This is a genomic window from Polyangiaceae bacterium (genome assembly GCA_015075635.1).
Lineage (GTDB): Bacteria > Myxococcota_A > Polyangia > Polyangiales > Polyangiaceae > JADJKB01.
This window is the reverse complement of sequence record JABTUA010000002.1, coordinates 2,749,033-2,806,703: the sequence shown is the minus strand read 5'-3', so window position 1 is coordinate 2,806,703 and position 57,671 is coordinate 2,749,033. Positions and strand designations below refer to the sequence as shown.

Below are 57,671 nucleotides of genomic sequence, written 5' to 3'. Positions count from 1 at the left end.
GCGCCACGGGACCGAGCGCTCGCTCGCCATCCAGCTGTTGCCGGATGCGGACGCGGGCCGGGTGCTCGAGCGCGTCGGCGAGCTGGTGCATCGCGCCGCGGGCGCGCTCCGCGCCAGCGTGGATGAAGGCATCGCGGAGCCGCTCCGTCGAGCGGTCGAGCAGCTCGGCGCCGCCGCTCGGGCGGCCGAGGCGGAGCGCTATCGCGCGGTCTACCAGCCCATCCCCATTCTGCCGCCGGATCAGAACCGCGCGCTCGTGCTCCAGCTCACGTCGGGCTGCTCCTGGAATCGCTGCACGTTCTGCCACCTGTACCGCGACGTGAGCTTCTCGCTGAAGACGCCGGACGCGCTCCGGGCGCACGTTCGGGGCGTGCTCGGGCTCGTGGGTCGCGCCCTGCCGCTCCGCCGCGGGGTGTTCCTCGGCCAGGCCAACGCGCTGGTGGTGGCCCAGGACAAGCTCCTGCCCCTCCTGGACGTCGTGCAAGCCGAGCTCGCGAGCGCGGGTGCCCCCGCGTCGCTCGCGTCGCTGTCGGCATTCATCGATGCGTTCTCCAAGCCGAAGAGCGTGGCGGAGCTCGCCGAGCTCCGTGCCCGAGGGCTCACCGGCGTGTCCTTGGGGCTCGAGAGCGGCAGCGACGAGGTGCTCGCCACGTTGGGCAAGCCCGCGGAGTCCGCCGCCGCCGTGGAGCTGGCGGCGAGCCTGCACGCGGCGGGGGTCGGCCTGGGCGTGATCGTGCTCGTGGGCGCCGGCGGCCAGCGCTTGGCCGAGCGTCACGTCGAGGCAACCGTGGACGTCATCGCTCGGATGCGGCTGGGCAGGGGCGATCGCGTCTACCTGTCGCCGCTCCACCTCGAGCACGGCTCGGCGTTCGAGAGGAGCCTCACGCTCCAGGGTGCGCTCTCTTCAGGCCAGATCAGGGAGCAGGCCGGTGAGCTGCGCGAGAAGCTCCGGGCCGCGGGCGTGAGCGTGCCGATCGCGCTCTACGACATCCGGCGCTTCGTGTACTGAGCCCCTCTCCCGGACCGAAGGCTCCAGGTAGGAAAGAGAATTGCGCCACGACGCCACGAACGCCACGAACGCCACGAAGAGAATCTCGAATTCAGAGCGGACCGAACGGCGCGCGCTCCACGCTCGCGTGGACAGGATCGCGCGCCGTCCAAAGCGGGGGACAGAAAGAAATCGTGGCGTCCGTGGCGTCGTGGCGCAACTCTTCGGGCCGAACGGCGTGCGCTCCACGCTCGCGTGGACAGGATCGCGCGCCGTCCAAAGCGGGGGACAGAAAGAAATCGTGGCGCCGTGGCGTCCGTGGCGTCGTGGCGCAACTCTTCAGGTCGTCGTGCGTGCCGGGCCTTGCGCGGCGGCTTCCGCGTCGCGCAGGCGCTCCTGCTTGCGCACGCGCCACACCGCATAGCCGACCAGGCCGCCGATCATCGCCAGCGGGAGCAGGCTCAGGAAGATGGTCGAGCCGACGAAGGCGCGGCGGTTGGCCTCGCTGCCCACGCCGCACACCGGGCAGGCGAAGGCGAGCGCCGGCACGAGGAGCACCAGGCAGGCCGCGACGAGCGCCGCGAGCCGCCGCCTCACAGGTAGACCCTCCAGTACAGGATGGGCCAGAGACCCACCACGAAGTACCAGTAGAGGCGCATCGCCACGAAGTAGCCCGCGCTGAGCTCGTCCTTCTTGGCCTTCGCCCAGGCGATCCCGAGCACCACGATGCCCGCGACGGCGTGCAGCGCGTGGGCGCCGACCAGGAGGTAGAAGAAGCTGGCACTCGGGCCCGAGCGCAAGGTCAAGCCCTCGCGGATCAGGCCCACCCACTCGTAACCCTGCAAGCCCACGAACGCCGCGCCGAGCAGCGTCGCTGCGCCGAGCAGCTTCGCCGCGCTGCGCGCTCGGGCGTGCTCGCGCTGCGCGAAGAACAGCGCGACGCCGCTGGCCAAGAGGGCTCCGGTGTTCACCGCCGTCGCTTCGATGGGGAAGCGCGGCTGACCCGGCGGCGGCCACGGACCGGGCGTGCTGATGCGCGTGATGGTGAAGGCGCTGATCAGCGCCGCGAAGAACATGACCTCCGCGGCGATGAAGATGACCATGCCGATGACGGCGTTGGAAGCCACCGGGGTGCGTCGTGGGCTGACGCCGGAGGTCCGTTCGATGGTCATGGCGGCCGAGGTCATGTGCGGCTCGCCTGGACCGATTGCTCGAGCTCGTGGGCCATCAGTGAGCCTTGTGCGGGTCGTGCTTGACGGCATCGAGGGCGCGCTTGACCTCTTGCTCGGCGGCCTCGTTCTTCCAGTTGTGGCCCTTGTGCTTCATCACGTCCGGGGCGACGCCGGCGAAGAGCAGCACCATGAAGGCCACCATGGTCACCAGCATGTAGACCACGTAGCGGCGCTCGATGGCCAGGTGCATGAAATTCTTGGCCACCATGTAGGCCTTCACCAGCGCGATGCCGAACGCGGTGATCAGGGTCAGGATCGGGTGACCGAGCATCGGGCCGACCACGCTCACGACCAAGAGGACCACCAGGATCGCCCAGATCTGCACGTAGAACATGTCCCCGTGGTGCTCGGCGTGGTGGCCGGGCGCGTGCTCGTGCTTGGGCTCGTGCTTGGCAGGCGGCGGCACGCTGCGGGCCTTCGCCTTCGGGGCGGACGGGGGCGGCTCGCTCGCCCGAGCCTTCTTGGCTTCCGGCTTGGCCTCCGCCTCTGACTCCTCGTCCTCGTCCCCGTCGGAGTCGTCGTCCCCGTCGGAGTCGTCGTCCCCGTCGGAGTCGTCGTCGCCCGAGTCGTCGTCGCCCGAGTCGTCGTCGCCCGAGTCGTCGTCGCCCGAGTCGTCGTCGCCCGAGTCGTCGTCGCCCGAGTCGTCGTCGCCGCCGGAGCTGTCGCGCTCCTTTTCCTCGGCGCCGCTCTCGTCGCGTTCTTCGGCCTCGCCGGCCGGCTTGTCGTCCTTCTTGTCTTCGTCTTTGGCGGACATTTCTCGCCTCACTTCGCGATGTAGAGCAGCGGGAACAGGAAGATCCAGACGATGTCGACGAAGTGCCAGTAGTTGCCGATCAGCTCCACTCGCTGGAGCTCCTTGCCCTTCGCCGCGTCGGCCGCAACGATGCCCATGATCACCACACCGGCGATGACGTGCAGGGCGTGGAGCCCGGCGGCCGTGTAGTAGAAGGACCAGAAGGCGTTCGTGGTCAGGGTGAAGCCGCTGGAGATCTCGATGGTCCACTCCACGCTCTTCACGCCCGCGAAGACCAGGCCGCCGAGCATGGTGAAGAGCAGGAGCTTGGCGGCGCGGACGCCGTCCTTGCGCTCTGCCGCCTGGTGGGCGAGCACTGCCGACAGGCTGGACGAGAGCAGCACCAGGGTGTTGAAGGCTCCGATCCAGGTGTTGGTGTGCGCGGCGTAGTCGCCGAACTCCGGGTGCCCGAGCCGGTGCATGATGTACGACGCCAAGAGGCCGCCGAAGATCACGATTTCCGAGGCGATGACCCACCAGACGGCGAGCCGCCCCGTGGGGATGCCTGTCACGCTACGCGTGGTCGCGATGGGCTTGCTCATTCCGCCGCCTCCTTCGCTGGTGCGGCCTCGTCGTCCGGCGGCTCGTCCTGAGGCCAGTAGTCGAGCTTGCGACCGGGCACCGAGTACTCGTAGGGCCCGCGGTAGACGTTGGGGAAGACCGCGAAGTTACCGTGCGGCGGCGGAGACGGCACCGTCCACTCCAGCGTGTTGGCCAGCCAGGGGTTCTTGTCCGCCTTCTTGCCGGAGCGGATGCTCTTGATGAAGTTGTAGAAGAAGATCACCTGCGCCGCGAGCATCGCCACCGTTGCGATCGTGGCGATCATGCGCAGGTTCTGCATCTCCGGGCGGTTCAGGTCGGGGAACGCGCGGTAGTCGAAGATGCGGCGGTGATCGCCGCCGGCGCCCGTGATGAACAGCGGGATGAAGATGAAGTTGAAAGGGATGATGGTCGTCCAGAAGTGAAGCTTGCCGAGCTTCTCGTCCATCATCTTGCCGAACATCTTCGGGAACCAGTAGGTGACCCCCGCGAAGGTGCCGATGATGGCGATGGGCACGAAGGTGTAGTGGAAGTGGGCGAGCACGAAATACGTGTCGTGGAAGTAGATGTCGGAGCCGCTCGAGCCCAGGTAGATGCCGGTCACGCCGCCGATCAGGAACTCCGCCACGAAGGACAGCGCCCAGAGCATGGGCGTCGTCAGCCGAATGGAACCGCCGTAGAGCGTGGCGATGGTCACGAACATCATCTCGGCGATGGGCACCGAGATGAGCACGGTGGTCACCGTGAACACGTTGGCCATGCGCGGGTCGATGCCGGCAATGAACTGGTGGTGCGCCCAGACGAAGAAGCTCAGGATGCCGGTGGCGAAGGCCGTGTAGAGCACCGTCTTGTAGGCGAACACCTTCTTGCGGGCGAAGGTGGCGATCACGTCGATGGTGATGCCCACGGCCGGCAAGAGCACCACGTACACCTCCGGGTGCCCGAAGAACCAGAACAGGTGCTGCCACAGGATGGGGTCGCCGCCCCGGACGGGGTCGTAGAAGCCCGTGCCCAGCTGCTGATCGAAGAACAGCATGACCGCGCCGGCGACCAGCGGTCCCACCGAGGCCATGAAGATGATGCTGGCGAGCACGATCATCCAGATCACGACCGGGATGTCCGACCACTTCATGCCCGGCGCGCGCGAGTTCATCACCGTGGTCACGAAGTTGATGCCGCCCATCAGGAAGGCGACGAACTCGAGGGCTACCGCCAGGAGCCAGAGCGACGAACCGGCGGGTGTGAGGCTGTACTGGTGCTTGGCGGAGAGCGGTGGGTAGGCCGTCCAGGCGCCGCCGAAGCCGCCGCCTGGCACCACCATCGAGGCCAAGAGCACCAGCGCGCTGAGCAGGAAGATCTGGTAGCTGAGCCGGTTCAGCCGCGGGAACACCATGTCGTCGCAGCCGATCATCAGCGGGATCAGGAAGTTCCCGAAGGCGGCGATCAAGACGGGCATCGCCACCCAGAAGATCATGATCGTGCCGTGGTTCGTGACCAGCGCGTTGTACTCGTTCGGCGACACGACGCCGAAGCCCGGCACCGCCTTGCCGGGGAAGCCGAGCTGCATGCGGAAGGCGTAGGCGAAGAAGCCGCCCAGCACGGCCAGCGCCATTCCGGTGAACAGGTACTGGAAGCCGATGATCTTGTGATCCGTCGACCAGCAGTACTTCTTGAACCAACCTTCTTCGTGATGCGCGTCGTGACTCATGGCTCAGGGGGCCTTCGCGCTGGCGAGCCGTTTCTGCGACTGCTCGGCGATCCAAGCGGCGTGCGCCGCGGGTGACTCGATGACGATCCGGGCGGGCATCAGCCCGTGCCCGACGCCGCAGATCTCGGCGCACTGGATGTCGAAGCTGCCGGTCTTGGTCGGCTTGAACCAACCCTGGATGACGCGGCCGGGGATGGCGTCCTGCTTGAGGCGGAAGACGGGCACGCTGAAGCTGTGCAGCACGTCACGCGAGACCAGGTTGTAGTGGTAGGTCTTGCCGACCTCGACGTGCAGCTCGTCGGCGGTGCGGATGTCGTCCTCGTTGCCGAGCTTCCCGTCGGGGCCGGGGTGCTCGAAGCTCCAGGCCCACTGCTGCGAGATGACGTTCACCTTGGCGTCCGGCTCGGGCATGGTCTGCTTGATCTCGACCCAGACCTTGATGGCCATCGCGATCAGGATCACGTCGCAGACCAACACGGCGTTGTGCGGCCGGGTGATCCACTTCTTCTCTTCCTTCTTCTCGCCGGTGATGTACTGGGCCTTCTGGCCTTCCTTCGCCTTGAACTTGAAGATGAAGTAGAAAAAGATGCCCTCGGCCAGCAGGAACCAGAAGCCGACGAGGACCGTGATCAGCGTGATCAGGTTGTCGACGTCGGCGGCGTAGGAAGAGGCTTGGGGAACCAGCAGCTCAATCATTTGTGACCGCTCTCCGTAGTCGTCTGGGGAGTCTGGCTGGGCTCACCGCTCAGGATGAACAGGGCTACGACCAACACGTAGGCGACGCAGCCGGCGAAGGTGATCCAGAAGGTCCACTTGGCGAGATCGTCGACGTTGATGTCTTTTGCCATGGCGATCTCCTCACTTGGCCTGGGCGACGAACGCGGCGATGTCTCGAGTCGCCTGGTCGTCCGGCAACATCGCGGCCTGCGAACGCATCAGCCCGCCCATCGCGTCCTCCGGATGCGAGCCGCGGGCGCCCTTGCGGAAGCTCATCAGCTGCGTCGCGATGTACCAGTCGCTCTGCGCCTGGAGCGGCGGGGCCTTGGTGCCCTCGTTGCCTTCGCCGTTCGCGCCGTGGCAAGCCGCACAGGTCTTGTAGAGCGCCGAGCCCCGCGCGGGGTCGGCATCCTTGATCTGCGGCTCCGGGCGGAAGCGCGGCATCTTCGAGACGAAGTCGGAGATGGTCTTCACGTCCACGTCGTTGGTCAGCGTCCGCGCGATGGGGCGCATCTGCATGCCGGTCAGGTCATCCGGGTGCGCGCCGCGTTGGCCGGCGCGGAACTTCAAGAGTTGCGCCTCGATGTACCAAGCGGGCAGCCCCGCGATGGCCGGCGTGTTCGCCTGGTGGTTGCCCAGGCCGTTCGGCCCGTGGCACTGCGTGCACAGCTGGTAGATCTCCGCGCCGGACGCCGTGCCGCCGGCGGGTGCCTGGTCGCAGCCGGACAGCGCCGGGGCGAGAACCAGTGTGACGGCGATCAGGGCCCAAGCGCGCAACGTCTGCGCAGACCGGCGACGTGGTGTCGTCATCTGTCCAATCCGCATCTTGCTCGGCCCGAACCTACAGCAAGCCGCTCGGTCTTCAATACGAAATTCACCCGAAGCGGCACACTTCGGCGCGGACTCCGGGACGTTCGGGACAGCCGGATGTGCCCTTTCCGTACGAACACGCGTCATGCGTGTAGGTGGACGAAATGTGGGTGCCCGAGGGGGCTCGGGTCACGGTGTCGTCGGAGGAGCGGGTTCCTGCGGAGCAACGGGCGGGGGCTTGGGCGCGACGGGTGCCGGCTTGGGTGCGACCGGTGCCGCGGCGTCTGCAGCGGGTGCACCGGCGTCGGTCGAGGCGGCGCCCGCGTCGGCCGCGGTTTCGCCCGCGTCTCCGGCTTCGCCGTCCGCCGCGCTGGCGTCGTCGCCCGCGTCGGCTGCGGGCTCGGGCGGAGGCGGCGGGGCGGGCGTCGCGGCTGCGGGGTTCGCCTGGAGCGTCTTGACCACGATGCTCATTGCGCGCTCGACCGGGATGGCCGCGGTGCCCTTGCCTTTGTCGGCCCAGGACACCGGCGCCACGAGCTCGCCTTGTTGTTGGAGCCTGAGATCCTTCGCGCCGCGCTCGATGTCGATGGCTTGATTCTCGAGCTTCGCCTGCTCGGCGCTCGCGGTGAAGTTGGTCACGGCGATGAAGCCGCCCACGCCCACGACGCCCAAGAGCACCAGGATGGCGGGAACGGGGCTGGATTTCTCGGTGTGTTTCTCGGTTGCCATGTCTCTCTTGCTCCAGAGCAGCCGATCAGAAGTTCTCGAAGGCCAGCGACTTCTCCAGCCGCGGGTCTTTGATCGCGATCAGGTTCACCTTTTGGGCGTTGAACGCCGCTGCGGCGATGAACAGGCCGAGCATCGCCACCGTGCAGGTGACGTCCAGGATGCTGAACGGGAGGTGCTCGGTGTGCATGTGCGGCTTCACGAGCCAGAACATGTCCAGCCAGTGCACGACCAGGATCCAGATGGCCCAGAAGGCCAGCGTCTTCCGGTTGCGCTTCACGCTGCGCGACATGAGCCCGAAGAAGGGGATCACGAAGTTCACCGCGACCATCACGAACGAAACGGTGCCCCACGGCCCGTGAGCGCGGATGTGGTACCACTCGGTCTCTTCCGGGATGTTCGCGTACCAGATCAGCATGAACTGGCTGAACGCGATGTAGGCCCAGAAAGCCGTGAACGCGAACATCATCTTGCCGATGTCGTGGAAGTGCTCGGTCGTGACGCTCTTCTGCAGGCGGCCGTTCTTCTGCAGCCACATCAGCGTGAGCGCGAAGAAGGAGTTGAAGCTGACCACGGCGCCGGCGAAGAAGTAGACGCCGAAGATGGTCGAGTACCACTTGGGCTCGAGCGTCATCAGGAAGTCGATCGCCGCGAAGGTCAGGGTCAGCGCCAGGAGGATCATGCTCGGCGCGGACACCCCCTGGAGCTTCGAGCGGATCTCGGGGGCTCCGGTCTTGTCCTGCTCCAGGCTCTTCTTGAACATGAAGCGCGAGAGCACGCTCCAGAAGCCGAAGTAGATCACCAGCCGCACTACGAAGAAGCCGATGTTCAGGTAGGCGGCCTTCTTGTGCAGCAAGTGGTCGGCGTGCATCTTGTGCGAGTCGGCCCAGATGTAGAGCGTCGTGTCCCCCATCAGCGTCGGGATCACGATGGGTAGCGACAGGAGCGCGAGCAGCGGCATGGTCGCTGCCAGGATCTCGGCGATGCGGCGGAGCGCCGTGCTCCACTTGGCGTTGACCAGGTGCTGGAGGGTGACCCACCACAAGGCGCCCAGTCCGATGCTCAAGATCCAGGCGTACGCCGTGAGATACGAGTGCATGAACTGGCTCTTGTTGTCGCCGGTGAACCCGAGGCCCAGGCTCACGACGAGCGCCACCGCGCCGACACCGCCGGCGGTCTGCATCAGCTTCTGCCCGAGCGCATCCATGCGGATGTTGTCGCCGAAGCTCTCTTCTTTGGCTTGCTCTTTTGCTTTGGCCATCTGAGGGCTCTCCACTCACTTCAAGGCGGCGCGCTCGGCGTCGGTCAGCTCGCCCACGGGTGCGGCCTTGCTCTTCTGCAGGGCGCGCAGGTAGAGGACGACGGCCCAGCGATCTTCAACGGAGATCTGCGAGGCGTAGGGCGGCATGTTGCGGACGCCGTGGGTGATGGCGTCGTAGAGCTGGCCCACCGGCATCAAACGCAGGTAGTCGAGGCCCAGGTTGGTCGGCGGCACCCAGGTGCCCTCGGCGAGCGCCGACGCACGCTGGTTGACCATACCGTCGCCGTTCCCGCTCACGCCGTGGCAAGGCGCGCAGAAGATGTCGAAGCGCTCCTTGCCGCGGGCCATCGAGGTCTCGTCGAGCTTGAAGCTCTGCGGGAAGGTGCGCGCGAACTGGCCATCGACCTTGCCGGTGGTCAGGTGGTCGTCGTCCACGTGGTCCTCGACCGCCACGGTGCCCGGCTCCGGCGCCCGCATCGCCATGTTGTCCGAGAACAGCGGGTTCGGCTGCTGCGCCTGGAACTTGTTCTGCCAGTCCATGTCGCCCATGGCGTGGATGCGTGGCTGGGTGTTCCGGGTCTCGCGCATCTTGGCGAAGACGCCGAAGGGCACGAGCGCGATGACCGCGACGACCGCGGCGGCGAGCAGGATCTTCTTGGGCATCTGGGCCGGGGTCGAGTGGTCCTCGTGGACGTCCTCGAGCGACACCGGGTGGGTCTTCTCCAGCATCTCCCGGGTCTCCGCCGGGTCGAAGCGCTCGTCGTCCTTCTCGATGTAGAGGAAGAAGCGATCGTCGGTGACCTTGGCGAAGTGCTTCTTGTGGTCGAGCGGGTGCGAGGGGTGCGGCAGGTTGTTCAGCGCCAGCATGCCGCCCAGGGCCGCGAAGGCGCTGAACAGCACCGTGAGCTCGAAGTAGATCGGCACGTTCGCCGGGATGCTCCACATCGGCTTGCCGCTGGAGATGAACTTGTAGTCGAAGGCGTTGGTCCACCACTGCAAGGTGATGGCCGTCAGCAGGCCGGTCAGCGCCGCCACCAGCACGATCCAGGGCAGGCTGGTCATGCGGATGCCCATGGCCTTCTCGATGCCGTGGATGGGGAACGGGGTGAACGTGTCCCACTTCTGGTAACCCGCGTCGCGCACCTTCCTGGATGCGTGCACCAGCGCGCTCGGCGTCTCGTACTCGGCAAGCAAGCCGTGCAGCGGGCCGTCGGCGCTGGTCGGGGCGTCGGAGGAACGCTTCTCTTCCTTGTGTTCGTCGCTCATGGCCGCTCCGTCAGTGGTCGTCCCCGTGCGAGTGCGCGGAGGGGTGGAACGCCTTCACCTCGGCCATGGCGACCATGGGCAGGTAACGGCAGAACAGCAGGAACAGGGTGAAGAACAGGCCGAAGCTGCCTGCCAGGAGGGAGAAGTCCCAGACCGTCGGCGTGTAGTAGCCCCAGGCCGAGGGCAAGAAGTCGCGGGACAGGCTGGTGATCACGATCACGAAGCGCTCGAACCACATGCCGATGTTGACGATGACGCCCACCACCAGGATGACCCAGGGGTTGGTGCGCATCTTCTTCCACCAGAAGACCTGGGGGCTGACGACGTTGCAGAAGATCATGCACCAGTAGGACCAAGCGTAGGGCCCCATGGCGCGGTTCAAGAACGCGAAGATCTCGTAGTCGCTGCCGCTGTACCAAGCGACGAAGAACTCCATCGAGTAGGCGTAGCCAACCATCATGCCCGTCGCGAGGATGATCTTGGCCATCAGCTCCAGGTGCCCGATGGTGATGATGCGTTTGAGCCCGAAGAACTGCCGCGCCGGCACCGCCAGCGTCACCACCATGGCGAAGCCGCCGAAGATGGCGCCGGCCACGAAGTAGGGCGGGAAGATGGTGGCGTGCCAGCCCGGCAGCTGCGCCGTGGCGAAGTCGAAGGACACGACCGAGTGCACGCTGAGCACCAGCGGCGTGGCGAGGGCCGCCAGGATCAAGTACGCGCGCTCGTAGCGGTGCCACTGCCGGCTCGAGCCGCGCCAGCCCATGGCTGCGATGCCGTAGGCCAGGCGGCGGACCTTGGTGGTGGAGCGATCGCGGAAGGTCGCGAAATCCGGGATCATGCCCATGTACCAGAACAGCGTGGACACCGTGAAGTAGGTGCCGACCGCGAACACGTCCCACTCCAGCGGGCTCCGGAACTGCGGCCACATGCTCATCTGGTTCGGCAGCGGGAACATCCAGTACGGCAGCCAGGGACGGCCGACGTGCAAGCCCGGGAAGACGCCGGCGCAGATGACCGCAAAGATGGTCATCGCCTCGGCGAAGCGGTTGATGGCCGTGCGCCAGTTCTGGCGGAGCAGGTAGAGGATGGCGCTGATCAGCGTGCCGGCGTGGCCGATGCCGACCCAGAACACGAAGTTCACGATCGGCATCGCCCAGAAGACCGGGTTCATGTTCCCGAAGATGCCGATACCGGTCCACATCAACCAGCCGACGCTGATGCCGAAGATGGAGAGCAGCGTCAGCGCGATGCCGAAGGCGATGTACCAGCCGCGGGGCGGCTTCGGGAGCTCGGCGACACGCGCGACGTTGTCGGTGATTCGGGCGAATGCGTTCTCGCCCTTCGGGGCTGCGTCGAACGGGTTCACGGCGGTGGCTTGGGCCATGGCTCAGCCGAGCTCCGGGTTGGGGTTCTTGATGCGCGCCAGGTAGGCGACGCGCGGGCGGTTGTTCAGCTCCGCGAGCAGGTGGTACGCGCGGCCGAGCTCCGAGAGCTTGGCCACGTTGCTCTGCTTGTCGTTCAGGTTGCCGAAGGCGATGGCGCCGGTCGGGCAGGTCTGCTGGCAGGCCGTCTGGATCTCGTTGTCCCGGATGGCGCGCTTGGCGTTCTTGGCCTTGATCTTGGTGTTCTGGATGCGCTGCACGCAGAACGTGCACTTCTCCATCACGCCGCGGGCGCGAACGGTGACCTCCGGGTTGAAGACCATGGCCTTCACCCGGTGGCGGTCGTTCTCCATGCCGTGCCACGGCGTCGGGCCGACCTTGTCCAGGTGGTAGTTGAAGTAGTTGAAGCGCCGCACCTTGTACGGGCAGTTGTTGGCGCAGTAGCGCGTGCCGATGCAGCGGTTGTAGACCATGTCGTTCAGGCCTTCGGCGCTGTGCATGGTCGCGCCGACCGGGCAGACCTGCTCGCAGGGCGCGTTCTCGCACTGCTGGCAAGGCAGCGGCTGCCAGACTACGCCGGCCTCCTCCGCCTTGCCGCTGTAGTAGCGATCGACGCGCAGCCAGAGCAGCTCGCGGCCCTTTTTCACGTTCTCCTCGCCCACCACGGCGATGTTGTTCTCGGCCTGGCAAGCGGTGACGCAGGCGCTGCAGCCGATGCACTTGCCGAGGTCGATGGCCATGCCCCACTTGTTGCCGTCGTATTTGACCGGCTCCTCCCAGAGCTGGAGCAGCGGCGGGTGGTGCACGACGTGCTTGGCGAAGTCGGGCTGCTTCTTGTACTCGGCGAGGCTGCCCTCACGCACCAGCATGGGGACGCGCTCGTCGGTGCCCTTGCGGCCCACGTCGTCGATGGCGTGCACGTCCTGAGTGGTGGCGAGCTTGTCCGGCGAGCCGATGCCCTGCACCGAGAGGCCCGAGCCGAAGAACTGGAGCTTCGCGCTCTTGAGCTTGAAGGCGTTGGCGCCCACCGGGGTCGTGGGCGCTACGTCGCCGGAGTGACCGCCGACGATGCCCGCCGAGGTGCGGCCGTAGCCGAGCGCGACCTTGACCGAACCGGTGGCTTGGCCCGGGGCGATCATGGCCGGCAGCTCGATGCTGTGGCCGCCGAGGGTGAGCCGGACCGGCGTGCCGTCGGTGACGCCGAGCGCCGCGGCCGTCGCCGGCGCGATCAGCGCGGCGTTGCCCCAGGTCAGCTTGGTGAACGACTCCGGCAGCTCCTGGAGCCAGGCGTTGTTGGCCCAGCGCCCGTCGTAGACCTTGGCGCAAGGCGCCAACACGAGCTCGAGCTGGCCGTTCTGAGCGTCGAGCCCGCCGGCCTCGCCGCCCTCGAGCTTGACCGGGGCGAGCGGCTGGAGCTTCGGGGTCACCATCTCGAGCCGTCCGGTCGCGGCCACGCCCGCTTGCACCAGGCGGTTCCACTTGCGGTCGTCCGCGTAGGCTTCCTTGTGAGTGCGGCGCACCAGATCCTTGGAGCCCCAGGCGACGTCCTCGGTGAGGAGCGCGACGACCTCGATGGCCGCCTTGCCGCCGAAGAGCGGCGCGATCAGCGGCTGAGCGATGGCGAGCGTGCCGTCCCAGGCCCGGGTGTCGCCCCAAGTCTCGAGGTAGTGCGCGAGCGGCACGTGCCAGCTCGCGACCTTCGCCGTCTCGTCCACGTAGCTGGTGACCGCGATGCTGGTCTTGGCCTTGGCGAACGCGCCCGCGAAGTCCAGGTCCGCCGGCGCGCTGTAGACCGGGTTCTCGCCCAGCACGAGCAGCGTGTCCACCTGGCCGGCGCCGAGATCGGTGACGAGTTGCTTGAGCTGCTCGTCGCCGCTCAGCTCGTCGGCATCCTCCGAGTAGGAGAGCGTGTTGCCTACGTTGCCCAGCACCAGGTTGAGCCGGGCGGCGATGGCGTGGACCTCCGCCGGCTGGTGCGGGCCCGCCACGACCAGCGAGCTGCCCTTGTGCGCGGCCAGGTCCTTGGCGAGGGCCTCGATGAACTTCGTCACCTTGGCGTCGTTCAAGAACGCCGCGCTCGGCTTGGGCTGCGCCGGGCCGAGGTCAGCGGCCGCGCTGGCGGCGGCGCTGACCGCGGCGTCCAGCGCTGCGGCGAACGCCTTGACCAGCTCGGAGCGCAGCGCCAGGCGGTGGTCGGCGATGCTGCCGGCGTGCGAGTAGGCCGGCTCGACGACGTACAGGCGATTCATGCGCTCCGCGTCGGGATCGCGGCCCGCAGCGACGGCGCGCGCGTTCCTGAGGCCCATCGGGAAGCCGGGGCCGACGAAGTCTGCGTCCAGGCTGACGATCACCGCGGCCTTGGCGCAGTCGAGGTGGACGCGGTGCGGCTTGCCGAACGCGAGCTTGGTGCCCGCGAGCTCCTGGTCGGCGCTCGGCACTGCCGAGTACCAGACCCATCTGGCCTGCGGGTACTTCGCCAGCACGTCCTTCTTCAGCGCCGCCAGCGTCGGTGAGCTCGAGCGCCCCGAGAGGATGTACAGGCCCTTGCCGCCGGCGCCCTTGAGCTTGCCGAACTGCTCCTTGGCGGCGGTGACGAAGTCTTTCCACTCCGCCTTCTGTCCGCCCTTCAGCACCGCCTGGCTGCGATCGGGATCGTACAGCTCCAGGATGCTCGCCTGGTGCCAGGCCGTCGCCGCGCCCAGGTTGGCCGGATGCGCGGCGTTGCCCTCCACCTTGACCGGGCGGCCGTCGTAGCTCGTCGCCATCAGGCCGACGGCGAGCCCGCCGATCTCCATCGTGGTGGCGTAGTGCCGCGCCTCGCCCGGGATCAGACCCTCGGGTCGTTTGGCGAAGTCGATCATCTTGTCTTCCTTCCAGCGGCAGCCGGACAGGCCGGCCAGCGCGAAGGAAGCGCCCATCACCTGCATGAAGCGGCGGCGGGCCGGGGAGCCAGGCTCCTGGTCGAGGGGCACGCGGAACTCGCGCTCGACGGTCTCCAGGAACTCCGGATCGTTCTCGAGCTCGGCGAGGCTCCGCCAGTACGAGGGCTTGTCGTTCACCTGTGACATGCAGAACAGTCCTCGGGAGGGTTGATGTTGTTCGCCTTGCGGAACTCGGCGCCGAAGGTCGGGCTGGGCTGCTGCCAAGTCATGTTCGTCGCCTCGGACGGCGGCCGAAGGTGCGCCTCCGGCGCGCGGTGGCAGGTCAGGCACCAGCCCATGCTGAGGGTTTCCTTCTGGTAGACCTCGACCATCTGATCGACGCGGCCGTGGCAGCTCACGCAGCCGACGCCGCGGGTCACGTGCGCGCTGTGGTTGAAGTAGACGTAGTCCGGCAGGTCGTGGACCTTGACCCACTCGACCGGCTTGCCCGTCTTGGCGCTCTCGCGGATGGGCTCGAGCAGCGGGCTCGTGGCCCGGACGCGGGCATGGCAATTCATGCACGTTTCGGTCGGCGGCGACGCCGCGTGCGCGGCCCGGTCCACCGTGTTGTGGCAGTAGCGGCAGTCGATGCCGACGGCACCGGCGTGCAGCGCGTGGCTGTACGGGACCGGCTGCTTCGGCTGGTACCCGACGTCGGTGGTCTTCGGGGAGAACCCGTACCAGACCAGCGCGGTCAGGTAGACCGGCGCGACGCCGAGCGCGACGCCGGCGAGCTGCCGGGTCTTATTGGCCCATCGCGGGAACGTGAATGGCTTCATCGCTTCGACCCTGAGCTGGGTCGCCCGGTGTGCTCGACGCACGGCACCGGACGAAGGGGTGATCGGGGCGCCCCCCGGTAGCACGAGGCGGGTATGGAAGGCGACAGAAGAGACTCGGACCGGCGACCCAAATGACGGGTGTCTGTCACCGATGGAACACTTCCGCCTTCACGCCTCCGCCGGGCGCTGCGCCACGCGCGGAGGTTATGCGCAAACCTGCGCGTTTTGTAAAGCCCGAAGAGCGGGCCGCCAGGGCCTCGGCGGGGTCCGCCTCGGGCGCCTCAGTCGGCCAGCTCGCGCAGCCGCTCGAGGCTCGCGATGTGCACGGTCCGCCCGCGCGCCAGCGCGCCCGCTGCTCGCAGGTCCGCCAGCGTCCTCGACAGCGTCTCGGGACGCATCCCGAGCATGCCGGCCAAGACGCGGTGCGGAGTCTTGAGTGGCTCGCCGCTGCCGTCCGCTTCGCTGTGCTGAAGGAGGAAGCGCGCGACCCGGCGCAGCGCCGGACCCTGGAGCGCCTGGCGCTCACCGACACGTCGCGCCGACTCTTCGAGCGAGTAGGTGAGCGCCGCTCCCGCCGGCGTCTTGCGCTCGCCGACCCACGCCTCCGCTGCCGTGCGGTCGAGGGTGCAGTACGCGACGTCGGTCAGCGCCCACACCTGATACGGCATCGGCTGGTCCAACAGCAGCTCGAGGCCGAGCATCGTGTCGGGGCCGCGCACCGCGCACGACACCTCCGCACCCGACGCCGCGTTGGAGCTCAGCACGACCTGCCCGCGCCGGAGGTAGATGACCGTCTCCGGCTTCACTCCTTGCTGCAGCAGGACGCTGCCCGCGGGGCGCCGGGTGTCCCGGAATGGACAATCGCCTGCTCCCGAGCGGAGCACCAGGCCACAGGTCTGGCAGCGGAGGGGCATCGAGGTGTTCATCGACGCTGTCTGGATTATGGCACGATTGACGGGGATCAATGCGAGACGCATCGACATCGGCTCTCTGGGGACATGCGCTGGATTTGCGTGATGCTGTTTCTGCTGGCGGCGTGCGAGCACCAGGGTGCCGAGGCGAGCTCTCCCAAAGGCGGGGGAGCCAAGGCCGCACCGAAGGCCCAACCCTCGGCGGATCCCGCCGAGAAAGCTGGAGAAGAAGCCATCGTTCCGCCGCCCGACAAGCCGGGGTACGCAAAGCCCGAGTAGCTTCGGTGGGACCGTGCTAGCGGTCCCCGCGTGCGCGCTCTCCTGCTTCGCCCCGCCGCCCGTGAGCGCTTCGGCTTAGGTCCTTTTTTCCGGGTCGAGCCCCTGGGGCTCGAGTACTTGGCGGCCGCCCTGCACCGCGTGGGTCACTCGGCCGAGATCCGTGACCTCCGCCTCGGCTCCGGCCTGGGCCGGCAGCGGCCGGGCCTGGTCGGGATTTCCTGCATCCATACCCTGGACGTGCCGGAGACCCGGGCGCTCGCCCGGCGGGTGAAGGCGCGCTGGCCCGGCACCTTCGTGATGGTCGGGGGCCACGCCGCCGCCGCCGACCCCGAGGCGTTCTCGGGCCCCGAGGTGGACGCCGTGGGCCTGGGCGCCGGCGAGCGCAGCGTACCCCGCCTGGTCTCGGCGCTGGCCCGAGGCGAGAGCCTCTCGGGCCTCTCGGGCTTCCGGCTGCGCGGGCGGGATCTGGTCCGGGCCCCGACCGCGGACGACGACGGCCTCGACCCGTCGCTGCTGCCGGCCCGCGAGCTCGTCGCGGGTCATCGCAAGCACTACCGCTGCGTGCACCGTTCGCCGATTTGGGCCCTCGAGACCGGGCGCGGCTGTCCGTTCCGCTGCTCGTTCTGCGCGGTGGGCCGTGCCGACAGCTATCGCCCCCGGGACATCGACGCCGTGTGTCGCGACTTCGCCCAGGTCGGCGCTGACGTGTTCGTGATCGACGACCTGTTCTTCTACCCGCGGGACCGCAGCCGGGAGCTCGCGCTCGAGCTCCGGAAGCGCGGCGTGAAGAAGCGCTGGATCCTGGTCCAGACCCGCGCCGACACCGTGGCGCGGAGCGCCGACGTGCTCGAAGCCTGGCGTCCTCTCGCCGAGCGCTTCGATCTGTTCTTCGGCTTCGAAGCCGCGACCGACCGGGCGCTCTCGGCGCTGCAGAAGGACGCGACCATCGCCGACTCCGAGGAGGCGGTGCGCCTGTGCCGGAGCCTCGAGTTCGGCGTGACCGGCAACTTCGTCGTCGATCCCGACTGGGGCGAGAGCGACTTCGAGGATCTCTGGGCGCTGCTCGACCGCCTGCGCCTCGATCGCGTGGGCTTCACCGTGCTCACGCCGCTGCCCGGCACCGAGTACTACGCGCAGCAGAGGGCGCGCCTCGCGGAGCGAGACTTTTCCCGCTTCGACATGCACCACGTGCTCTGGGAGCCGCGCCTCGGGCGTCGCCGCTTCTACGAGCTGATGGTCTCGAGCTGGAAGAAGAACGTGCTCTCGAGCGGGAACGCCTCGCGGCGCTGGCTCAAGTGGTTCCGCGGCATCGGCGTGCGCGAGGCGCTGGCCCTGGCCGGCGTGCTCTACCGCACGCAGCGCTTGATGGACGTGGACGCCTACCTGGACGACACGTTCCCGCTGGAGCTGCCGGCGGTGCTGACGGAGTAGCTCCCCGCCTCACGTCCACGGCTCCGGCGGCTGCGACACGCGCGGGTCCAGCTCTTCTTCCGGCGGATGCCCGATCACGAAGTCCCGCACGGCGGGGTTGTCGCTCTCCACGAGCTCCGCGGGTGGCGCGGCTTCCTGGATGCGCCCGCCGTCCAGGTACGCCACGCGGCCGCACACGGTGAACACCGTCCGGAGATCGTGCGCGACGATGATCGAGGTCAGGCGGAGCTGAGCCCGCAGATCGACGATCAGATCCGAGATCCGGTGGGCGTTCGGCGGGTCGAGCCCCTGCGTGGGCTCGTCGAGCAGCACCACCTCCGGGTGGGTGATGATGGTGCGCGCGATGCCGACGCGTTTCTGCATGCCCCCGGACAGGTCGGCGGGCATGGTGTCGCCCTCGCTCGGCGAGAGCCCGACCGCCTCGAGCGCCCAGTCGGCGCGCTGGCGCAGCTCCTTCTCGGTGATGCTGGCGAAGAACTGCTCCCGCAGGCTGTACTCCAGGTTCTCGCGGACGGTCATCGAGTCGAAGAGGCCGCCCGCCTGGAACGAGAAGCCCACGCGCTGGCGCATGCGCATCTGCTCGTCGGGGCTCATGTCGGGGACGCTCCGGCCCTCGAAGAGGAGCACTCCCGCGTCGATGGGCCGGAGCCCGATCATGCACTTGAGGAGCAAGCTCTTGCCGGAGCCCGACGGGCCGATGAGCCCGAGGGTCTCGCCGCGGTCGAGCATGAGGTCGACGCCGCGCAGCACCGGGCCTTCTTCGAAGCCCTTCCAGACGCCGCGGAGCTCGTAGACGTGATCGGTCACACCGTCACGTGGCAGCAAGCTGGGTGCCAGCGCGGGAATCGCATGGGATCGAGGTAGCCGAGCGCAGTCCTGGCGTTCGACGCGGACCGGGCGCACGGGCTGCGCGGGCGCTCACCAGGAGACGTTGGCGTGTCTCCGCAGCACGTAGCCCTGTCCCGGCGTGAGGAGGCGCGCACGGCGGGCGGATCTTGGCACTCGGTGCCCGCGCCGACCCGGGCGCCCTCCGACGAGCGAGGCCGCGCTGCGCGGCCGAGCCGGACGTAAGGGGGGGAACGGCCGCGCGCAGGCCGCGTCAGCGGCCGAGCACGGACGAGGCGGGGGGGGCCCCCGCCCGAGACCTCACCAGTTGTCCCGCATCTGCTTGCGGATCTTGCCGATGGCCTGCTCTTGCAGCTGACGGATGCGCTCGCGCGACAGGTTGTACTTGTCGCCGATCTCCTTCAGCGTGAGCTCGTCCTCGTTGTCGAGGCCGAAGCGCCAGCGGATGATGCGGCTCTCGATCGGGGTCAGGGTTCCGAGCAGGCGCCGCACCTCCGCCGCCCACTTCTGGTTGGCCAGGTTGTCGTAGGGCGACAGGTTGTTCTCCTCGACCAGGAAGTCGATGAAGCGGCGGCCGTCCTCGTCACCCACGGGCCGATCCAGCGAGAACGGCGTGTCGGCGTAGAGGTCGCGGACCTTGTCCAGCTTGTCCTTGGGGATGCCGGTTTCCTTCTCCAGCTCTTCCACCGTGGGCTCGCGGCCGGTGCGCGCGATGATGGTCTGCGTCGCCCGCGACACGCGGTTGTAGGTGTCGAGCATGTGCACGGGGATGCGGACCGCGCGGCCCTTGTCGGCCAGCGCGCGGCTGATGGCGTGACGGATCCACCACGACGCGTAGGTGCTGAAGCGGTAGCCGCGCGTGTGGTCGAAGCGCTCCACGGCCTTCATCAGGCCGATGTTGCCCTCCTGGATCAGATCGATGAGGGGCAGGCGGCCGCGGTTGTAGCGACGCGCGATGCTGACCACCAGGCGCAGGTTCGCCTTCACGAAGCGGTTCTTCGCCGTGCGCTGCTTCTGGTCGCTGGCCTTCACGCGGTCCATGAAGCGCTTGTAGGCCTGCGACTCCGGCAGCACCGGGCGGTCGGCGTCGTCCGTGGGCAGCTCGACCACCTCGCGCACCACGCGGTTGGCGTTCGCCATCCAGATGCGATCGGAGTCCGGCAGTCGGATGTCGCGTGCGAGCTCCTCGCTGAGCTCCGTCCAGCGCTTCTGCTGAGGCGCCAGGAACTTGGAGCGCTGCTTCTTGTGGAGCTTGAGCAGCTTGCGCAGCTCTTCGCGCTGCGGGGCCTGCGGGCGGTCCTCTTCCGGCGCCGTCAGGATGTCCGCGTCGATCTGGTTCAAGACCAGCTCGGCGCACGGCGGGTAGGCGAGCAGTGCCGCCCAGTGCTCGATCTCGGCGCGCTCGACGCCTTGTGCGGTCGAGAGCTCCTCGTCGGGACCCATCACCTGATGGGTCGCCATCTCACGGAAGTAGCGCGAGAGCATCGAGTCCGTGGAGCTGTCCTCCACCGCGGGCGCCTGCTCGGGCGCCTCGGCGGAGACTCGGAGCTCGCTCTCCGGTGCGTCCTCCGCAGCGAGCGACGAGCGCGAGCGCACGTCCGTCTGCTCGTCGAACTCGTCGACTTCCGGGGGCTCGGCGACTTGGGCGGTTGCGCGGTTCTGGGCCATGGCGGTCCTGGGGGTGGCGGGACGTCGTGAAGGCCCGACGTCGGTCAACCCCCGGCCGGGAAGCGGGATTCCCGGACGCGGGGAGGCGGTGGGTTCGAGACGGCTCGCGGGCTTGGAGGTTCGGGGGCGGGGAGACTGAGCGATTCGCTTGACTTTTCGTGCAATGTCCATGCCCGGGGTGAGCCGGTCGGGAGCAGCGCTGGTCTTGGGCTTCGGGGTGTCGTTCATTTTGCTCGGGGGGAGGCCCTCTCGGGTTCGGATGCAAACGCAGGGCCGCGGGTTTCAGGGCGCCTCGGTGGGGTGTAGGAGCGCGCTTGTCTCTGGTAACTACGGACGAGATGCCGCAGGCGATCCGCGCAAAGTCTGATCCGCAGCAACTTCGCGGATTCGTTACCGCCGTTTGGCGCGATCTGCCCGCGCGCCCCTCCAGCCTGCTGGCGCTCGGTTCGAGCCTCGCCCTGACGGGTGCAGGGCACGGTGCCCTGGCATTTGCGGCTGGAATGTTGACCCGGTCACTGGCTCAGCCGCGCACAGCCAATGTCGAGGGGTTCGGACTGCTGGAGGCTTGCTATTTCGGGCTCGGGGCGGCCTGTGTCAAGGCCGCGGGCTCTACACTGCTCGGATACTTTCAGGCAAATACTGCGGGCAACGTCGCGATGGCGCGGCGTCAGCGCTTCGTCATGCGCTGGTCAGCGCGGGGTCTTCCGGACTCGGCACCCCGAGTGCTCGCGACCGTGGCGGTGCGGGTGGCAGAGCTCGAATCCGCTGTCGTACATGGTGTGCTGGCCGCTCTCCGGTCGCTGGCACAGCTCGCACCCATCGTCGTGGGTCTGATCTCCGTGTCACCCCGGCTCGCAGCAGTTGGCACCTTGCTGCTCCTCCCGTTCGGCTTGGTCCTTGCCGCGCTGCGCCGAAGATTCCGCCGTCAGAGCGAGCTGGCGCAGGGCCGCGCGGTCGCCCTCCACGAGGCCGTGGACGAGCTGGTCAGCCACCTCGATCTGTGGCGCACGTTCGGCGCCACGACGCGCGTGGCGCACGCGCTCGAGTCCACGGGCAAGGTCGCAGTATCGCTGGCTGCGCGAGTCGAGGGTGCTCGAGCGGCGCTCTCCGGCGCCAACGAGGTGCTCGGGGCGCTCGCGTTGCTCGCATGCGTTGCGCTCGCGGAGCGCGCTGGCGCAACATTCGGCGACGGGTCGCTGGTCGCGTTCGCCGCCGTGTGCTTCATGGCCTACCGTCCGCTGCGCGACCTGGGGGACGCACGCGCCTGGCTGGAGCGCGGCGCCGTAGCCCACGACGCGCTCGAGCGCGTGATGACCGAGGAGCCCGCGGCGCGACCGGCGGCGGGCCCCGCCCGCGACTGGACGAAGCGGCGCGGCGTGCTCGAGCTCCGGGAGCTCGGCGCGCGCGCGCGGGGACCGCGGAGCTCGGTGAGCGTGATGCCCGGGCGGTCTCTGGCGTTGCTCGGCGCGAACGGCTCGGGGAAGACCACGCTGCTACGAACCTTGCTGGGCCTCGAGCCCGCAACCGGCGCGCTCGAGTACGACGGTGTGGAGCTCACCCACGCCGGCGTCGGACCGGAAGCGCGACCCTTCGCTTGGGTGCCGCAGGACGCCCCGCTGGTGACGGGGACCTTGCTCGAGAACGTCGCCCTCGCGTGCGGGGAGGTGTCGCGTGCGCGGGTCGCGCTGGCGGAGCTCGGCGCCGATCGCCTGCTGGCTCGGGCGGGCGAGCGCGTCGGGCCCGGCGGCACGCCGCTGTCGGGAGGCGAGCGCCGCCTGGTCGCGCTCGCCCGAGCGCTCGCCACCGATCTGCCCGTGCTTCTGCTCGACGAGCCGACGGAGGGTCTCGACGAGAAGAGTCGCGCCCGAGTGCTCGCGGCCATCGCCGGGCTCCGCGGCGCGCGCACCGTCATCTGGGTCACGCACGACGCGGACGTGGCGGCGCTCGCCGACCGAGTGCTCTCGCTCGACCCTGCGCCGGCGCTCGCGGCGGAGTGACGGGAATGTGCCGGTAGCTGGCCGGCGTTGCCGTGGGTCATGGACCGGCGGAGCGCGCTCCTGTCGCTGCTCGGGCTCTCGCTCTGGCCGGCCCCCGTCGCTGCGGCGCAACGCAAGCTCGTCCAGCGCTATCCCGGCACGCGCGCGTTGCCTTGGCTCGATCTGGGCGGCTTCCCGACGCCGCTCACCGAAGCCCCGGAGCTCGCGCGGGCCATGGGTGTCGGTCGTCTGTTCGTGAAACGCGACGATCGCGCCGGCGCGCGCTACGGCGGGAGCAAGCTCCGCAAGCTCGAGCTGCTCCTGGGCGACGCCGAGGCGCGGGGCTTCCGCGCAGTGGCCACGCAAGGAGGCGTGAGCTCGAACCAGACGCTGGCCACCGCGTTCTTCGCCAAGCAGCGCGGGCTCGCGGCGCACCTGTTCCTTTTGCCGGAGCGGCCGAGCGTGCAAGCGCGCGAGCACCTGATGGCGCAGGCCGCGCTCGGTGCCGAGCAGCGCCTCGTGGGCACGGAGGCCCAAGCGACCCGGGCGATGGCACGGCTGCCGGAGCGCCCGTACCCGATCCCGACCGGTGGCAGCTCGGCCGTTGGCAACGCGGGCTTCGTCGCAGCGGGCCTGGAGCTCGCGGCCGAGCTCTCCCCGGACGTCGTCTACCTGCCGCTCGGCACGGGTGGGAGCGCGGTGGGTCTCGCGCTCGGTCTCGACGCCGCGGGGGCGGCCGCGGACGTGGTGGCGGTGCGCACCGCGAGCCCGCGCTACGGGACGCCCGCGCTCTTGCGCAAGGCCGCGCTGGAGACCAGCGCGCTGTTGCACGAGCTCGACCCGACGTTCCCCCTCTACGATCGAGGGCCGCGGCTCAGCGTGCGAGAGGGCTGGGTGGGCAAGGGCTACGCGGAGCCGACGGGCTCCGGTCGTCGCGCGCGGGAGCTGGCGAGGAAGCACGCGGGCCTCGAGCTCGACCTGACCTATTGCGCCAAGGCGCTGGCCGCGCTCCAGGCCGACGCGCCGAAGCTCCGCGACAAGACCGTGGTGTTCTGGCTGAGCTACGACGGGCGGAAGGTCGAGACCGGCAGCCTCACGTCGGCCGACCTGCCTCGGGCGCTCCGCGGCTACGCTCGCGGCGCGTGAGTGGTATCCTCTTGCCGCGGAGGTGCGGATGAAGCGCTGGGTTCTGCTGCTCGTCATGGTGTGCGGCTCGGGCGTCGGGTGCGGTGGAGACGACGACGGCTCCGGATCGGCGGGCGCTTCGACTGGCGGCGCGGGCGGCAGCGGCGGTGCGACGGGTGGCGCCGCGGGCAGCGGCGGCTCCGCGGGAGGCAGCGGAGGTGCGACGGGTGGAACGGCGGGCGCCGGCGGCGCGACGGGTGGAGCCGCGGGCAGCGGCGGCGCGACGGGTGGCGCGGGCGGCGCGACGGGTGGCGCGGGCGGCGTGACGGGTGGCGCGGGCGGAGCGAGCGGCGGCAGCGGCGGCCAGAGCGGGTGCAACACGGTCGTGCTCCTCGGCAGCGCCGTTCCCGAAGTCGCAGGCACCGGGTCACCGCCCAGCGCCCAGGGCGGCAACATCGTGGACGGGACCTACGTGCTCACCAAGTGGGAGGTGTACGGCGCCGCGCCCGGGTCGATGATGCGACAGGTCACCTCGAAGGTGGCCGGCGGCAAGGTCGAGGTCGCGCTGAAGCAACCCACGGAGCAGCACGTCAACTACGACCTCACCATTCAGGGCACGACGCTCTCCGCCAAGGAGACCTGTCCTGGCTCGAATCAGGTCTCGTTCGCATTCACCGCCACAGCCACCGGGCTGATGGAGATCTTCGCCAGCGGCGCCAAAACCGAGGTCGCGACCTACGCCAAGCAGTGAGTCAGGCGAAGGCCACCTGCTCGAGCGCCTCGACGTCGGCGGCGTCGAGCTCGAGCGCGAGGCTCCCGAGATCCTGGCGCATGTGCTCCGGATCGGAGGTGCCGGTGAGCGGCAGCATGCCGAGCTGGTGCGCGAAGCGGAACACGACCTCGGGGATCCCGACGCCGAGGCGCGCGGCGATGCTCCGGACCCGAGGAGCCCGGAGCTCGCGCTCGTTGGCGGTGAGCAGCGAGAATCCCTGGTACACGATGCCCTCGCGGCGGCACAGCGCGCGCACGTCGCGATCCCAGCCGGTACGCGCGTAGCAGCGGTTCTGCACGAAGGCGATGGGCACTGACGCGAGCTCGACGAAGGCCGCGAGCTGCTCGAGGGACACGTTGCTCACGCCGAGCAGGCGCGTCTTGTCGGCCTTCGCCAGCGCCTCCATGGTCGTCCAGACCTCTCGGTCCGCCGGCGTCAGGCCGCGCCCGCTGGCGGGACCATGGAGCACGAAGGAGTCCACGTAGCTGGTGCCGAGGTGCTCGAGCGAGATCGCGAAGGACTGCTCGACCTGCGTCGCGAAGCTGGCCCGCGGATCGTAGGGCAGGCGATGGTCCTGCCCGCGGGCGTAGGTGAACTTGGTCTGCAGGAAGAGCTTTTCCCGCGGCACCCCGGCAGCGGCTACGGCCTCGCCGACCCCGGCTTCGAAGTAGTGCTTGCGCTGGTTGGCGGTGTCGATGGCGCGGAAGCCGGCATCGAGGGCGAGGCGCACGAGCCGCGCGGTGTCGTCTTCCTTCCAGGCTGTTCCGTACATGATGGCCGGGACCGCGCGCCCGCGGACCTGGAGGCTCGGCACGGTCAAGACAGCCCCGCTCTGGCCAGCAGGGAGGCGTAGGTCGCGCGACGTGGATCGTCCGCCGTGAACAAAGCCGCCACCCAGCCGTCCAGATAGCCGCGGTCCAACGCCTCCGGGTGCACCGAGAAGAGGCGCTCGAGATCGGCCAGGTCCTTGGTGCGACCGAACAGCAACTTGAAGAGGACTGCGTCCTCCTTGGTGACGATCCACAGCTGGCGCGACCCAAACGGCACGCTCACGCGTCGTTCCAGCGCGCTCCTGGCCAGCGGCAGCACCGGCAGGAACACGTCCACGCGAACGCCGCGCGCGCGACAACCGAAGTCGCCCCGCATGGCTGCTTCCGCGGCCTTCGCTTCGTCGAGCTCGCACCCGCCGCGGCGGAGCGCGGCGAAGAGCTCCGGGAGCTGCATCGCCTCCGCCGCGACGCCGACGTCCACGTCCACCGTGGCGCGGGGAACGCCCCAATAGGCCAGCGCGATGGCACCCCCGACGGCGTAGGCGAACCCGGCGCCCTCGAGCGCGGCCGCGACGTCGGCGGCGGCGAGGATCACGACCGGCTCAGCCATGCGCGGGGCTCGCGTGTCGCGCGCGCTCGAGCACGCCCGGCGCGTCCGGCGGCAACGGATCGCGGTACGACAGGATCGCCTCTCGATCGGGGTGCTGCTCCAGGACCTGGAAGACGAAGGCACACGCCGCCTCGAGCAGCTGGTACCGCTCCGCGAACGATGCGTTCTCCACCTCGCGCGCCTCCTCGAGGGCGTCGGCGAAGCCATCCCGCGGCGGCGGGACAGCATGTGAAGCGCACGCGGGCGTCATCCGCCGAGCGTACCACGGCCGGCAGCGCCGCTCAGAACTGCGCCAGGAACCGGGGGTCGTTCTCGAACAGCAGGCGGATGTCCGGGATGCCGTAGCGCAGCATCGCGACGCGCTCGACGCCGAGGCCGAAGGCGAACCCCGTGTACTTCTCGGGATCGATGCCGCAGTGCTCGAAGACCGCCGGGTGCACCATGCCGCAACCCAGGATCTCGAGCCAGCCGGTGGCCTTGCACACGCGGCAGCTCGGGCGGGAGCCGTCGTCGGCGCGGCAGAACACGCAGCCCACGTCCACCTCGGCGCCGGGCTCGACGAAGGGGAAGTAGCTCGGCCGGAAGCGCACCGGAGTGCCGGGACCGTAGAGCCGCTCCGCGAACGCGGTGAGCACACCTTTGAGCTCGGCGAAGCTGACTTTCTCGGCCACCAAGAAGCCCTCGATTTGGTGGAACATCGGCGAGTGGGTCACGTCGTCGTCGCGCCGGTAGACGGCGCCGCCGCTCACGATGGCCATGGGCGGGGTGTGCGTGCTCATCTCGCGGACCTGCACCGTGCTGGTGTGAGTGCGGAGCAGAACCCGCGCGTCCGGGCGGCCGCCCTCGACGTTGACCCAGAAGCTGTCCTGCATGTCGGTGGCCGGGTGGTCCGGCGGGAAGGCGAGCTTCTCGAAGTTGTTGGCCTCGAGATCCACCTCGGGGCCCCACGACACCTCGAAGCCCAGGGAGCGGAAGATGTCGAGGATCTCGTCCTTCACCCGGGTGATCGGGTGCAGGTGCCCGCGCGGTGCCGGCACGCGGCCTGGCAGCGTCAAATCGAAGGGTCGCGCCGCGAGGTCGGCGTCGCGCGCGGCCCGCAAGAGGGCGCGGAGGCGCTCGTCGAAGGCCTTCTCGACGCCGTCTTTGACGGCGTTGACCTGCTCGCCGATGCTCTTCTTCTGCTCAGCGGGCACCTTGCCCATGAGCTTCAAGAGCTTCGTCAGCTCGCCGTTCTTGCCGAGCACCTCGGCCTTGGCGTTGCGCAGCTCCTGCTCCGTCGCGGCGCGGGCGAAGGCCTCCCGAAAACGCTCTCCGAGCGCCCGGAGCCCCGCTTCGATCTCCGCCGCCGCGTCGGACACGGGCGCGCTACTTGGCGGCCGCGACGGCGAGCTCGGTGAGCTGCTTGAAGGCGGCCGGATCGTTGATCGCCATGTCCGCGAGGACCTTGCGATCGAGCTCGATGTCGCTCGCCTTGAGAGTGCCCATGAGCTTCGAGTACGTGGTGCCGTTCAGGCGGCACGCGGCGTTGATGCGCGTGATCCACAGGCTGCGGAAGTCGCGCTTCTTGAGCTTGCGGCCCTCGTAGGCGTACAGCCAGCTGTGCCAGAGAACGTGCAGCGCTTGGCGGAAGCGGTTCTTCCGGCCGCCGTGGAAGCCCTCGACCTGCTCGAACACGCGCTTGTGGCGGCGATGAGCGGTGACACCTCGTTTGACGCGGGACATCTTCTCTCTCCTCTGGGCGCCCTGGGCTCAGCCGTAGGGCAGCAGAATCTTCACGCGCCGCTCCATGGCCGGCGACACCATGTCGTTGTCGCGCAGGCGACGACGACGCTTGCGGCTCTTGCCGATGAAGCCGTGCTGGGCGCCGCACTTGGGGCGGCGAACGCGGCCCTTGCCAGTCACCTTGAAGCGCTTGGCAGCGGCGCGGTTGGTCTTCATTTTCGGCATGGGAATCGACTCCTATGGCGGAGGCGGCAGCGCCTCACTCGTTCTCGGGCCGGACCGGGGCGCAATTGGGCCTCCAGGACCGCCGGGAGCGCGGACTTATGACGGAAGGCGCGCCGCCAGTCAAGCGCGCGCGAAGGACTGCTCGGGTGGGCAGGGCAGGGTCCCCGCGTTCAGCCCCGGTAGGGTGGAAGCTCCAGGCGGAAGCAGGCGCCAGTGGCAGCGGGCGGCGCGGTCAGGGTCCCGCCGTGATCCTCGGCGATCCGGCGCGAGATCGCCAGGCCGAGGCCCGCGCCGCCCTCGGCCTTGGTGGTGAAGAACTGCTCGAAGACCCGGTCCCCGAGCCCCGCGGGGATCCCCGGCCCGTTGTCGCGCACCTCCAGCACGGCGTGGTCCTCTTCGGACCAGATGGCGATTTGCACCGCGTTCCCGGGTCGTCTGGCGCCGAACGCCTGGAGCGCGTTGACGACCAGGTTGAGCACGAGCTGCATGAGCTTGGGGCAGGAGCCCGCGACCCGGGGCTCTCCCTTCACGACCAAGCGGGTGTCCGCGTGCTCCCGCAAGCCTCGGGGCACCAGGCGCAGGGCCTGCTCCGCCACGTCGCGGAGGCGGATCTCTTCGGGCACCGTGGTGCTCCGGAACAGCTGCCGCATGTCGGCCAGAACGGTGGTCATCTGGTTGGCCCCCAGGCACAAGTCGGCGACCAGCGACGACAGCGCGTCCACGCGGCTCCGCAGCCGTGGAGTCGCCGCGCCAGGCTCGCGCAGCTCTCTCTCGAGCTGCTCCAGCTCACCTCGCGCGACGTCGGCGCTGGCCGTCACGATCGCGAGCGGGTTCGCGAGCTCGTGCCCGACCGCCGCCGCCAACACGCCCAGCGTGTAGACGCGCTCCACCTCCCGGAGACGTCTCTCCGCGTCGCGGAGCTGGCGTGCGGTGTCCCGAATCGCCAGCGCGTCCCGGAGCTCGGCCAGGAGCTCCTCGGGTTGCCACGGCTTGCGGATGTAGCGACGGACCTGCCCGCGGTTGATGGCGTCGATCGCCGCCTTCAAGTCGGAGTACGCGGTGATCAGGATGCGGATCGTCTCCGGCGAGATCCGGAGCGACTGCTCGCACAGCTCGACGCCGGTCATCCCGGGCATGCGCTGATCGGTGACCAGGACGGCCACCTCTCGGCTCTCCAGCACCTCCAGGGCGCGGGCCGCGCTGGGGGCCGTGCAGAGCTCCATCTCGCTACCGACGATGGCCTCGCAGACCAGGAGGTTCGCGTCGTCGTCGTCGACGAACAGGACCAGGCCGCTCACGCCGCCGCCTCCATCGCAGGGATACCGACGATGAACTCGGCGCCGCCGCCGGCTCGCGGGCGATAGCGGATCTGCCCGCCGACCTCCTCCAACAGGCGCTGGCAGAGATAGAGGCCCAGCCCGGCGCCGCTGTCGGAGTCGGTCGAGGGGAAGAACGGCTCGAACAACAGGTCCACCAGGTCCGGCGGGACGCCGGGACCGTCGTCTGCGACCGTGACCTCTACCCCTGCCGCCGTGTCCCGGCTCTCCAGCCAGATGTTCTTCGGACGCACCCGCACCGCGTTGTGGAGCAAATTCAAGAAGACCTGGTTCAGCTGACGCGCCGGCGCGATGACCGGGCGTCGCGCCGCGAGCTCCCGGTGGATCTCGACGCTGCCGAGGGTGTGGGAGAGGAGCTGAAGAGAAGAGTCGAGTCCGGCCGACACGTCGCACACGTTCTGCTCGATCGGTTCGGCTGGCCGGACGTGCTCCTCGAGCACGGAGATCACGTCGCAGATCCGCTGCGCCCCTTCGATGACGACGCCCAGGAGCTTGTCCCGGGGCACGCGAGAGGTCTCGGCCATTTGCAGCGCGCGGGCAGCGTTCACGATGGCGTTGACTGGGTTCTTCACCTCGTGCGCGACGCCTGCACCGAGCACCCCGGCGGTGGACAGGCGCGCGCGGTTCGCCAGGGCGAGCCCCATCGCCCTGAGCCTCAGGTGAGCGCGAATGCGTGCCTCGAGCACCCGCGGGTGGAACGGCTTGGTCACGAAGTCGTCTGCCCCGGAAGCGTAGCCCTCCAGGGTGGCATCGGTGCTCGAGCGCGCCGTGAGCAGGATCACGGGTGTGGCGGCGAGGGTCGGGCTCTGCTTGATCTGGCGGCAGAGATCGGTGCCGCTCACCCCTGGCATCATCACGTCGGTGAGCACGAGATCGGGGCGCGCCGAGTGGACCAGCGGCAGGGCGGCAGCGCCATCGGCGGCGGACAGGACCTCGAACTCCTGGTCCAGGGTGCGCACCAGGAATTCGCGCAGGTCGCTCTCGTCCTCGACGACCAGCACGCGCGGGCGCCGGCCGCGCTCCAGCCGAATGGGCGTCTCGGCGCGCGGAAGCGCGGGCGGCGCGGCGGCCTCGGGGTTGCCCGCGGAGCGGTCCGTCGCGCGCCGGCCCGGGTGCTCGGCCCGGGTCACGCTCCGGCGCTCGACGACCTCGGCGCCGAGGTGCTCCCGCCCGCGGGGCAGCTCCAGGTGGAAGGTGGCGCCGCGGCCCAGGGTGCTCTCGACGTAGAGCCGCCCGCCGTGCAGCTCCGCCAGCTCTCGCGCCAGCGCCAGGCCGATCCCCGCCCCGCCGTGCCGCCGCCGCACCGAGCCCTCGACCTGGTAGAAGCGGTCGAAGATGCGCGCCTGGTCGTCGGCCGCGATGCCCTCGCCGTCGTCCCGAACCTGAACGCTGGCGCCAGACTCGGTGGCAGCGAGGATCACGCGCACGTGTCCTCCGCGCGGCGTGAACTTCAGCGCGTTGCCGACCAGGTTCGTCACCACGATCTCGATCCGGTGAGGGTCGCCCCACAGATCGACGACTGACCCCGAGGTGTCGAGCTCGAGCTCGATGCCCTTGGCCTCCGCCGTGGGTCTGGCGGCACCGACGATGCGTCTGAGGATCTCGTCGAGATCCAGCTCCGCGATGCGAAGGCGCAGGCCGCCGGCATCGAGCCGCGCCAGATCCAGGAGATCCTCGATCAGTCGCATCAACCGCTGGGCGTTGCGCTGGATGATCCCGAGCGCGACACGCTGTTCGGGGGCTTCGGTCTTCGCCAGCAGCTCCTCGACGGGGCTGAAGATCAGCGTCAGCGGCGTGCGGAGCTCGTGGGAAACGTTGGCGAAGAACTCGTTCTTGAGCCGGTCCATCTCGCGCAGCTTGCCCAAGGTCTCTTCGAGCTCGAGGCTCGACTGCTCGGCGCGCCGGCGTGCGTCGAACTCTCGCTCGGCCGCCCGGTAGCGAATGACCGTGGACGACACGGAGATCGCCGCGGTCAACGCCAGGAAGTAGAAGTTCCCGAACGCCACCCGTAGATCCACCTCGCCGCGCCAGAGCCGGGGCAGGTCGGGCAGGACCCACAGCGCGAGCAGGCCCGTGCTGACCACGAGCGCATCCCTGAGCCGCCAGTTGTAGAGCACCGCGACGGCCAGGATGCACAAGCAGAGCCCTGCGTAGTAGCTCGACTCGACGCCGCCCAAGCGCATGATCATGGCTTCGATGGCGGCCCCGCACACGAACGGCGGCCCCGCACCCATGAGCAGGGGATGGCGCTGAGCGGCGGGGAGCCAGGTCAGCCCGAGGAGCCCGAGCGCCACCACCGAGGAGACCACGCGAATCAGCAAGAGCTCGCGGACGCGTGACGGGTGCAGCACCCAGTCCAAGGTGAAACCCGCCGGCATGAGCACGGCCGACAGCACGTAGCCGAGGCGCGCTCCGGAGAGGTTCCGGCGTGCCAGCTCCTCCTCGAGAGACGGGCTCGCCGCCGCTCCGCTCATTTCCACACGCGCAAGAACAGGTTCACGCCAGTGGGTTCGTGATCGACGAGCACGCGGGTCGGGCGCGGCTGGAGGTGCTCCGCGAACGCAGAGAGCTCCTCCGGCGTCCGATGGATCAGGTTCCAGTCGAGACAGTACTCCATGAACCAGCGCGTCGGGTTGTGGGCTGCGACGTTGCCGATCGCGAGCTGTCCCCCCGGGACCAGCGCATCGTACAACGACTCGAGGAGGGCCACCACCGTGCGCGGGCTCAGGTAATCGAAGAGGCCAGCGCTGTAGACGAAATCTCGGGCGCCGAGCGCCGCGCCCAGCCGGCGGCTCGCGAGCAAGCGCCGGACGGACTCGCTGATGATGTCCAGATGAGCGCCGGTGCGCGCTCCCAGCGGGCCCAGGGTGCGCTCGCAGTAGGAGATGGCCCGTTCCTCCTGGTCGAGGAGCGCGACGTCCAGGCGCGGCCCGATCCCGGGGTCGGCGGTCAAGAGGGCCGCGATCTCCTGCGCCGGCCCGCAGCCGATGCTGGCGACCCGCACGCGTCCACTGCGCTCGGCGACCTCATTGCGGATCAGATCCCCCAGGTAGGTCAGCCGGTTGATGTTGGCGCGGGCCGCCGGCTCTTGCGCCCCGTACACGTTCAGCGCTCGGGCGAACAGCGAGTCGCCTTCCGCGTGATCGCGGTAGAGCATGTTCATCATCTCGTAGTCCCCGGCGTAACCCAGAGGCTTCTCGAAGGCCCGACGCAAGAGCGGTGACTCCAGGATCAGCGCGTGCAAGTGCGCGCGGTAGTAGGCGCGGTAGTGTGGGTGCTGGTCCTCCGAGAGGCGCGAGGCGAAGTCGGCCAGCTCCTCCGAGGCCGCGTTCATGTGCGCGACGATCTCCGGTGCGACGGTGTCGAGGTACGCCGCGAGGGTCTCCTCGCGGGAGTAGCGGTCGAGCCCGGCGACGGCGCGCTCCTCGGCGTCCAGGAAACTCTTGGTGGCCAAGAGCCAGGCTCTGAGATCGGCGACCCAAGCCTTGAACTCGGCGAACAGCTTGACCCCCTGCCCGGACGCCAGGACCGCGGCGAAGCGCTCCGCGAACGCGCTCTGCGAGCTCAGGCGATGAACCAGGCCGAGATCGACGCCCGGCGCGGAGAGCTCGAGCCCGAGCAGCAGATCGCCGCCGCGCTCCGCCACGTGGCGCACGCTGGCGTCACCCCGGTGGATGGGGCCGTGCTTGCACTCGATGCGCAGCTTCTCGACGCGATCGCCGAGCAACACCAGGCCGTGGGAGGAAGCGCGATCCGGGAGCACCAGCGCGAGGCCCGACAGCGAGAGGTCTTCCACCGTGCCCTCGATGCGGCCGAGGGTCGCGTGTCGCCCGCGGGCCAGCGTGTCACCGAGCCTCAGATCGCCGAGCCGGAGGCGCCGGGCGCGCAGGCGGCGCGGAGAGCGCTGGAGGGGAGTAGTGGCGGTCTCGAGTCGTACCGGTTCGGTCATCGCATCACCTCGTGGTTGCGTTGCAGTCCGAGCAGGCGGAGCAGCGCGCTGACGTCGAGGGGCTTGGACAGGCAGGCCAGCGCTCCGGCTGCTTCGAACCGCGCTGCCAGGTCGCGCCCGGGGTGTCCGGTCAATGCCACCACCGCGATGTGCTCGGTGTCGGCGGACTCGCGCAGCCGGTGACACAGCTCGACCCCGTCGATGCCCGGCATGAAAGCATCCAGGATCACCGCATTGGGCTGGAAGGTGCCCACTTTGATCAGGCCGTCCATGGCGCCCTCCGAGGTCTCCACCGAGAGCTCCGGTACGTGACGCTTCATCAAGCGCTTCGCGTTGCGCAGGAACACGGGATCGTCGTCGATGAACAGCAGCCGCTCGACCGCCGTCAGCACCGCGGGGACGGGCATGCGTCTCCCGCGGAGGAAGCGGACCAGGTCGAGCGTCGCGACGCGGCGGTGACCTCCAGGAGTGCGGTGAGCGTTCAGCCAACCCTTCGCGATCCAGGTCAGCACGGCCGACGGGCTGACCTCGAGCAGGGCGGCCACTTCGTGCGTCGTCAGGCTGCTGGCCCGCATGCCCGGCCAGGGTACAGGAAATATAGGAATAGTAAGTTTTGTACTTTAGGCCCGCGGGCCGGACGCGGGAACCGAGCCGGAAACGGGCACGGGGACGGGGGGACGAGAGCAGAACCTGATGCGGGGTCTGGTCCGGAACCTGAGATGCGGGGTCTGGTCCGGAACCTGAGATGCGGGGTCTGGTCCGGAACCTGAGATGCGGGGTCTGGTCCGGAACCTGAGATGCGGGGTCCGGTCCGGAACCTGAGATGCGGGGTCTGGTCCGGACCCTGATGCGGGGTCTGGTCCGGAACCTGAGATGCGGGGTCTGGTCCGGAACCTGAGATGCGGGGGACTTGCGAGGCCGAAGGCCGAGCCCGGAATCACTTCAACAGTCTTGGCAAGATCAGATCACGATCGGCCAAAGAGAGAAGAGTGAGAAAACCCGGCGAGGCCGGGCGCCGGCTGTTTGTCCGGTGGGAAGAGTCGCCTCGCGCGTGGGCGGTCCGCGGAGCGAGATCAAATCCCGAGTGAGAAAACCCGGCGAGGCCGGGCGCCGGCTGTTGGTCTGGTGGGGAGAGTCGGGAGGCGCGTGGGCAGTCCGCGGAGCGAGATCAATTCATCAGAACCGCCAGCTGGCCGCCGCCGCCGCGCCGCCCGGCGCCACGCCGAGCCCGACGTTGAATCGCTGAGGCTTTCGGGCTTGCTCTTGGCTGGCAGGCTTCCCCGTGAAATACAGCACGGCGCCGATGCTCGCGCTGACCACGGCCACCCCGGTGAGAATGGTGCTGGTGAGCGCCAGCGTCTTGCCCGCGGAGACGTCGTCGTCGGTGCAGCCCGGGGAGCACTGGTCCTTGGCGTCGTTGTACTCGCCGTTGGCGAGGACGCCGGTGAGCACCGCGCCAGCGGCGGTGATGCCGCCGATGCCGAGCAGGACGAAAGCCGGGACGTTGCTCTTGGCTTCGACCGGTCCCTTCTGGTCCGGCTTGCCGGTCGGAGCGGGGCCGCCCGCAGGCGTCTCACCGGGGGTCTCGCCGGGCCCGGTCGGGGGCGGCTCCGTCGTTCCCTCCTGCGCGCGCTTCTCGAGGTTCGTGATGCGCGCCTCGACCGTCGCGCGCTGCTCGGAGTCCGGCGCGACTTCGAGGTACTTCTTCAGCGACGCGACGGCGGCCTTGAAGTCGCCCTTGCGCTCGTGGACCGTGGCGATGTTGAGCAAGAGGTCGGGGCGCTTGGAGAGCTCGTAGGCCTTCTCGAAGGCCTTGAGCGCGTTCTCGTAGTCGGCCTCTTGCAGGTACGCGACGCCGGACTCGAAGTGCCGGCGAGCCAGGTCGTCCGGGCTGTCCCCCTGGCCCAACGCGGTGGCGCTCTGGCTCGCGATGGCGAGCGCGACGAGCGATGCCCAGAAGCGCGAACGCTGCCTCGTCCCTCGGTGCATGCCGCCGAGCTTAACCCGCCTGGCCCGGCCCGACAAAACCCCGCGATTCGCGGGGGGCGAGGGACCTGCTTCTCCCCAGGCCGGGGCTGGGATAGACGCCGCGTTCGAACCCACCGAGATGCCCAAGCGCGAAGACATCGAGAAGATCCTGCTCATCGGCTCGGGCCCCATCGTCATCGGACAAGCGTGCGAGTTCGACTACTCGGGGACGCAGGGCGCCAAGGCGCTGACGGCGCTGGGCTACGACGTCGTGCTGGTCAACTCGAACCCGGCCACCATCATGACGGATCCGGAGCTGGTGCGCCGGACCTACGTCGAGCCGTTGGAGCTCGAGACGCTCACCGCCATCATCGAGCGCGAGCGGCCCGACGCCCTCTTGCCGACGCTGGGCGGCCAGACCGCGCTGAACCTGGCGCTGGCGCTGCACGAGAACGGCATCCTGTCGCGGAACGGCGTGAAGCTGCTCGGCGCGCAGATCGAGGCCATCCGCAAGGCAGAGGACCGGCAGCTGTTCAAGGAGGCGATGGCGCGGGCGGGGCTCGAGTGCCCGCGCTCGACCCACGCCGAGAGCGTGGCGGAGGCACGGGGCTTCGCCGAGCTCACCGGCTACCCGGTGATCTTGCGCCCCAGCTTCACGCTCGGTGGCTCCGGCGGCGCCATCGTGCGCGACGCGGGTGAGCTCGAGGCGAAGGTGGAGTGGGCGCTCCAGCAGTCGCCGACCCACCAGGTCCTCGTGGAGGAGAGCGTGCTCGGCTGGAAGGAGTACGAGCTCGAAGTCATCCGCGACAAGGCCGACAACTTCATCGTGGTCTGCTCGATCGAGAACCTCGACCCGATGGGCGTCCACACCGGGGACTCCATCACCGTCGCGCCGGCCATGACGCTGACGGACCGGGAATACCAGCGCCTGCGCGACGCGGCCCGGGCGGTCATGCACGAGATCGGCGTCGAGACCGGCGGCAGCAACGTGCAGTTCGCCGTGGACCCGAAGACCGGGCGCGTGCTGGTGATCGAGATGAACCCGCGAGTCTCGCGCTCGAGCGCCCTGGCGTCGAAGGCGACCGGCTATCCGATCGCGAAGATCGCCGCGAAGCTCGCCGTCGGCTTCACCCTGGACGAGCTCCAGAACGACATCACCGGCACCAGCGCCGCCTTCGAGCCGACCATCGACTACGTGGTGGTGAAGTGGCCCCGCTTCGCCTTCGAGAAGTTCCCCGGGTCGGACAACCGGCTGGGCCCGCAGATGAAGAGCGTGGGCGAGGCGATGAGCATCGGCCGTACCTTCGCGGAGGCGCTCCAGAAGGCCGCGCGCTCCCTCGAGACGGGCAAGGACGGCCTGACCAGCTTGGTGGGACGGGTGGACTACCGAGCGCTGCTCGAGGATCCGACGGCGGCGCGGGATCTGGTCCACGACGCACCGCCCATGGCCCGGCCGCGCGCCAGCGCACCGCCGCCGAGAGACGAGCTCGGCGCCCTGCTCGAGAAGATCGTGACCCAGCCGACGGCCGAGCGGTTGTTCCACGTCGCCGACGCGATTCGGCAGGGGATCTCCCTCGAGCGCCTGCACGAGCTGACCGCCATCGACCCCTGGTTCTTGCGCCAGATGGCCCGCATCGTGGCGGAGGAGCAGACGCTGGCGTCGGCTCACGAGCTCAGCCGCGAGCTTCTGCGCCAGAGCAAGCGCTTGGGCTTCTCCGACGCGCAGATCGCCCGCCTCCGGGGCGTCACCGAGGCGGACGTGCGCGCGGCCCGCGAGGCCGCCGGAGTCCACGCCGTCTACGGTCGGGTGGACACCTGCGCGGCCGAGTTCGTCGCGAAGACGCCGTACCTGTACTCGACCTGGGAGACCGAGAGCGAGGCCGAGGTCAGCGATCGCAAGAAGGTGGTCATCCTCGGTGGCGGTCCGAACCGCATCGGCCAGGGCATCGAGTTCGACTACTGCTGCTGCCACGCGGTCTTCGCCCTGCGCGAGCTGGGCATCGAGACCGTGATGGTCAACTGCAACCCCGAGACCGTCTCCACCGACTACGACACCAGCGATCGGCTGTACTTCGAGCCACTGACGCTGGAGGACGTGCTGTCCATCTGCCGGGAGGAGGCGTCGCGCGGCGAGCTGCTCGGGGTCATCGTGCAGTTCGGCGGGCAGACTCCGCTCAAGCTGGCGGTGCCCCTCGAGCGCGCCGGCGTGCGGCTGCTCGGGACCAGCGCCGACGCCATCGATCGAGCCGAAGACCGCGAGCGCTTCGACGAGCTGCTCTCGAAGCTGGGCCTGCTCCGGCCCAAGGCTGGCATCGCCAAGGGCGCCGCGGAAGCCAAGCGCATCGCCTCCGAGATCGGCTACCCCGTCCTGGTGCGCCCCTCTTACGTGCTCGGCGGGCGCGCCATGATGATCTGCTGGGGCGAGACCGAGCTCGACGCCTACGTGGAGCTGGCGATCGACGCGGCTCGCGAGGAGGGCGGCTCGCAGATCCTGCTCATCGACCAGTTCCTGAAGAACGCCGTCGAGGTCGACGTGGACTGCGTCTCCGACGGCAGAGACGCGGTCATCGGCGGCGTGATGCAGCACATCGAGGCAGCCGGAATTCACTCCGGCGACTCCACCAGCGTGCTGCCGCCGTACAGCCTGGAGCCGGCTGTGATCGCCGAAATCGAGCGGAACACGCGGGCGTTGGCCCTGGAGCTCGGCGTAGTGGGCTTGATGAACGTACAGTTCGCGGTCAAGGACGGCGTGGTCTACGTGCTCGAGGTGAACCCGCGCGCGTCGCGCACGGTGCCCTTCGTCTCCAAGTCCACTGGACGGCCGTTGGCGAAGCTCGCCGCCAAGGTCATGGTGGGCAAGACCCTCGCCGAGCTCGGCATCGAGGACGAGCCGGTGCCGACCCACGTGGCGGTCAAGGAGAGCGTGTTCCCGTTCGCGAAGTTCCCGGGGGTGGACACCATCCTCGGTCCGGAGATGCGCTCCACCGGCGAAGTGATGGGGATTTCGATCAGCTTGCCGCTCGCGTTCGGCAAGTCGATGGCCGCGAGCGGCTATGCGCTGCCCGACCGCGGTCGCGCCTTCATCAGCGTGCAGGACGACGACAAGGCAGCCGCTTGCGACGTGGCACGCCGGCTCAGGAACCTGGGGTTCAGCATCGTGGCCACCGGCGGCACCGCGCAGGCGCTCGAGGCCGCCCGCATCCCGGCGGAGCGCATCAACAAGGTGCTCGACGGCTCGCCCCACGTGGTGGACGCGATCGAGGCGGGCAGCATCCAGGTCGTGGTCAACACCAGTCAGGGCGCGAAAGCCATCCGTGACAGCTACTCGATCCGGCGCACCACGCTCTTGGCGAACATCCCGTACTTCACCACCTTGAGCGCGGCTCGGGCGGCCGTGGACGCCATGGAGGTGCGCTTCGTCGCGGGCCGGAACATCAGCGCCGTGCGGAGCCTGCAAGAGTGGCATCAGCGCGCGCGGCGCGCGGCCGGCTGACGCTCTGATTTCGCTGGGCTGCCTGAACGCCCGTCCCGGAAAGTCGCCCCCCCTGGGCCGATGAGCTAGGGTCGTTCCGTGAAGCGGCGCTACCCCCTCACGGCCTTGGAGAGCGTGCGCCGGAGCGCCGTGGACGGGCACGTGCGCGAGGTGGCCGAGCGGGCGAACGCCACCAGCGAGGCGCGGCGCGAGGAGGAGCGGGCACGCCGCCTGCGTCGGGAAGAGGAGGCGAGGGCGCGCGCGCAGCGCGACGCGGAGCGTTCGCGGGTGGAGGAGGGCGCGGCGCGGGCCGTGGACCTCCAGGCCCAGGCAGCGTTCGAGCAGGCCGAGCAGGCGCGCCTGGCGCGGCTCACCGAGCGCGAGTTGGAGCAGAGCGAGGTCACCCGACGGGCGGCTGCGGTCGAGCAGAGCGCGCGCGCGGAGCTCGCCCGCGCCGAAGCCGACGCCAAGGCGGTCGAACGGCACCACGAGCGCTGGAGCGCGGAGCGCGAGCGGGAGCGAGAGAACGAAGCCGAAGACGCGATCCAGGACGGTTGGTCCGCTCGGAGGCGCGCGTGAGGTTCGGACTCGACCTCCGCTGTCTCGGCATGGGCAGATCGCGATCCGCCACCGAGACCCGGACTTACGAGAATTCCGGCGAGACCGGCGCATCCTCGCCGTCAGGTGGGAGTGATCGCCCAGCGCTCTCCTCGACGAGAACCCCCAAGGGAGCAGGGCGCAGCAGCGAGCGCTGGGCGCGGTGGCGCGAGCCCTCGGTGACACTCTCGCTGATTGCGCTGTCGCTCGCCGCGTGTTCGGCACAGCAGGCGCCAGTGGGCTCGCACGGCGTGCAGACCCCGATCGGCAGCGACGCCGGCGTGGCGCTCTCGAAGGCGACGCCGGTCGTGATCAAGGACGAGATCTCGATCGAGGAGTTCCAGCCGCTGCTCGCCGAGCCGGTGCTCGCGCGCGCGCAGAAGCAGGTGGACGCCGGCAACTACGCCGCCGCGGCCCGCGAGGTCGAGGCGCAGATGGGCAAGGTCGAGTCGACGCCGAAGAACGTCGCGCGCTTCCAGATGTTGCTCGGCCGCCTGCGCGAGCTCTCCGGCGATCTGGCCGGAGCGACCGCCTCCTACCAGCTCGCCGCCGCGGAGCGCTGGCCTCTGTCTGGCTACGCGACGCTGGCCGCTGGGCGGGTGATGCTGCGCGCGGGCAAGACCGAGCAGGCGATCGGCTGGCTGGAGCGCGCTCCCAAGGAGCCGCCGATCGCCAGCGACGCGCGGCTGCTCTTGGCCGAGGCTGCGCTCAAGGCTGGCAAGCCCGACCTCGCCATCGACGCCTGGCGCGCCCACATCGGTCAGAGGCCCGCCGAGTCCACCGACCTCGCCCTGCGCCTGGCGGGTCTTCTGCTCGATCGGTCCTCGGGCAAGGCGGCCGCGGACGCGCTCTCGGACCAGCGCGAGGCGCTCGGCCTCGCGCGCCGCGCGGTCGCCGAGAACGCCGGCAGGCTGCCGGCGCTCGACCGCGCGCGCAAGGTCGAGAAGCGAGCGCTCGATGCGCTGCCCGCGGCGGAGCGCCGCCGCCTCGCTCGGCCCACGCCGGAGGAGGAGCTGATCCGCGTGCGCGCGCTGGTCGAGGCGAAGCTCGAGGCGGACGCGGAGAAGGCCGCCGATGCCCTCATCGGCTCGCTCGACAGGGCCGCGCGCTGGGGCAGCGTCGGCTGCGAGGCTTCGTTCTGGCGCGCCAAGGCCATCGCGCTCAAGCGCGAGGCCGCGCGGGCGGCAGGTGCGTTCGACGACGTGGTGGAGAACTGCAAGAGCGATGACGATCTGCTGGCGCGCGCGCTCTTTCTGGCGGGCAAGCAGGCCGCGGCGGACGGTCGCCACATGCAGGCCGTGCAGCGCTACTCCGAGCTGGAGAAGCTCTTGCCCAAGCACCGCTTGGCCGACGACGCGCGCATGGGAGCCGCGCTCGGCTACTTCGAGCTGGGGATCGAGGCGCGCTTCACCGAGCTGCTGTCCACCATCATGGACGACTACCCGGAGGGGGACGTCGTGCTCGACGCGGTCTTCCGCCTGGCGTTGCGCCGCATCGAGAAGAGCGACTGGCCCGGCGCCGCCAACGTGTTGGAGAAGGTGGCGAGCACCATCGCCAAGAACGACAGCGCTCGGGGCACGGAGCACAGCGGGCGGGAGCGCTACTTCCTGGCACGGGCCTTCATCGAGAACGGCGACGCCGAGCGCGGCTATGCCGAGCTCGAGTCCATCGTGCGCGACCTGCCGCTGTCCTATTACATGCTGCACGCCTGGGCGCGTCTGGTCGAGAAGGACCCCTTCCGCGCCAGAAAGGTGCTGGAAGAGGCCGAGAAGAAGGCCGCCACTCAGCCCTTCAGCTTCGAGCACCAGCCGGAGTTCGACTCCCCCGGGTTCTTGCGCGCGATGGAGCTGCTCCGGCAAGGCGAGCTCGAAATGGCACGGCGCGAGGTCGAGGCCCTCGGCATCGCGAAGCCCGGCGCGACGCCTCGCTTGCTCTGGGGGCTCTCGCTCCTGTACTCCCGAGCGGGCTCCGCGCGGGACGCCCACGTCATCGCCCGCGGCATGCTGACGGACTGGCTCGGGCGCTGGCCCGCCGGCGACTGGATCAAGGCCTGGCAGCTGGCCTACCCGAGGCCTTACCGCGTCATCGTGCAGCAGGAGACCAAGAAGAGCTCCGTGGACGAGTCGCTGGTCTACGCCGTCATGCGCGAGGAGAGCGCGTTCGATCCGAACGCCGTCAGCCCAGCCGACGCTCACGGGCTGATGCAGCTCATCGTGCCCACCGCGAAGATGCTCGCGAAGCCGGTGGGGCTGCCGTACGACGCCGCGAGCTTGAAGCAACCCAGCGTCAACATCGCGCTCGGCGCGCGGGGCCTCGCGGATCTCGAGAAGACCTTCGCCCAGAACCCGCTCCTGGCCATCCCCGGCTACAACGCCGGGCCGAACCGTCCGCGGCGCTGGATTCGCGAGCGCCCGCGGGCCGACTTCGACGTCTGGGTGGAGCTGATCCCGATCACCGAGACGCGCCGTTACACCAAGCGCGTGCTCGCCAGCCGGGCCGCCTACGCCTACCTCTACGACAAGCAGCGTGCGGCGGAGGCCATGGCGCTGCCCGTCCGCCTGGACTGAAGCCGACGATCGTGGCCAGCGGCAGGCGGTCGGAGTAGGCTTTCGCCGAGCGTGAGGGCCTCTGGATGGCGACCTGCCCCAAGTGTTACACCCGGTACCCGGACGAGACGCTGAGCTGCGAAGCGGACGGTGAGGCCCTGGTGCCGGACGCCGCCATCGCCGCGATGGATCGCGAGGTGCTGCCGGGGGAGATGATCGGTGAGTACAAGATCGAGGCGAAGCTCGGCGAAGGCGGCTTCGGCGCCGTCTACCGCGCCATCCAGCCGCTGATCGGCAAGCAGGTCGCGATCAAGATCCTCTCCCGCAGGCTCTCCGGCGACCCCCAGATGGTCTCGCGCTTCGTCGCCGAGGCCCGCGCCGTCAACCAGATCCGCAGCAGGAACATCGTCGACATCTTCGGCTTCGGATCGCTTTCCGACGGCCGCCAGTACTTCGTGATGGAGCTCTTGAGCGGGTCGACGTTGGAGGACTACATCCGCCAGCGCGGGCGCATCCCGGTCGAGGAGGCCGTGCCCATCCTTCGCGGGATCGCCCGCGCCCTCGACGCGGCGCACGCCGCCGGGATCGTGCACCGCGACCTGAAGCCGGAGAACGTGTTCCTGGTGGCCGACGAAGAGCAGCGCTTGATGCCCAAGCTCCTGGACTTCGGCATCGCCAAGCTGATGGGAGGCGCCACCGGCGGACACAAGACGCGCACCGGCGTGCCGATGGGCACGCCCTATTACATGTCGCCGGAGCAGTGCCGGGGCGACAAGGTGGACCACAAGACGGACGTCTACTCCTTCGGCGTGCTGGCGTTCCAGGCGCTGACCGGCGCGCTGCCGTTTGGCGGCGAGTCGTTCATGCAGATCATGTTCGCCCACGTCAGCGCGGCCCCGCCGGTTCCGTCCCAGGCGGCGCCCGGGCTGGCGCCGCAGCTGGACGCGGCCATCTTGCAGATGTTGGCCAAGGCCCCAGGCGATCGTCCGGAGTCGTGCGGCGCCGCGGTCGAAGGGCTGGCGGCTGCGGCGCGCAGCGCGGGGCACGCGGTGGGGACGCTGCCCATCGGAACCCCGGCAGCGCTGCTCGGCTCCGGGACGCTGGACGGCAAAGGGCTCGCCCACGCCAGCACCGCCATAGCGGACACGGGGCCGACGACGCTCTCGGCGCTCTCCACCACCTCGACCAAGAGCAAGACGCCGCTGGTCGCCATCGGGGTGGTCGCGCTCGTCGCCTTGGTCGGCGGCGGCATCGCCCTCGCGGTGTCGAGAAAGTCCTCGGAGCCGACCGTTGCCACCGCGACGGCGCTGCTCCCGAGCGTGACCGCGACGCCGCCCGCCTCGGAGACCGCGGCGCCTCCCGCGTCGGTGACGGCGTCGCCCGTCGTCTCCGGCCCGGTACTGCTCACGCTGACCTCCGAGCCCAAGCAGGTCGACGTCTATCTCGGCGACGAGAAGCTCGGCACGAGCCCCAGCGACGAGATCCGCCTCGAGCGCGGCGACGGGGAGCTCGTGCTCACGATCAAGGCCGACGGCTACCTTCCGGAGAAGGTCAAGGTCAAGCCTGTCGCCGACGTGTCGACCTCGGTCAAGCTCAAGAAGAAGGGCGGCGGCGCGGGCAAGGCGGCGCCCGGGACCGGAGCGCTGGAGTACTGATGATGAAGCCTCGTCGAATGCTAGTGGCTCTCTTCGCCGCGTCGGGCCTTCTGGGCGGCTGCACCGACCTCGCTGACATCGACGCCGGCACCTGCGGCAACGGCGTTCTGGAGGCGGGTGAAGACTGCGATCAGAGCGGCGGCGGCTGCATCCAGCCCGGAGAGTCGTTCCAGTGTCGCTTCGAGTGCAAGACCGACGCGGACTGCACCTCGGGCTGGCGCTGCGGCGCGGACCAGGTGTGCCGTGAGCCCACCGGCTCGTTTCAACTGGGCGACTACCTGCCGGCGGACAACCAGATCGATCTCGGCGTGGCGGAGGTCAACGGCGCAGCGCCGGCCGATCTGGTCACGATCTCGGCGTCCGGAGAGCTCGTGGTCCGCTTCGGCGGCAGCGGCCTGAGCGACGTCGCGCGCTTCCAGACGCGTGGCGCGCGGCCCGCGACCGGGCAGCTCACGAAGGAGGCGAACGCCGACATCGTCCACATCAGCGACTTCGCCATCGGCGTACTGCTCGGCTCGCCCCAGAAGACGCTGCGCCCCGTCGCATACGCGCCAATTCCCATCGAGCAAGGCGAGTCCCGCTTCGTGGTCCTCGAAGGCAAGCTTCCGGACGTCTCGAAGGGCGAGAACGATCCGAAGACCGCGCTGGAGATCCGCAACTACCTGTTCGACGACATCGTCGTGCTGGCGGGCGACAAGATCGTCGACGCCTTGTCCCAAGAGCTGAACCCGAACATCGCGACGATGCCCTTCGACTCCGCGACCCTCATCGGCGGAGTTCCGGTGGGGAACGTGGACGAGGGTGCAGCCTCGCCGTGCGACGAGATGGTGCTGGCGCCCTTCCTGGGTAGCCAGGTCTACGTGTTTTCGCCCTGCAAGCAGGGTGGCGTCTCGTGGAACGACGACTTCGCGGCGCTGCCGCCGGTCACGCTGCCCGGCGCTACCACGGTGGGTGGAGGAGTCTTGCTCGCCGACTTCGACGGGGATGGGCACCTCGATCTCCTGATCGGCGGCGCGCTGCCTGGGCCCCCTGGTGAAGGCGCCGAGGCGCTGGCGCTCGTGGCCTATGGCGCGGGAGACGGAACGTTCAACAGCACCTCGCCCGCCGTGCCGGGTGCGACGGACGGCAAGGCGGCGCTGACCACGCTGCTCCTGCCGAACATGCCGCTCGCCGCTGGCGACATCAACGGCGACGGTCGCGCCGATCTGGTGCTGCCCCACGCCTTCGTGATGAGCGTGCCGGGGTGCAACCAGCTGAGCAAGGCCTGCTACGACGCGTATCCGATCCTGCTGGGCGGCCTGATCGCCGCGCGCGTCGAGGACTTCAACGGCAACGGGCTCCCCGACGTGGTCGCGATCTCGGGGCAGGTTCGCTCGGTGTTCTTCTTCAACGGCACCGGCTCCAACGTGACGAACCTGTTCGTCGTTCCGACGGTGGGCCTGCCGACGACGCTCGCTTCCGGAGATTTCGACGGCGATCTGGTCCGGGACGTCGCCATCGCCGAGAGCCAGGGCGGCATCATCGGCGTTGGCGGAACGGCGACGAAGGGCGGTGACGTGGGTGTGGTGCCGGACCCATCCGACGGCGACGTGCTCTCGGTCCTGTTCGGCAAGCTGCAAGGCGCACCCGAGCCGCCGGTCCGCATGGGCGAGCTCGGCTGGGTGGAGGGCATCCTCACCGGAAACCTGGCCGTTCAGGGCTTCGACAAGATGTCCGATATCGGCGTCCTGAGCACTGATCAGTTCGGAGCGCGCGCCGTCGCGCTGTTCGCCGGCGCGAGCAACCGCCAGCTCCAGTCGCCGTTCCAGCTGACCGACTCGGGCGGCGAGCCGGATCTCCCGGTCGCGGTGGGCGTCGGCCAGTTCACCAGCGACGACCACCTGGACATCGCGGCGCTGGCGGTGACCCTCGGCGGGGAGACTCGCTTGTGGCTGGTGCCCTCGACCGGGACCGCCGCGCTCAGCACGGGCACGACCAAGGTGCTCACGCTCGGCGCGGGCTCGGACGTCGCGCCTTGTTCGGCCTCGCTGGTGAGGATGGACCTCGACGCCGACGGCAGGGACGAGCTCTTGGTGATCGGCGAGGCCGCCGGTGCGAATGCCCAGGGCGCGCGCATCGTGGTGGCGCGCGCGAGCTCCAACGAAGGGGTCGACTCGTTCTCGCTCGATCCTCCCATCGACTTTCCGGAGCTCAAGCTCACCAACCACCCGCTCCCGCGCTCCTTGTGTCGAGCCTACTTGACCGGAGAGGATGTGGAGGAGGCGGAGGGGCGGCTCGGCCGGGTCGAGGTGGGCAACGTGGACGCCACGGGTGGGCAGGACCTGGTCGTGATGACCTTCGTCGCGACCGGTGAGGGCGAGCAGCAGACCCTGACCTCGCGCCTGCTCGTGTTCCCGGACGGCAAGCTGGACGCCGGCTCCGCGCTCGACATCGCGCTCCCCTCGGACGTGAACCCAGTGACCTTCACGCTGCTCGACGCGGACAAGGATCCCGAGCTCGAGCTGGCGTACTTCGCGCCCCAAGGCACGTTCGTCGCCGACCTGGATCTGGCGGCGAAGAAGCTGACCAACCTGGTGACCCTGGACCAGCCGTTCTTCGGCGCCGAGCCCGCCACTGCGCCTGGCTTCGACTTCCCGATCAACCCGGTCGCCGGCGACTTCGACGGGGACGGGATCCCCGACGTGGCCATGGGCTACCTGTCCGGCACTCAGCTCTTCTACGGCGTTCCGGTGAGAAAATGAGGCACGGGGTCTCGGCGCTCTTGCTCGTCGCCTCGCTGCTCGCGAGCCAGCCGGGTTGGGCCGCCGACGAAGCGCGCACCTACTTCGAGATCGGCGCGAAGGCCTACCAGGCCGGACGCTTCGTGGACGCCGCGCAGGCCTTCGAGGAAGCGTACAAGCGCTCGAACCGGCCGGGCCTCCTGTTCTCGCTCGGGCAGGCCCACCGCATGGAGCACGCCGCCCGCAACAACCCGGAGCGGCTGCGGGACGCCATCCACTACTACGAGGAATACCTGGCCAAGGAGCCGCAGGGAAAGCGCGCCGCCGAGGCGGCCGACGCGCTCTCGCGGCTGCGTCCTCTGGCCTCGGCGGCTGGCGAGAAGGTGGCACCCGCGACGCCCGCGGCACCCAGCAAGCCCCGCGTCATGATCTCGTCGCCCACACCCGGCGTGAAGGTGACCTTCGACGGCCGCGCGGTCAGTCACCCCTTCATTCAGGAGGTCCAACCGGGCAAGCACAAGGTCGTGCTCAGCGCGCCCGGCTACGAGACTTACGAGCGCGAAATCACCGTCGACGCGACCAGCGGCACGCCGCCCCTGGACATCCCGCTCGAGGAGCGCCCTGCGCTCTTGGTCATCCAGGCCCCGGACGGCGCGGAGGTGGCCATCGACGGGCGCTTGCAGGGCGTGACTCCGCTGCCGCCGTTGCCCGTGCCCTCGGGCAAGCACTTCGTGAGCGTGACGCTGAACGGCAAGAGGCCCTTCTCGGAGCGCGTGACGCTGAAGCGCGGCGAGAAGCGCACGTTGAGTGCGTCGCTCGAGAGCACCGGCCAGCGCACGGCCTCCTGGGTGCTGATGGGCGTCGGCGCCGGCGGGATCCTCGCGGGTGGGGTGCTGGGCTTCGTCGCGCTGAACAAGCAGAGCGAGGCGGAGGACATCCTGAACGCCACGCGCGAGCAGGGGAACCAGAGCCCGGGCAGCCTCTCCCGGTACGACGATCTCCGGCAGAGTCGCGACGATTTCCGCATGGCTGCCGTGATCTCGGCCAGCGTAGGCGCGGGCCTCGGCACCCTCGGCTTCATGCTCTACGCGTTCGATCCGGCGAAGGCTCCGTTGCCACCGGCGGACGATGCCGTCCCCGGTCAGCCGACCGGACCCACGCCCGGGGCGCCGAGCATGGAGATCTCCGCGGCGCCGCTCTGGGCCCCCGGTTTCGCGGGTGGCGGCGTGCTCGGCCGGTTCTGATCACCCGCCCGGGCAGGTGAGCACGAAGTTCCCGCCAGCGTCGGTCTTGCACAGATCGCCGCACATCTGGTCCTTCAGGCACGCGCAGCTCGGTGCGGAGCCGCAGGCGCTCGGCAGCTCCTTGCACGCGAAGGAGTCCGGGTAGCCACCGACGTCCGACGTCACGACCTCGCAGTACTGCTTGCCGGTCATGCAGAAGAGCTGGCCGCAGGCGAACATGTCCTGAGGCGGCGCGCAGCCACCCTTGGCTGCCACGTCCCAGCCTCCGGACTGCCCCGCGCACTCGTTGCCCGCCTGCTTGCCCTCGCAGGTGCACACCGGCGCATAGAGCAGGTCGCAGCCCTGCGGGCGCTTCACGCACTTCCCTGCTACGCCAGCGCCGCAGAGGTTGTCCGGGTAGTCGCACCACTCGTCGGCGGCGCAGGCCTTCGTGGGGGTACACTCGTCGCCGGTCGGCTCGCAGATCCCGGTCTTGGGCCACGACGAGCCGGGCGGGCACTGTGGGTTGCCGGGCGTCGGGCAGATCGGCGTCACCGGGCTGCCTTGGGCGTCGCAGCACGGCACGAAGCTCTCGCAATCGCCACCGGTGCCGCCGCCGCCACCCGTGCCGCCGCCGCTCGAGCCGCTGCTACCGCCGCTACCGGCGCTCGAGCCGCCGCTGCCGGCATTCCCACCGGTGCTCGAGCCGTCGCTGTCCGTGGAGCCTCCGCAGGCGAGCAGCAGGGTCGAGAGCAGGGCGGCGCCGGTGACCTGGGTCCAGTTCATGCGGGGCGCTCCTGCAACCCGCGTTCCAGCGCCGCCACCCGAGAATCTCGGGAGATCACCGAGGGCGGTGTGCCGCGCTGTGCCACTCGTGGCGACACCGGCGGCGCTCGACGTCCGAGGTTCAGTTCTTCGGGCAAGGCGGGCACAAAGGTTCCTTGTTCGCCTCGCTGACGCAGATCAGATCCCACTTGCCGGCCTGCGAGTCGCAGCAGAACTTGTCCTTGGCGCAGACGGCCTTGGTGCAGTCCGAGCAGGTCTCGCTGAGCGCCACGCCGGTCACACACTCGCTATGGGTGCCGCACGGCGTCTTGCCGCAGGCTCCGCCGCACAGCGGCTTGATCGTGACGTCGTTGAGCACGAGGTCGACGCACTTTTGAGCCCAAGATCCGCCGCTCAGGTTGCAGCACGAGGGGTCCGCGTCGCAGACCGCGAGGGTGCAGTTGCTGCAGGTGTCCTTCATGGCGCCTCCGGTCTCGCACGGCGTGTGCGCCGCGCAGCTCGGGTCCTTGGCGCAGGGCGTGCCGCAGATCTCTCCAACGGCCGCCACGCAGAGCTCGTCCCAGCCCAAAGTGCAGCAGAACGGGTCCACCAGGCACACGGCCGCCTCGCACACGCCACACTTCGGGTCGAGGGCGGCGCCGGGCGTGCACTTGTCGTGCCCGCAGTTGCCGCTGGTCGGGCCGCTGCCGCTGCCCGCGCCGCAGCCGTCGAGCGGGTTCGCGCAGGGCAGGCACACGCCGTAGTCGCCGGCGACCTCCTGGCACTGCATGTGGATCTGGTGCTTCTTGTCCTTGCCGAACAGGAGATCCATGAGGAACGCGGCGGCCATCTGCATCAGCGGGTCGCCCTTGAACAGGTCACCGATCAGCGGGTCCAGCTCGATGGGCTTGCAGTCGCCGTCGTCGTTGCAAGGCACGCAAATGCCGCACTTCTTGCCGTCGATGATCTCGATGCTGGCGCAGGCCTTCATCGGGAACTTCAGGATCGAGTCCTGGATCTTGATCTTCTTGATGCCGAGGTTGATCTCCCCTCCGCCGACCAGGTCACGGATGATCTTGCCCACGTTCACGTCCATGCTGACGCCCGCGCAGTTCGCGTCGCTGGAGCAGGTGTTGGTGGCGCCGTCGAAGGGTGGGGGAAGCACCGCGCCGGCGGAGAGCAGATCGGTGCAGCCCGTGGCCGGGTGCGTGCAAGTGCCGTGGGTGCCGCCGTTGATCGGGAACTTGCACTTCCAGGTCTCGGTGGAGCTGGTGTTGCCGCAGCCGTAGCACTCCGCGTCTTGCTTGCAGTCGGCGCCTTCACCACCGGCCGAGCCGCAGGGCTTGATGCACTTGCCGCCGGAGCACTCCATTCCGGGGACGCAGGGCTTGGTCGGTGAGCACTCCGCGCACACGTGGTTGTTGCAGGCCTTGGCCTGCATGCCCCCGGACTCGCATTTGTCGCAGTCCGTGTCGGCGGTGCAGTTGGTCGGGCACTTGTTCTCGCACGCGCCCGTGCTCCCGCAGGTCTGGTTTCCGGTGCAGGACGCGGTGTTGCCGGTGACGCAGGCCACGCACTTGCTCTGCGCCGTGTCGCAGACCTGGTGCATCGGGTCGCAAGCGGCGCAATCCGCGTCCTTCGAGCAGGAGATGGTGGGCGTGCCGGCGTTCGTGGGGCAGGTGAGCTCCTTCGGGGCGCAGGTGCCGAAGGACGTACACACTTCACCGGGCTTGCACGGAGTCTTGGCGTCACAGGCGATGCAGCGGGTCTGGGCCACGTCGCAGATCGTCCGCCCGTAGTTGCAGCCTTCGCACTCCTGGTCCGAGTGGCAGTTGTTCAAGAGGCACAGCCCGGAGCCGGTGCCGCCGCCCGCGGCTCCGCCGAGACCGCTGTCGCCGCTGCCTCCGCCGCTGCCGCCGATGCCGGGCGGCCCGCCTCCTCCTCCCTTGCCGCCGCCGCAGGCGGGCAGCGCGAGCGCGAGCGCGAGTCCGAGGGCCAGGAGCGTGGCAAGAAAGGACTTCATTGGAGCCTCCAACCGGTTCCGAGAGGATAGCACGACTGATTTGGGCGGAGCCGCGGGCCTGCGCAGCGGATGCAGTCAGAGCGCCCCGAGGCCGGACAGAGCAGATGCTGTCAGAGCGCCCGGAGGCCCGAGGCCGGACAGACCAGACGCTTTCAGAGCGCCGCGGGGCCGGACAAATGCTTTCAGAGCGCCTCGAGGCCGGAGGCCGAGCCCGCCACTACTTCACGAGTCTTGGCACGATCAGATCACGATCCGCCAAAGAGAGGAGAGTGAGAAACCGGCCCGGGCCGGCGCCGGCTGTTTTGGCTGAACGGCAGAGTGGCGAGACGTGTGGGGAGTCCGCGGAGCGAACAGGATCTGCCGGTTGTTTGGACCGAACGGCAGAGTGGCGAGACGGGTGGGGAAGATCCGCGGAGCGAACAAGATCCTGAGACGCGTGGGGGATCCGAGGAGCGCACAGACCAGATGCCGTCAGAGCGCCTCGAGGCCGGAGGCCGAGCCCGCCACTACTTCACCAGTCTTGGTACGATCAGATCACGATCGGCCAAAGAGAGGCGAGTGAGAAACCGGCCCGGGCCGGCGCCGGTTGTTTAGACAGAACGGCAGAGTGGCGAGACGCGTAGGCAATCCGCGGAGCGAGAAGTGCCTCGCGAGACAGACTCGCGTCCGCGGACCGAGCACCATCTCTCAGATCACGGACAGGTGCAGCCCGTCGTGGTCTTCGCCTTGGTCACGCACAGGCTGTCCCACGAGGTGTTGCAGCAGAAAGCGTCGGCGTTGCACACGTTGGTGGCGCAGGTCGAGCAGGTCTTGGTGAGCGGCCCGCCCGTCGTGCACTCGCTGTGAGCGCAGCCGGTCCCGCAGGCGGTGGCGCAAGCCGTCTCGCCCTGGGCCTCGGTCACGCACTGAGCGTCCCACTTGGTGTTGCAGCAGAAGGCGTCCTTGTCGCAGACGGCCTTCGTGCAGGCGCTGCACGTCGGGCTCAGCGCCTTGCCTTCGGTGCAGGGAGTGTGGTCGCAGGTCGTGGTGCTGCCGCCGCTGCAGCCGTTCGGGCAGTACTTCTCCACCGCCTTCTTGCAGATGTCGTCCCAGGCCGTGGTGCAGCAGTATGAGTCGTTCTTGCAGACCTCGGCGGCGCAGGTGTTGCAGCTCTCCTTCAGCGGTCCGCCGGTCGTGCACACGTCGTGATCGCAGTTGCCGGTGCCGCCGCTCGAGCTCTGTCCGCAAGGCTTCAGCGGGTTCGAGCAGGGCGCGCAGACGCCGTAGCCCGCGGCGATGTTCAGGCACTGGAAGTGCAGGCTCTTGTCGCTCTCCGAGCCGAACAAGAGCTCGAGCAGCAGGCCACCCGCGATCTGGGCCAAGGGGTCGCCCTTGAACAGGTCGAACACCAGCTTGCTGATGTCGATCTTCTTGCAGTCGGAGTCCACCTTGCAGGGGACGCACACGCCGCACTTCACGTTGTTCACGAGCTCGAGGCTCGCGCACTTGCTCATGCCGTAGTCGACCGTGGCGTCCTGGATCTTGATCTTCTTGATGCCGACGTCGATCTCGGGGCCGCCGACCAGATCGCGGATCAGCTCGCCCACGTTGTACTTGATGCCCACATTGGCGCAGTCCGCGTCGCCCGAGCAGAGGTTCGTCACCTTGTCGTAGGGCGGGGGCAGCACGGCGCCCTGGCCCAAGTCCGAGCAGCCGGTCGCCGGGGCTGCGCACACGCCGTGCAGGCCGCCGTTGATCGGGAACTTGCAGTCCCACTTCGGCGCCGTGGCGTTGGTCGGATCGCCGCAGCCCGCGCAGTCGCTCTTGGTGTTGCAGGTGCCGGCGGCCTGACCGGGGATGCCGCAGGGCTGGATGCACTGCCCCTTCTGGCAGAGCTTGCCCGACGGGCAGGCGTAGGTGTCGGAGCACTCGGCGCACTTGTGGTTGAAGCAGGCCTTGGCCTTCTTCAGGTTGGGCGCCTCGCCGTACTCGCAACGGAAGCAGTCGTTGTCCGTGGTGCAGCTATCCGGGCACTTGTGCGAGCACTTGTTGTCGACGCAGATGTCGGACTGCGAGCACTGGCTGGTGTTGCCCTCCGTGCAGGCAACGCACTGGCCCTTCGCGGGGTCGCAGATCTGGTGCATCGGGTCGCAGGCCGCGCAGTCCGCGTTGGACTGGCAGGTGATGGTCGGCTCGCCGTTGGTGTTCGTGGGGCAGGTCTGGCCGGACGGGGCGCAGGTGCCGAACGAGCTGCACACCTGCCCGGGGGGACAGCCTTCCCCGGTGGTCGGGTCGCAGGCCACGCAGCGGTGCTCGCTGACCTTGCACTTGTTCCGGCCGGAGGTGCAGCCGTCGCACTCCGCGTCCGAGTTGCAGTTGTTCAGCAGGCAGACGCCGGTAGTATTGCCGGTGCCGCCGGAGCCTCCGAGGCCGCCACCGACGCCGCCGGTGTTGCCCACGTTGCCGGAGCCACCGGAGCTCGAGCCCCCGCCGTCGTCGCCGCCGCAGGCGGGCGCCAGGGTGAGGGGAATTGCGACCGCAAAGGCCGCCACGAACAAACCCTTCAGGCGATCAGCGAAAGACACGGCTGTCTCCTCCAGATAAGAAACCCGAGCAACCAGGATAGCGAACCCCGGCGAGAAAGGAAAACCGGGCGCGGTCTACACCCGACGGGGGTCATGGGCAACCGCCCCGGTGCGCCTATCCGGGGCGCATGTGGGTCCAACGGAGCCGAGCGTCACTTCAAGCGGTAAACCACCTCGGACCCCACCAATAGGTCGTGGGCCGCACGTTTTTCGGGGTGGAAGGCGGCGAGGGCGAGGCCTGCTGCGTAGAGCAGGCTGAGCAGGACGTTGCCCAGAGCGACCGCCAGGACCAGCCCCTTGAAGGCGTCCACGTCGGTGAGCTGGATCTGCCGGATCGCGAGCTGCAGCCCTCCCCGGCCCTCGGTCAAGAGGATCACCAGTCCCGCGAAGAACGGCAGCCACATGCTGGCGACGGTGCGCGCGAGGGAGCGGCCGAAACCGAGCGAGCTCCCGTCGGTGCTCCGCACCCGGAGGTTCATCAAGAGCTTGCCGAGGGTCTGCCCGCGCGTGGCGTGCGCGACGCTGACGTACGCGAGGTGAACGAAGAGGCCGGGCAGCCCGAGAAAGCCGATGACCAGGCTCGCGAGCGCGACGTCGATGCCGACGGCGGCGCCGCGCACCCAGAACCCACCGTGGCGCACCTTCTCGGGGGCTGCGGCTTCGAGCTCCGCGATCAGGTCGTCGTAGCTCGCGAAGCGGCCGGAGGGCTCCTTCGCCATCAGGCGCTCGACGATGCTCGCCAAGCGCTTCGGGACCTCCGGCGCGGCGCTGGCGAGCATCGGCGGCGCCTCCGTCAGGTGCTTGCTGATGACGGCGACCGGCGTCTTGGCGTCGAACGGCGGTGCGCCCGCGAGCAGATGGAAGAAGGTGCACCCTACCGAGTACATGTCCGCGCGGTGGTCGATCTCGTCGCCTTTGGCCTGCTCCGGCGCCATGTAGAGCGGGCTGCCGACCACGGCGCCGTCCCGCGTGATCTTGGAGTCCGTGCCGCCGACCGGCTTGGCCACGCCGAAGTCGGCGATCTTCAAGCTGCCGTGCTTGTCGAGCAGCAGGTTGCTGGGCTTGATGTCGCGGTGGATGATGCCGGCGGCCTGCGCGTCGCGGAGCCCCTTGGCCACCTCGAGCATCAAGCGCCGCGCACGCTCCGGATCCAAGCGCTCGGCCTTCTCGACCAGCCTCTCCAGGTCGCCGCCGTCCACCAGCTCCATGGCGAAGAACAGCGAGGGCTTGCCCCCCTCGTCCGCGGCCGGGGTCCTGCCGATGTAATAGATGTGAGCGACGTGCGGCGAGTTGAGCTTCGCTTGGGCGCGAGCCTCGCGCAGGAAGCGCTCCTGCAGCTCGCCGCTCTCCGCAAGGCCGTGGGGAAGGACCTTGATGGCGACCCGGCGATCGAGGGAGCGGTCGAGTCCGACGTAGACCGCACCCATGCCGCCGCTGCCGAGCGGCTTTTCGACGTCGAAGTGATCGAAACGCTGCCCCACCCAGCGGCCGAGGTCGGAGCGGGGAGACTTGGCTGTGGTGCGCGGACCACTCTCGTCGAGGAGTGTGGTCTCGAATGCCTCGGCGTCGTTGACGCTCATCCCGGGTCTCCGCGTGAATAGTCCCACCACGCGGCTTTCCGAGCAATGCGCGTGCCACGCCCGGGTGCGAAGCCGCCGACGCAGCGCTCAGCTTCAGTAGGGGCTGGCCCCGAATACTTCCCGCAGCTGATCCTCGACGCTGGGATTTGGGCTCGGCAAGCCGATCCGCAGCGTGATGGTCGTGTCGTCGCCCCACGGCCACCACAGGCCATAGATGATGGCGCCTCCGCTCGGATTCGTTGAAAAGATCCACTGATCCGCGCGGACCCCACCGCTGCGCTCGGCGATCTGTTGCACCAGCGGTGGGGCAGTGGACAGTGTCTTGTGGTTCCAGCGGCCGGGAAACGTAATGGCCAGAGCCGCGTTCGCCTCTTCGACCAGCTCGGTGGAGAAGGCGGAGGCGACGCAGGAGAGCCGGCCATCCCAGCTCCAGCCCCGCTTGGGCCACTTGGCGCGGAACTCGGCGAGCTGAGCCAAGAGCGGCTCGAACGCGGTGGTGACCTTTTGGCTCATGCGACCCCCTTAGCGTAGCCCGGACCGCCGCGCGGGTGAAACTCCCTTGCCGAGGGCCCGCCGGCGCGCTTCCATCTCGGCGTGCGTTTTCCGCGTTCTAGGAGCGCCCGAGCCCGGCTGCTCGCCCTGTTGGTGTTGGCGTGGGCGGGCACCGCTCTGGCTCAATCGGACGCCGATCTGGTGAGGGCTCGCAAGCTCTACGCCCAGGGGTTGACCCAGGAAGCGGCCGGGGACTGGGCGGGCGCGCTGGCCACGTTCGAAGACGTCGCGCGCATCAAGGCCACGCCACAGGTGCGCTTTCACCTGGCGCGCTGCAAGGAGCACCTGGGCCGCTTCAACGAGGCCCTCGGCGGCTATCGCATCGCGGAGTACGAGGCCGAGCAAGCGGGCGCCAAGGAGCGCACCCTGGTCGAGGAGGTCAAGAAGGCGCGTGAGGCGCTCGAGGCGCGCATCCCCAAGCTCACCATCGTGCGCGGCAAGGGCGCCGAGGCCATCAAGATCGAGCTGGACGGCGTGGCGCTCGGTGACACGCAGCTTGGACAGCCGATCGCCCTGGATCCGGGGCCTCACGTGCTCACTGGGATCCTCGAGCAGGGCAGGTCGTTCAAGCGCACGCTGACCATCGCCGAGGGCGACGCGGTGCGAGTGGTGCTCGACGTGCCCGAAGAGCTCGGCGCGCCCGTGCCCCCTCCCAAGGCGCAGGAGCCCGAGCCGAAGCCGGACCTCGAGCCGCGCGCGCCGAGCCCCGTGGCCGACGCGCCGCCGGCCTCGTCGTCTTCGGCGGCGCCGTGGATCGTCGGCGGGCTCGGGGTCGCCAGCCTGGCGCTGTCGGCGGTGTTCTACTCTCTGCGCGCGAACGCAGAGGACGAGCTCGACCAGAAGTGCATCGGTCGGACCTGCCCGGACACCTTGAAAGGAACGCAGCAGAACGGCGAGACCTACTCGGCGCTCTCGGGCGTCACCTTCGGGCTCGGCATCGTCGGAGTGGGCGCCGGCGCGCTGATGCTGATGACTCGCTCGCGCCCCACTCCGGCGCCGGCAACGACCGGGCTCCAGATCCAGGGGCGCGGCGCGACAGTGAGCTTTGGCGGCCGCTTCTAGCGCCGTGATACGCTCCCGGGGTCGCGGTGGCTTCGAGGACCGAATTCGCTTGCGCCCTCGCGGCGCTCCTCGCGCTCGGCTGTAGCATCGAGCTCCGCGGCGGCGCGCCTTCCACCGGCGGCGCCGCGGGGAGCGGCGGTAACGTCTTCGGCGGTTTCGGCGGTGTCGGAGGGGACGGCGCGGGCGCCGGCGTAGGGGGCGTCGCAGGCACGGCGCCCACCACTTGTGCGGCGGGCTTCCAGTGCGTGCCCAAGCTGCCGGAGCAGTGGGGCTACGCGTTCGTCTCGGTCGCCCCCTACTCGGAGACGCAGCCCGGACCGCAATGTCCGGACGGCGCCGACCCGCAGCCGTTCTTCAGTGACCCGGCGGGCGCCGGCGGTTGCGTGCCCTGCGGTTGTGGTCCCATCCAGGGAGGAGCGTGCAGCGTGCCGCTGGTGTGCGGCTACAACTCGACCTGCGCTAGCTTCCAGGACTTCACCAAGGGCAACGGTGACTGCAACGGCCAGACCGGTAGCCCCACGCTGTCCTGCATGCTGGGCGGCCCCACGGTGACGACCCCCGGCACCTGCACCCCGAGCGGCGGGACCCCGACGCCGATGGACAGCTGGAAGCTGCGCGCGGACTTGTGCCCCACCAAGAGCAACGCTTCCTGTGGGGCGGGCTCCGCGTGCGTGCCGCTCGGGAGCGACGTCTACGCTTCCTCGATCTGCATCTACCTGCCGGGTGAGCACAGCTGCCCTGGCGACTGGCCGACGGCGACCGTGATCTTCCAGAAGGCGCTCGACCAGCGAAAGTGCTCGGAGTGCACCTGTGTACCCGGAGCAGTGACGTGCCTGGCCGAGTACGAGTTCTACGACGACGCGCTGTGCGCCGGCGGAGGCAAGAAGGTCTCGAGCACGACCTGCACCGACGTGAGCGACGAGATCAACGACTTCTGGCCCGCGTGGGGCTACAGGCGCACCAAGGCACCGGTCCTCGGCGGCGGCTGCACGCCCGGCGGCGGCATCCCGAGCGGAACCATCAGCGGCGACCCGAACACGGCCATCACGGTGTGCTGCCGGAAGACGGGATGACGGGCAGTCGCCTCATGTAGAATGCCTCCGCATTGGCCCGCTTCCCCTACTATCGTTCGCTCTCTGCGAAGGCGAAACGCATCTACGACGTGAGCGACGGCGTCCACGCCGTGACCCTGCCCAAGCTCGCCGTCCACCGACAGCACGCGGCGGCGCTCCGGCGCGCCCTCTCGAGCCAGGACCGGCGCGTCGTCGCCCAAGCCGCCCAGGCGCTGGTGTCTGGGATCACGCTCGCGCTAGGGGTCCGAAGCGTGAAGGTCCGCGTCCTGGCCAAGCGGCCCAAGAACCACGACGGCGAGCTGCACGGTCTCTACACGCTGGAGAGCGACGGGCGCGCGCACATCGAGGTCTGGATGCGAACCGCCGAGCACGAGAAGGTCGTGGCGTTTCGCACCTTCTTGCGCACGCTCTTGCACGAGGTCTGCCACCACCTGGACTTCGCGCTCTTGGGGCTCGCCGAGACCTTCCACACGGAGGGTTTCTTCCGCCGTGAGTCCAGCCTGGTGCGTCAGGTCTCCCCACCACCGAGCCCCGCCGCGCCGCGCGCCCGAGCGCGGCAGCTGTCCTTGTTCGAGGCCTGAGAATGGTCGAGCTCGACGATCCCGAGGCCCTCGTGGGAGCGACTCTCGACGGTCGCTGGCGGCTGGTCGGCGTGCTGGGGCAGGGCGGGCTCGCCGTCGTGTACGAGGCCGAGTCCGTGGACGGTCAGAGTCGGGTCGCGGTGAAGATCCTGCGCTCCGAGTTCGGCGAAAACCAGGAGATCGTGCGGCGCTTCCTCAACGAGGTGCAAGCCAGCGCGCGCGTGGACCACCCCGGTATCGCGCGCGTCCACGAGGCGGTGCGCGCTGCGGACGGCACGCCGTACCTGGTGATGGAGCTCTTGCGTGGCGAGGCGCTGGCCAACCGCATGAACCGCGGGCGCGTCCCCGTAGAACAGGCCGTAGGCATCGTGCAGAACATCCTGCGAGCGCTCTCGGCGGCGCACGCCGCTGGCGTGGTGCACCGGGACCTGAAGCCTGGGAACGTGTTCCTGACCGGCGACACGACCAACGGCTGCGAGCTCAAGGTGCTCGACTTCGGCATTTCTCTGGTGCTCGACGCGGCGGGCGGCATGCACCGGAAGACGC

Annotated in this window: 49 protein-coding genes (2 of these 49 only partly in view); 16 read left to right on the top strand and 33 right to left on the bottom strand. The window is 69.3% G+C overall.

Annotated elements, in window-relative coordinates; all coding sequences use genetic code 11:
* Positions 1-1,009, top strand: partial view of a radical SAM protein gene (locus HS104_28690; protein ID MBE7483931.1) — the 3' portion only. Its footprint begins 266 nt before the window's first position; the window shows 1,009 of its 1,275 coding nt (coding positions 267-1,275); its start codon lies off the left edge, out of view; its stop codon occupies positions 1,007-1,009.
* Between the two features lie 318 nt (positions 1,010-1,327).
* Here HS104_28690 and HS104_28685 read toward each other — a convergent pair whose 3' ends face one another.
* The 15 genes from HS104_28685 to HS104_28615 all read right to left on the bottom strand — a co-directional run bounded on the left by HS104_28685 (position 1,328) and on the right by HS104_28615 (position 16,037).
* Positions 1,328-1,585 (bottom strand): hypothetical protein, encoded by a 258-nt coding sequence (locus HS104_28685; GenBank protein ID MBE7483930.1) that lies wholly within the window; start codon positions 1,583-1,585, stop codon positions 1,328-1,330.
* A complete protein-coding gene (locus HS104_28680) occupies positions 1,582-2,160 on the bottom strand; it encodes a cytochrome c oxidase subunit 3 (protein MBE7483929.1) in 579 nt (192 codons plus the stop codon). Before HS104_28680 ends, HS104_28685 begins: the two co-directional genes overlap by 4 nt.
* 55 nt (positions 2,161-2,215) lie before the next feature.
* Positions 2,216-2,974: a cytochrome C oxidase subunit IV family protein gene (locus HS104_28675; GenBank protein MBE7483928.1), complete on the bottom strand. Its 759-nt coding sequence runs from the start codon at positions 2,972-2,974 to the stop codon at positions 2,216-2,218.
* An 8-nt stretch (positions 2,975-2,982) separates the two neighbouring features.
* Positions 2,983-3,555 (bottom strand): cytochrome c oxidase subunit 3, encoded by a 573-nt coding sequence (locus HS104_28670; GenBank protein ID MBE7483927.1) that lies wholly within the window; start codon positions 3,553-3,555, stop codon positions 2,983-2,985.
* Entirely contained in the window at positions 3,552-5,261 is a 1,710-nt protein-coding gene (locus HS104_28665) for a cbb3-type cytochrome c oxidase subunit I (protein MBE7483926.1), read from the bottom strand. Before HS104_28665 ends, HS104_28670 begins: the two co-directional genes overlap by 4 nt.
* A 3-nt stretch (positions 5,262-5,264) precedes the next feature.
* Entirely contained in the window at positions 5,265-5,957 is a 693-nt protein-coding gene (locus HS104_28660; protein MBE7483925.1) for a cytochrome C oxidase subunit II, read from the bottom strand.
* Entirely contained in the window at positions 5,954-6,109 is a 156-nt protein-coding gene (locus HS104_28655) for a hypothetical protein (protein MBE7483924.1), read from the bottom strand. Before HS104_28655 ends, HS104_28660 begins: the two co-directional genes overlap by 4 nt.
* Positions 6,110-6,119: 10 nt before the next feature.
* Positions 6,120-6,755: a c-type cytochrome gene (locus tag HS104_28650; protein ID MBE7483923.1), complete on the bottom strand. Its 636-nt coding sequence runs from the start codon at positions 6,753-6,755 to the stop codon at positions 6,120-6,122.
* A gap of 222 nt (positions 6,756-6,977) precedes the next feature.
* On the bottom strand, positions 6,978-7,517 hold the full coding sequence (locus HS104_28645; GenBank protein ID MBE7483922.1) for a hypothetical protein: 540 nt from the start codon (positions 7,515-7,517) through the stop codon (positions 6,978-6,980).
* 25 nt (positions 7,518-7,542) lie between these two features.
* Positions 7,543-8,775 (bottom strand): quinol:cytochrome C oxidoreductase, encoded by a 1,233-nt coding sequence (locus HS104_28640; protein ID MBE7483921.1) that lies wholly within the window; start codon positions 8,773-8,775, stop codon positions 7,543-7,545.
* Positions 8,776-8,790: 15 nt separating this feature from the next.
* Positions 8,791-10,041, bottom strand: coding sequence for a DUF3341 domain-containing protein (locus HS104_28635; GenBank protein ID MBE7483920.1), 1,251 nt, complete (start codon positions 10,039-10,041; stop codon positions 8,791-8,793).
* A gap of 10 nt (positions 10,042-10,051) precedes the next feature.
* On the bottom strand, positions 10,052-11,425 hold the full coding sequence (gene nrfD, locus HS104_28630; GenBank protein ID MBE7483919.1) for a polysulfide reductase NrfD: 1,374 nt from the start codon (positions 11,423-11,425) through the stop codon (positions 10,052-10,054).
* A 3-nt stretch (positions 11,426-11,428) separates the two neighbouring features.
* The gene (locus HS104_28625) at positions 11,429-14,491 is read right to left on the bottom strand and encodes a TAT-variant-translocated molybdopterin oxidoreductase (protein ID MBE7483918.1); all 3,063 of its coding nucleotides are present in this window, start codon (positions 14,489-14,491) and stop codon (positions 11,429-11,431) included.
* Positions 14,479-15,123: a cytochrome c3 family protein gene (locus tag HS104_28620; protein MBE7483917.1), complete on the bottom strand. Its 645-nt coding sequence runs from the start codon at positions 15,121-15,123 to the stop codon at positions 14,479-14,481. The genes HS104_28625 and HS104_28620 overlap by 13 nt, the downstream gene beginning before the upstream one ends.
* Positions 15,124-15,404: 281 nt before the next feature.
* Positions 15,405-16,037 carry a Crp/Fnr family transcriptional regulator gene (locus tag HS104_28615; GenBank protein MBE7483916.1) on the bottom strand — a complete coding sequence of 211 codons (633 nt, stop codon included), beginning with the start codon at positions 16,035-16,037 and terminating at the stop codon, positions 15,405-15,407.
* An 84-nt stretch (positions 16,038-16,121) separates the two neighbouring features.
* Here HS104_28615 and HS104_28610 point away from each other — a divergent pair, with 84 nt between their 5' ends.
* Both HS104_28610 and HS104_28605 read left to right on the top strand, forming a co-directional pair.
* A complete protein-coding gene (locus HS104_28610; GenBank protein MBE7483915.1) occupies positions 16,122-16,313 on the top strand; it encodes a hypothetical protein in 192 nt (63 codons plus the stop codon).
* A gap of 30 nt (positions 16,314-16,343) precedes the next feature.
* Complete coding sequence (locus HS104_28605) at positions 16,344-17,744, top strand: cobalamin B12-binding domain-containing protein (protein ID MBE7483914.1); 1,401 nt, start codon at positions 16,344-16,346, stop codon at positions 17,742-17,744.
* Between the two features lie 9 nt (positions 17,745-17,753).
* Here HS104_28605 and HS104_28600 read toward each other — a convergent pair whose 3' ends face one another.
* Positions 17,754-18,569, bottom strand: coding sequence for an ATP-binding cassette domain-containing protein (locus HS104_28600; GenBank protein ID MBE7483913.1), 816 nt, complete (start codon positions 18,567-18,569; stop codon positions 17,754-17,756).
* Between the two features lie 321 nt (positions 18,570-18,890).
* On the bottom strand, positions 18,891-20,258 hold the full coding sequence (locus HS104_28595; GenBank protein ID MBE7483912.1) for a sigma-70 family RNA polymerase sigma factor: 1,368 nt from the start codon (positions 20,256-20,258) through the stop codon (positions 18,891-18,893).
* Between the two features lie 869 nt (positions 20,259-21,127).
* Here HS104_28595 and HS104_28590 point away from each other — a divergent pair.
* The 3 genes from HS104_28590 to HS104_28580 are packed head-to-tail and all read left to right on the top strand — an operon-like array spanning position 21,128 to position 24,110.
* The gene (locus HS104_28590; protein ID MBE7483911.1) at positions 21,128-22,255 is read left to right on the top strand and encodes an ABC transporter ATP-binding protein; all 1,128 of its coding nucleotides are present in this window, start codon (positions 21,128-21,130) and stop codon (positions 22,253-22,255) included.
* Between the two features lie 39 nt (positions 22,256-22,294).
* The gene (locus tag HS104_28585) at positions 22,295-23,380 is read left to right on the top strand and encodes a pyridoxal-phosphate dependent enzyme (GenBank protein MBE7483910.1); all 1,086 of its coding nucleotides are present in this window, start codon (positions 22,295-22,297) and stop codon (positions 23,378-23,380) included.
* Positions 23,381-23,408: 28 nt separating this feature from the next.
* Positions 23,409-24,110, top strand: a complete 702-nt coding sequence (locus tag HS104_28580; protein ID MBE7483909.1) for a hypothetical protein — start codon at positions 23,409-23,411, stop codon at positions 24,108-24,110.
* A 1-nt stretch (position 24,111) separates the two neighbouring features.
* On the opposite strand, the gene HS104_28575 is transcribed toward HS104_28580, so the two are convergent.
* The 11 genes from HS104_28575 to HS104_28525 form a co-directional block, all read right to left on the bottom strand.
* Positions 24,112-24,903 carry an aldo/keto reductase gene (locus HS104_28575; GenBank protein MBE7483908.1) on the bottom strand — a complete coding sequence of 264 codons (792 nt, stop codon included), beginning with the start codon at positions 24,901-24,903 and terminating at the stop codon, positions 24,112-24,114.
* Positions 24,904-24,947: 44 nt separating this feature from the next.
* Positions 24,948-25,511, bottom strand: coding sequence for a hypothetical protein (locus HS104_28570; GenBank protein MBE7483907.1), 564 nt, complete (start codon positions 25,509-25,511; stop codon positions 24,948-24,950).
* Positions 25,504-25,761, bottom strand: a complete 258-nt coding sequence (locus HS104_28565) for a hypothetical protein (protein MBE7483906.1) — start codon at positions 25,759-25,761, stop codon at positions 25,504-25,506. Before HS104_28565 ends, HS104_28570 begins: the two co-directional genes overlap by 8 nt.
* A 31-nt stretch (positions 25,762-25,792) precedes the next feature.
* Positions 25,793-26,848 carry a phenylalanine--tRNA ligase subunit alpha gene (pheS, locus tag HS104_28560; GenBank protein MBE7483905.1) on the bottom strand — a complete coding sequence of 352 codons (1,056 nt, stop codon included), beginning with the start codon at positions 26,846-26,848 and terminating at the stop codon, positions 25,793-25,795.
* A gap of 28 nt (positions 26,849-26,876) precedes the next feature.
* A complete protein-coding gene (gene rplT, locus HS104_28555; GenBank protein ID MBE7483904.1) occupies positions 26,877-27,233 on the bottom strand; it encodes a 50S ribosomal protein L20 in 357 nt (118 codons plus the stop codon).
* Positions 27,234-27,260: 27 nt separating this feature from the next.
* Positions 27,261-27,458 (bottom strand): 50S ribosomal protein L35, encoded by a 198-nt coding sequence (rpmI, locus tag HS104_28550; GenBank protein ID MBE7483903.1) that lies wholly within the window; start codon positions 27,456-27,458, stop codon positions 27,261-27,263.
* 170 nt (positions 27,459-27,628) lie between these two features.
* Positions 27,629-28,756, bottom strand: a complete 1,128-nt coding sequence (locus HS104_28545) for a response regulator (protein ID MBE7483902.1) — start codon at positions 28,754-28,756, stop codon at positions 27,629-27,631.
* The gene (locus HS104_28540; protein MBE7483901.1) at positions 28,753-31,269 is read right to left on the bottom strand and encodes a response regulator; all 2,517 of its coding nucleotides are present in this window, start codon (positions 31,267-31,269) and stop codon (positions 28,753-28,755) included. The genes HS104_28545 and HS104_28540 overlap by 4 nt, the downstream gene beginning before the upstream one ends.
* Positions 31,266-32,744 carry a class I SAM-dependent methyltransferase gene (locus HS104_28535; protein ID MBE7483900.1) on the bottom strand — a complete coding sequence of 493 codons (1,479 nt, stop codon included), beginning with the start codon at positions 32,742-32,744 and terminating at the stop codon, positions 31,266-31,268. Before HS104_28535 ends, HS104_28540 begins: the two co-directional genes overlap by 4 nt.
* On the bottom strand, positions 32,741-33,319 hold the full coding sequence (locus HS104_28530; protein ID MBE7483899.1) for a response regulator: 579 nt from the start codon (positions 33,317-33,319) through the stop codon (positions 32,741-32,743). Before HS104_28530 ends, HS104_28535 begins: the two co-directional genes overlap by 4 nt.
* Positions 33,320-33,920: 601 nt before the next feature.
* Positions 33,921-34,733: a tetratricopeptide repeat protein gene (locus HS104_28525; GenBank protein MBE7483898.1), complete on the bottom strand. Its 813-nt coding sequence runs from the start codon at positions 34,731-34,733 to the stop codon at positions 33,921-33,923.
* A gap of 118 nt (positions 34,734-34,851) precedes the next feature.
* On the opposite strand from HS104_28525, the gene carB reads away from it, so the two are divergent.
* From carB to HS104_28495, 6 genes are all read left to right on the top strand, one after another.
* Positions 34,852-38,205 (top strand): carbamoyl-phosphate synthase large subunit, encoded by a 3,354-nt coding sequence (gene carB / locus HS104_28520; protein ID MBE7483897.1) that lies wholly within the window; start codon positions 34,852-34,854, stop codon positions 38,203-38,205.
* A 78-nt stretch (positions 38,206-38,283) separates the two neighbouring features.
* Positions 38,284-38,763 carry a hypothetical protein gene (locus tag HS104_28515; GenBank protein ID MBE7483896.1) on the top strand — a complete coding sequence of 160 codons (480 nt, stop codon included), beginning with the start codon at positions 38,284-38,286 and terminating at the stop codon, positions 38,761-38,763.
* A 269-nt stretch (positions 38,764-39,032) separates the two neighbouring features.
* Positions 39,033-41,348, top strand: a complete 2,316-nt coding sequence (locus HS104_28510) for a transglycosylase SLT domain-containing protein (GenBank protein MBE7483895.1) — start codon at positions 39,033-39,035, stop codon at positions 41,346-41,348.
* 65 nt (positions 41,349-41,413) lie between these two features.
* Positions 41,414-42,982 (top strand): protein kinase, encoded by a 1,569-nt coding sequence (locus HS104_28505; GenBank protein MBE7483894.1) that lies wholly within the window; start codon positions 41,414-41,416, stop codon positions 42,980-42,982.
* A 2-nt stretch (positions 42,983-42,984) separates the two neighbouring features.
* Complete coding sequence (locus HS104_28500) at positions 42,985-45,723, top strand: VCBS repeat-containing protein (protein MBE7483893.1); 2,739 nt, start codon at positions 42,985-42,987, stop codon at positions 45,721-45,723.
* On the top strand, positions 45,720-46,946 hold the full coding sequence (locus HS104_28495; GenBank protein MBE7483892.1) for a PEGA domain-containing protein: 1,227 nt from the start codon (positions 45,720-45,722) through the stop codon (positions 46,944-46,946). Before HS104_28500 ends, HS104_28495 begins: the two co-directional genes overlap by 4 nt.
* Here HS104_28495 and HS104_28490 read toward each other — a convergent pair whose 3' ends face one another.
* The 5 genes from HS104_28490 to HS104_28470 all read right to left on the bottom strand — a co-directional run bounded on the left by HS104_28490 (position 46,947) and on the right by HS104_28470 (position 54,370).
* A complete protein-coding gene (locus HS104_28490) occupies positions 46,947-47,711 on the bottom strand; it encodes a hypothetical protein (protein ID MBE7483891.1) in 765 nt (254 codons plus the stop codon).
* Positions 47,712-47,832: 121 nt separating this feature from the next.
* Positions 47,833-49,713 (bottom strand): hypothetical protein, encoded by a 1,881-nt coding sequence (locus HS104_28485; protein ID MBE7483890.1) that lies wholly within the window; start codon positions 49,711-49,713, stop codon positions 47,833-47,835.
* A 692-nt stretch (positions 49,714-50,405) separates the two neighbouring features.
* The gene (locus HS104_28480) at positions 50,406-52,277 is read right to left on the bottom strand and encodes a hypothetical protein (GenBank protein MBE7483889.1); all 1,872 of its coding nucleotides are present in this window, start codon (positions 52,275-52,277) and stop codon (positions 50,406-50,408) included.
* Positions 52,278-52,429: 152 nt separating this feature from the next.
* Positions 52,430-53,857, bottom strand: coding sequence for a protein kinase (locus tag HS104_28475; protein ID MBE7483888.1), 1,428 nt, complete (start codon positions 53,855-53,857; stop codon positions 52,430-52,432).
* Between the two features lie 93 nt (positions 53,858-53,950).
* Positions 53,951-54,370 carry a hypothetical protein gene (locus HS104_28470; protein ID MBE7483887.1) on the bottom strand — a complete coding sequence of 140 codons (420 nt, stop codon included), beginning with the start codon at positions 54,368-54,370 and terminating at the stop codon, positions 53,951-53,953.
* A gap of 180 nt (positions 54,371-54,550) precedes the next feature.
* Here HS104_28470 and HS104_28465 point away from each other — a divergent pair, with 180 nt between their 5' ends.
* The 4 genes in view from HS104_28465 to HS104_28450 are tightly spaced (at most 32 nt apart) and all read left to right on the top strand, a layout consistent with a single transcriptional unit that may run on beyond the window.
* A complete protein-coding gene (locus HS104_28465; protein MBE7483886.1) occupies positions 54,551-55,471 on the top strand; it encodes a hypothetical protein in 921 nt (306 codons plus the stop codon).
* A gap of 26 nt (positions 55,472-55,497) precedes the next feature.
* A complete protein-coding gene (locus HS104_28460) occupies positions 55,498-56,544 on the top strand; it encodes a hypothetical protein (GenBank protein ID MBE7483885.1) in 1,047 nt (348 codons plus the stop codon).
* Between the two features lie 32 nt (positions 56,545-56,576).
* Positions 56,577-57,125, top strand: coding sequence for a hypothetical protein (locus tag HS104_28455; protein ID MBE7483884.1), 549 nt, complete (start codon positions 56,577-56,579; stop codon positions 57,123-57,125).
* Between the two features lie 2 nt (positions 57,126-57,127).
* On the top strand, positions 57,128-57,671 hold the 5' portion of the coding sequence (locus tag HS104_28450) for a protein kinase (protein ID MBE7483883.1). The gene runs 659 nt beyond the window's last position; the window shows 544 of its 1,203 coding nt (coding positions 1-544); it begins with the start codon at positions 57,128-57,130; its stop codon lies beyond the right edge, outside the window.

What these genes read in the sequence shown, in the direction of transcription:
- HS104_28680 (MBE7483929.1), bottom strand. Translation starts at nt 2,160, where the DNA reads ATGACCATCGAACGGACCTCCGGCGTCAGCCCACGACGCACCCCGGTG.
- HS104_28675 (MBE7483928.1), bottom strand. Translation starts at nt 2,974, where the DNA reads ATGTCCGCCAAAGACGAAGACAAGAAGGACGACAAGCCGGCCGGCGAG.
- HS104_28670 (MBE7483927.1), bottom strand. Translation starts at nt 3,555, where the DNA reads ATGAGCAAGCCCATCGCGACCACGCGTAGCGTGACAGGCATCCCCACG.
- HS104_28665 (MBE7483926.1), bottom strand. Translation starts at nt 5,261, where the DNA reads ATGAGTCACGACGCGCATCACGAAGAAGGTTGGTTCAAGAAGTACTGC.
- HS104_28660 (MBE7483925.1), bottom strand. Translation starts at nt 5,957, where the DNA reads ATGATTGAGCTGCTGGTTCCCCAAGCCTCTTCCTACGCCGCCGACGTC.
- HS104_28655 (MBE7483924.1), bottom strand. Translation starts at nt 6,109, where the DNA reads ATGGCAAAAGACATCAACGTCGACGATCTCGCCAAGTGGACCTTCTGG.
- HS104_28645 (MBE7483922.1), bottom strand. Translation starts at nt 7,517, where the DNA reads ATGGCAACCGAGAAACACACCGAGAAATCCAGCCCCGTTCCCGCCATC.
- HS104_28640 (MBE7483921.1), bottom strand. Translation starts at nt 8,775, where the DNA reads ATGGCCAAAGCAAAAGAGCAAGCCAAAGAAGAGAGCTTCGGCGACAAC.
- HS104_28635 (MBE7483920.1), bottom strand. Translation starts at nt 10,041, where the DNA reads ATGAGCGACGAACACAAGGAAGAGAAGCGTTCCTCCGACGCCCCGACC.
- nrfD (MBE7483919.1), bottom strand. Translation starts at nt 11,425, where the DNA reads ATGGCCCAAGCCACCGCCGTGAACCCGTTCGACGCAGCCCCGAAGGGC.
- HS104_28625 (MBE7483918.1), bottom strand. Translation starts at nt 14,491, where the DNA reads ATGTCACAGGTGAACGACAAGCCCTCGTACTGGCGGAGCCTCGCCGAG.
- HS104_28620 (MBE7483917.1), bottom strand. Translation starts at nt 15,123, where the DNA reads ATGAAGCCATTCACGTTCCCGCGATGGGCCAATAAGACCCGGCAGCTC.
- HS104_28615 (MBE7483916.1), bottom strand. Translation starts at nt 16,037, where the DNA reads ATGCCCCTCCGCTGCCAGACCTGTGGCCTGGTGCTCCGCTCGGGAGCA.
- HS104_28610 (MBE7483915.1), top strand. Translation starts at nt 16,122, where the DNA reads ATGCGCTGGATTTGCGTGATGCTGTTTCTGCTGGCGGCGTGCGAGCAC.
- HS104_28595 (MBE7483912.1), bottom strand. Translation starts at nt 20,258, where the DNA reads ATGGCCCAGAACCGCGCAACCGCCCAAGTCGCCGAGCCCCCGGAAGTC.
- HS104_28585 (MBE7483910.1), top strand. Translation starts at nt 22,295, where the DNA reads ATGGACCGGCGGAGCGCGCTCCTGTCGCTGCTCGGGCTCTCGCTCTGG.
- HS104_28580 (MBE7483909.1), top strand. Translation starts at nt 23,409, where the DNA reads ATGAAGCGCTGGGTTCTGCTGCTCGTCATGGTGTGCGGCTCGGGCGTC.
- HS104_28575 (MBE7483908.1), bottom strand. Translation starts at nt 24,903, where the DNA reads ATGTACGGAACAGCCTGGAAGGAAGACGACACCGCGCGGCTCGTGCGC.
- HS104_28570 (MBE7483907.1), bottom strand. Translation starts at nt 25,511, where the DNA reads ATGGCTGAGCCGGTCGTGATCCTCGCCGCCGCCGACGTCGCGGCCGCG.
- HS104_28565 (MBE7483906.1), bottom strand. Translation starts at nt 25,761, where the DNA reads ATGACGCCCGCGTGCGCTTCACATGCTGTCCCGCCGCCGCGGGATGGC.
- rplT (MBE7483904.1), bottom strand. Translation starts at nt 27,233, where the DNA reads ATGTCCCGCGTCAAACGAGGTGTCACCGCTCATCGCCGCCACAAGCGC.
- rpmI (MBE7483903.1), bottom strand. Translation starts at nt 27,458, where the DNA reads ATGCCGAAAATGAAGACCAACCGCGCCGCTGCCAAGCGCTTCAAGGTG.
- HS104_28540 (MBE7483901.1), bottom strand. Translation starts at nt 31,269, where the DNA reads ATGAGCGGAGCGGCGGCGAGCCCGTCTCTCGAGGAGGAGCTGGCACGC.
- HS104_28535 (MBE7483900.1), bottom strand. Translation starts at nt 32,744, where the DNA reads ATGACCGAACCGGTACGACTCGAGACCGCCACTACTCCCCTCCAGCGC.
- HS104_28530 (MBE7483899.1), bottom strand. Translation starts at nt 33,319, where the DNA reads ATGCGGGCCAGCAGCCTGACGACGCACGAAGTGGCCGCCCTGCTCGAG.
- HS104_28525 (MBE7483898.1), bottom strand. Translation starts at nt 34,733, where the DNA reads ATGCACCGAGGGACGAGGCAGCGTTCGCGCTTCTGGGCATCGCTCGTC.
- carB (MBE7483897.1), top strand. Translation starts at nt 34,852, where the DNA reads ATGCCCAAGCGCGAAGACATCGAGAAGATCCTGCTCATCGGCTCGGGC.
- HS104_28505 (MBE7483894.1), top strand. Translation starts at nt 41,414, where the DNA reads ATGGCGACCTGCCCCAAGTGTTACACCCGGTACCCGGACGAGACGCTG.
- HS104_28500 (MBE7483893.1), top strand. Translation starts at nt 42,985, where the DNA reads ATGAAGCCTCGTCGAATGCTAGTGGCTCTCTTCGCCGCGTCGGGCCTT.
- HS104_28495 (MBE7483892.1), top strand. Translation starts at nt 45,720, where the DNA reads ATGAGGCACGGGGTCTCGGCGCTCTTGCTCGTCGCCTCGCTGCTCGCG.
- HS104_28490 (MBE7483891.1), bottom strand. Translation starts at nt 47,711, where the DNA reads ATGAACTGGACCCAGGTCACCGGCGCCGCCCTGCTCTCGACCCTGCTG.
- HS104_28485 (MBE7483890.1), bottom strand. Translation starts at nt 49,713, where the DNA reads ATGAAGTCCTTTCTTGCCACGCTCCTGGCCCTCGGACTCGCGCTCGCG.
- HS104_28475 (MBE7483888.1), bottom strand. Translation starts at nt 53,857, where the DNA reads ATGAGCGTCAACGACGCCGAGGCATTCGAGACCACACTCCTCGACGAG.
- HS104_28470 (MBE7483887.1), bottom strand. Translation starts at nt 54,370, where the DNA reads ATGAGCCAAAAGGTCACCACCGCGTTCGAGCCGCTCTTGGCTCAGCTC.